Source organism: Kitasatospora sp. NPDC024654 (assembly GCF_055559155.1).
On the sequence record NZ_JBVHLF010000044.1, the window covers coordinates 1 to 57,671 of the forward strand.

Genomic DNA, 57,671 nt, shown 5'->3' on the forward strand with positions numbered 1-57,671 from the left:
CGGATCAGGCTGTCCTCAGCTTCCCCCAGCCGCTGCGACGGCCAGGAGGCAAGGGCCTCTCACCCCCACTCGACTTCAAGCGCCTCGTGGCGCACGTGATCTTCGGCCCAGTCGTCACCGATGAACAGCACCAGCACCCGCCCCTTCGCCCTCGTCCGGTCATGATGCGCAGCCTGCGGAAGGCACAGCTCGCGCCCTAATGGATCCAGTGCTCACGCCCGACCACTCGGCGGGCACGCCATCCCATTAGCGGTCAGGCCTCCCGGCCGACCAGCGGGGGCACGGTCTGACACCAGAGCTCGCAGTGGCTCCGGCGGCTGGAGTGCTCACCCGCTGGCGGCTACGGACCGCAGTCTCGCTCACGGCCCGTCGAGTCCCATTAGGCGGCTGATCCCCCCCACAGAGGGGAGGGTGAGGCGTCGGCGAGGCGTCCGCCTGGGGTCCACCTGGCTAAGCCGGTACCCCCCTCAACATCATCCGCCTCGACGCCCACTGGAGCACCGAAGACGCCCCACCCGCCTCAGCCACACACTCACGGCATGACCGAATAGCGCAGCAGAGTCGGAGGCGTTGGCCTCCAGCTTCGTGCCGTCCAGGGCGACGCGGCCCATCTTGACCATGCCGAGCTTCTGCGCGAGGTGGAGCGATTGGAAGAACAGGTCAGCGAGGGCATCCAGATCGCGACGGCGGAACCGGGCGATCGAGCGGAAGTCCGGGTCGTGTCCCGCCGAGTGGTGTAGCCGATCTTGCCTCAAAGCTTCACAGGTGCGCAGCTGCCGGGAGACCGGACGGCGCCCTCGGACTGAAGCCCACAGGCTGACGCCTTGTCAGCCCAGACGGGGTTCCCGAAGCCGGGATTCCGGTCGTGAACTGCGCTTTTGCCGCCTTGATCGGCTACACCACTCGGTGGGACACCATCGAAGTCCGGGGCCTGGTCGGCGGCCAGGAACCGGAACGCGACGTCGTCCACGCAGCGGCGCTCGATCGCCCGGGAGGAGCGCACCCCGGTGGTGTAGCCGTAGATCAGCAGGCGGACCATCAGGCGTGGGTCGTACGGCGGAAAGCCCCGCTTCCCGGTGTAGTCGGCCAGGATCGGTGACAGGTTCGAGCACCTCGTCGACCAACTCGGCGACAAACCGAGCCGGGTGGTCCTCGGGCAGCCGGCCGTCCAGTGACGGCGGCAGCAGCACCTGGCCCGGTTCGAACACCCGGAACTTCTTGTCCACCATCGCCGCACGTGCCTGCGGCTGCTCTGGCTCGACCCGCTCGGCCTCGGACAGCCCCTCCGGATCACGCATAGCGGGATCATCCCGTATGAATGATCACGATCCGTACGCGGGTTGCCGGTTGCTGAGACACGCTCCTAGGCATGCTCAGCGGTCGCGGGGTCGAGCAGATGCGTGGAGAGAACGCGCATCCCGGTGCGCAGTTGCTCGGCTTGGGCCGGCTGGCCGGCCTGGTCGTAGGCCTGGACGGCGGCCTCTCGTTCGGCCAGTTCGGCTCGGACGATCCGCTCGACCTCGGCCTCGGTCAGCTCCCGCCGGGGTGCCTCGGCCGCGCCGACGCCCACTGGGGTCTGCTCGATCGCCAGGCCGCCGCCGGGCATCGCGGGCAGCTCGACGGCCTCAGCATTCTCGATGGCCGCCAGGGTGGAGCGGAGTACGGCCAGTGCCACCTTGTCCCGGGCCCGCAGGGCAGCCGGCAGCGCCGCCCTGAGCCGCTGCTGGAGCGACTCAGGGCCGGCCTGGGAGTTCACGTTCGACATGCCGGGTATGCTACGGCCCTCCCGCCGTACGCTCGATCTGTTTTCCGCAGGGTCCGCAGCGGGCCGTCTGTACGGCTGTTTGCCCTGGCCGATGGTGCGGAGGGTGCCGTTGCCCTTCACATCGCAACCGTCGGACTCGCCACAGCGATCGCCTGACCGGGCTCGGCCCACGGCCCACTCGCGCCCGCTTCCCGACCTGGTATACCCCAACCACCCACCCCGCCAGCATGAGCCGGCAACCCCGACCACCGCGGTGACCACGATTACCAGGTCGGTTGCCGGTTACTGAGCTAGGTCTGGCTGTCCGTGTCGCCACGCATGATCACTACTGGGCAGGGCGCGTGTTGGGTGCAGTGTTGTCCAACGGACCCCAGCAGTGCGCCGGTGAAGCCGCCGTGCCCACGGTTTCCGACGACCAGGAGGGACGCCCCTTCGGCTGCTTTGAGTAGAACCTCGGACGGGTTCCCGCAGGCCACCAGGGTGCTGACCGGCACGGACCGCTCCTGGCCGAGGGCCTGGTCCACGGCCCGGGTCAGCACCTGGCGTGCCTGCGCGTCCAAATCCGGGTCGGCGGGGTCGGGATGCCAGGTGTACAGGCCGGAGAACGGCGGCGGTTCCCAGGCGATCACGGCTTGTACGACGCCGTGCGTCAGCTGTGCCTGCCTGGCTGCCCAGCGGAGAGCACCCAGGGACGGCCCGGAGCCGTCCACTCCCACGACGATCCGTGCTTCGCCGGCCTTCGTTTCGGTCATGACGCCTCCTTGTCTCGGCTCCTGTGGCAAGCCTGCACCGGGCGACGGCTCACGGCCAAGGGCCCACCGGGTCACCTGGTGGGCCGGATGGCCCGAGGCCCGGCGCCGCTGACTGGCGGAGACCGGGCAGTCGTCAAGTCCAGCGTCGACGCCGGGGCGGTCAAGGTCGTGACGCGTGCCTGTGGAACTCTGACCGTCGACGGCCATGAGCCGGGCGGTCTCGGTGCCGGAGTGTGGGGGCCGATCCCGGAGCGGCGGTGCTCGTGGTCGTAGTTGACGGTGAACGCCTCCATCCACTCACGGGCGTGTGCCAGACAGGTGAACCGTTCGGGGAAGTCGACGGGGTGTTCGCTTGTCTTGAAGTGGGCCTCGCTGTAGAGGTTGTCGCTGCTGACCTTGGGGTCGGAGTGGGTTCGGGCGACGTTGAGGTCGATCAGCAGCTGGGAGACCTTCTTGCTGGTCGTCGAGGTGCTGCGGTCGGCGTGCACGAGTGGGGAACGATGCCGTTGATCTCGATGGCTTCGCGGATCAACTCCTCTGCCCGGTCAGTGGATTCGGCATGAGGACTACTTAGGGGCGCTTTCAGACCGAGCGTCTGCGCCGGATCCGGCGCAGACGCTCGGCCGATGACGCCGGTGCTGAACGGATCGGGCGTGCGGGCTTCATCGTCGCGCACCGCCCCCAGCAGGGGTCGCGTCATGGGTTCCCTCGCCGCGGAGCACGGCGCACACAGAGCCGTCGACCTGCTCCAGGCCGTGTTCGGTGACGAGTGAGACCTTGTGGCGGCCGACGAGGACGAAACAACCCGGCAGGGCTTCTTTCCGCCGATCCGCGATGTCGACGGCCTCGGGGACGGCGCTCAGGCCGAGCGACAGGGAAGTCTCGGCGCTCGCGAGGATCGTGATCGCACACGCCGCTGGCGTGTGCGATCCGTTACCACCGGAAGCACGTCGGTGTTCAGCGGTGCCTGGCACGGCGGCGGGTGATGACCACGGCCGCGGCGCCGGCGCCGAGTAGTGCCCCGCCGACGGCGGCAGTGGTGGCGAGTTGGTCGCCGTTGCTGCCGGTGAAGGCCAGTGCCGGTGTGGGTTCGGGAGACGGTTGGGTCGTGGTGGCCGGGGCTGTCGGAACAGCCGGATGGGAGGCGGCCGTGCTCTGCGGGGCAGATGGGGCAGCAGGTGAGGACGCGGTGCTCGGGGAAGCGGACGAGGCGGTCGGTCCTGATGGGGACGGTTCCGGATTGGTCGGGCTGTTTGAGGGCTTCGGCGCGCAGGCCGTGCCGCCGTTCCAGGAGGCGATCATCAGGCCGGAGAACGGGTCGTCCGGGTAGTGCGGCATGGGGTGATCGCTGTCGCTGCCGTCGTACTTCTCGCCGAGGCCGTAGAGCGCGATCTCTCCGTAGCACGGGGGCATGTGGGCGCTGACGTCCAGCGTGGCCCGGTAGTTGCTGCGGTTGAGCGTCGTGGTCGCCCATCCCAGGAAGGTCTGGGTCCCGGAGGTGGACCAGGTCGGCCCCTGCGTCGAGTAGGAGGCCAGCGAGACGTCGTAGTCACAGCCGGGGGACGGATTGCCGGCCAGCCGGACCTGCACGGTGCCGGACTCGCTTGGCATCGTGGGGCTGATCGTCCACTGGGTGCCGCCGTCGACGGAGTACTGGACCGGCGCCTGGCCACAGTCGGGGTCGGCGAGTGCGGCGGGTGCGGTGATGACCGTGGTGCCGGCGGCGATGCCGAGGGCCATGAGGGTCGGCAGGCCGCGGCGAAGCTTCACGTGCACGAAGGCTCCTGGTCTTGAGGGAGGGGTGAACAGGAAGGGAGAGCAGGACGAACAGGGACAGGCCGGCTCGGTCGGGTGCTGCGCGGGTGACCGCGGGCGTAGCCAGTCGACGGCGGCCACTTCGACTGGCGGGCCGGGTCGCTGTCCAGGCTGCTGGCCGGTGCGCCGCTGCCGGTCGGTGCTCGTCGGCACCGTGTGCCCGGGGCCTGCCGTGCTGGCGTAGGCGGGGCTTGGCTGCCTTTGTCCGCGGGAACGTTCACACGCTGACGGCTGGGAGGGGTTGCGGTGCCTTGCCGGTCGCCGGGGATGACGGGGCTTCGTCACTGGTGTGGTCAGGCTGCCCGTCGCCTTCGATGTCGAGGTGCGGGAGGATCCGGTCGAGCCAGCGCGGCAGCCACCAGTTGCCCCGGCCGAGCAGGGCCATGGTCGCGGGCACCAGGGTGCCGCGGACGACGGTGGCGTCGAGCATGACGGCGCTCGCCAGGCCGATGCCGAACATCTTCACCACGGGGTCGTCGTTCAGCAGGTAGCTGAGGAAGACGCTGACCATGATCAGTGCGGCCGAGGTGATGATCCGTCCGGTGCTGCCCAGGCCGGTGACCACCGCCTGCCGGTTGTCGCCGTGACGGAGGTAGGCCTCGCGGATCGCGCTGAGGAGGAACACCTCGTAGTCCATGGACAGGCCGAAGAGCACGGCGAACATGAGTAGTGGGACGTAGCCCGGGACGGGGACGGCGCTGTGCAGCCCGATCAGGTGTGCGCCGTGGCCTTCCTGGAAGACGGCCGTCAGGATGCCGTAGGACGCACCGACCGCCAGCAGGTTCATTGCGGCCGCCTTGGCCGCGACCAGCGGGGAGCGGAAGGCGAGCAGCAGCAGGAACGCCGCGACGGTGAGCACGAATCCGATGATCAGCGGCATGCGTGAGGCGATCCGGTCGTTGAGGTCGGCCTGTGCCGCCGGGACACCGCCGACGTGGGTGGTCTGCCCGCTGCCCGCGGTGGCGGCGGGCAGGGTGGTGGCGCGGAGCCGGTGCACCAGGCTGGTGGTGGCGGGATCGGAGGGGGCGGTGGTCGGGGTGACCTGCCAGCGGGCGTGCCAGCCGTCCACGGCGAGCTGCGCGGGGCTGACCGAGGCCACGCCCCGGGTCTGCCGCAGCGCGCTGGTGAAGGAGGTGAGACGCGGGTCCGTCGAGCCGGTGGCCGGGGTAGGCAGGGTGTCGGTGACCTGGAGCGGTCCGTTGACGCCGGGCCCGAACGCGTCGGCCAGCTGGGTGTAGGCGGTACGGCTGTCGGTACCCGGGGCGTTGGCGCCGGCGTCGATCTGGCCGAACGTCAGCCGCGTGGCGGGCAGCGCGAGGAGGGTCAGCAGGGCGAGGGCCGCCGCCAATGCTCTCCAGGGCCGGGCCGTGACGGCCCGTGCGACCGCGGCCCAGCCGCGCGGCCGGTCGGCGGGGGCGCCCGGCGGTCGGCCGGTGCCCAGCCGGTGGCCCAGCAGGGCGAGGGCGGCGGGCAGCAGGGTCAGGTTCACCGCCATGGCGACCAGGACGGCGATCGCCGGTGCCAGGGCCAGCGCGTACAGCAGGGGGAGCCGGCCCAGGCAGAGGCCGGCCAGGGCGGCGACGATGGAGCTGCCGGCGAAGGCCACCGACTTGCCGGAGCCCGCGGTGGTGCGGGAGGCGGCCTCCTCGACCGGGACGCCACCGGCCCGCAGATCACGGAAGCGGGTCAGGCAGAAGAGCGTGTAGTCGATGCCGACGCCCAAGCCGACCATGGCGGCGAGGGTCTGCCCGGCGGACGGTATGTCCATCAGGTGGCCGACCAGGCCGATCACGGGCAGCGTGATGCCGAGCCCGATGCCCCCGGCGAGCAGCGGCAGTCCGGCCGCCACGAGGTTGTGGAAGGCGAGGAGGAGGACGATCAGCGCTGCGGCCAGGCCGATGACCTCGCTGTAGTCCGTCGGCCGCTGGTCGGCGGCGGTCGCCAGGTTGCCGCCAGGGGTGGCCTGGATGCCCGCCGCGGTGGCCGGTGCCGCGGCCGCGACGATGGCCGAGGTGGTGGCGGCGGTGATGTCGCGGGCCGGCATGTCGAGGGTTATGGAGAGGTAGCCGGTGTGGCCGTCGGCGCTGAGCGCGGACTGGTCGGCGGGGACCAGGAAGTTGGTGACGCCGACCACGTGGGGCACCCGGGCGATGGCCTGGGCGGTCCGTTCGACCGCCGTGCGCTGGGCGGTGGCGTCCAGCCGGGGCGCGGCGGGCGAATCGCGCAGGACGAGCGGCTGCTGCCCGGAGGGGGAGCCGGGGAAAGCCAGGTTGTCGACGTTCGTCGCCGCCTGGCTGTCGCTGCCGGGCAGAGTGACGTCCTCGCTGGTGACCTGGCCGTAGTGGAGGACGGCGGTGAGCGCGGTGGCGAGCAGGAGCAGCCACGCCGTCACGACCCGCTTGGGCCTGCGGGCGCACCAGCGTCCCACGGTGATGAACATCGGCCTGCGGCCCCTTCGGATTCGAACGGTGTCGGGAGTGGACGGACCGACGCCGAAGCCAAACTAATTGCACTCTGAGTGCAGCGTTAGACTTGCATCGGGAGTGCAACCATGTCAACTCGAGGGAAGAGGGGTCGATGCGCCGCAATTCGTCATCCGCATCCGAGGCCGGCCACACGGTGGACGGCCGCACCGAGCGTGGCCGGCAGACGCGCGAGCGGATCGCCGACGCGATGCTCGCCCTGCTGGAGGAGGGGGAGACCAAGTTCGTCGCGGAGCGGATCGCCGAGCGTGCCGGGGTCTCCCGCCGGCTGGTGTTCCACCACTTCGACGACATGGCCCAGCTGGCCGATGCCGCCATCACCCGCAGACTCGACCAACTGACCTCGCAGGTCCGCCCCTTGCCGACCGGGGGGCCGCGGGCGGAGCGGGCGGCGGCACTGGCCGAGCAGCGCGCGCGCCTGCTGGAGTGGCTCACCCCCACCCGGGTCGCGATCGCCCGCTTGGACGACCCCTCCGAGCGGGTCCAGCAGGTCGTGCGGCAGATGCTGGACTTCGGCCGGTTGCGGCTGACCGAGGTCTTCGCCACCGAACTCGACCGCCTACCCGAGGGTCGGCGCACCGACCTGCTCAACGGACTGGACGCCGTCACGACCTGGAGCGCCTGGCACCACTGGCGGACCATGGGTCTGAGCCCCGAGGAGGCCCGTCACGCCATGGAGGTCACCGTGCTCGCCTTGCTGGGGTCGGCCGACGAAGCGGATCCCGTCGGCTGAGCGAGCCGCCAGGGCCGAAACGGGCGCGCGGCAGGCCCCTGCCGCATGTGGCCGTCGGCGCGCGGTGCGCCCCTGGCGCCCGCGCCCGGCCACCAGTCACAAGACGCGTCGACCACCGCGAGGGCGCCGGCCGGACGGTGGCCGGTACCCTCGCGGCACTCCGGGGTGGCGCGCGGCACGTCGCCGGAGCCGGGGTCAGGGCATCACGATGGCGAAGTTCGGATCCGGCCGGTCGAGGAAGGTGCCGAACTCCAGCAGCGCCTGCGCGTCGCCCGCCAGCATCAGCCGTCCGGCGACGATCTCGTCGGCGAAGGTCGTGGTCCGCCCGAGCACGGAGTCGAGCGTGGTGCGGGCCAACGTGAGGGTGGCGGTCGGGGTTTCGCCGCGCGGTGGCTCGCCCCGCATCGGGGTGAGGGCACCGTTGGAGAGCAGTAGGCTCCAGGTCTCGCCGGTGTCGGTGAACTCCCAGCGCAGCAGCAGTCGGCGTCCGGCGGCGCGCGGACCGTTGATCCGCACGGCCATCGACTGGAAGACCTGCTCGGCGGTGAGCGCGGCGAGGACGTCGGTGGAGGTGCGGTCGGGCATCGCGATGACACCGTCGCGCAGTTCGGCGGCGCCGGTCAGGTAGAAGTTGCGCCAAGGGCCGGATTCGGCGCCCCAGCCTAGGTGTTCGAAGGTCTCGGCCTGCAGCTCGCGTGCGGCGGCGTGTTCGGGCTCGGCGAACACCACGTGGCCCAGCACCTCGGCTACCCAGCGCAGGTCGCCGGCCCCGAAGCAGGTCCGCGCCTTGCGTACCACCTCGTCCGCGCCGCCCATGAACTCGACGTAGCGGCGGGCCTGTTCGACTGGCGGGTGTGGCCACAGGTGGGCCGGGTTGGCGTCGAACCAGCCCATGTAGCGCTGGTAGACCGCCTTGGCGTTGTGGCTCAGCGTGCCGTAGTAGCCCCGCACGTGCCAGGCGCGCTCCAACGCCGGTGGCAGGCGCAGCTCCTCGGCGATCTCGGCGCCGGTCAGGCCGGCGTTGATCATTCGGACCGACTGGTCGTGCAGGTAGGCGTAGGCGTCGCGCTGTTGCTCCAGGAAGTGCAGCGCCCGGTCGGCGCCCCAGGTCGGCCAGTGGTGCGAGGCGAAGACGGTGTCGGTGGTGTCCGCGAACAGGCGGATGGTCTCGGTGAGGTAGCGCGCCCAGGCGCTCGGGTCACGCACCAGGGCCCCGCGTAGTGTCAGCACGTTGTGCAGGGTGTGGCAGGCGTTCTCGGCGACGCAGAGCAGCCGCAGCTCGGGGAAGTGGATGTTCATCTCGGCCGGCGCCTCGGTGCCCGGGGTGAGCTGGAAGACCAGCCGGACGCCGTCCACCACCTCCTGCTGGCCGGTCGTGGTGATGTCCACGGTCGGGGCGATCAGGCCGACCGAGCCGAGCGAGGTGGCCTGGCCCAGGCCGCAACCGATCTGCCCGGCCGGGCCCTTGGGCAGTGCCGCGCCGTACATGTAGGCCGCGCGGCGGGTCATCGCCGGGCCGGTCATCACGTTCTCCCCGGCGGCGTGCTCCAGGAACCCGGCCGGCGCCAGTACCGGCACCTCGCCGGCCGCCACCGCCGCCCGGTCGACCACCCCGTGCACGCCGCCGAAGTGGTCGACATGGCTGTGGGTGTACAGGACCCCGGTGACCGGCCGCGGTCCGCGGTGCTCGCGGTACAGGGCCAGCGCCGCCGCCGCGACCTCCGCGCTGATCAGCGGGTCGATCACCAGTACCCCGCGGTCGCCCTCGACGAAGGTGATGTTGGACAGGTCCAGGCCGCGGACCTGGTAGACGCGGTCCACCACCTGGTACAGCCCCTGACGGCTGGTCAGCCGGCTCTGCCGCCACAGCGAGGCGTTCGCGGTGGGCGGGCAGGGCTCGGCGAGGAAGGCGTAGGCGTCGTTGTCCCACACCACGCCGCCCTCGGCGTCCCGGACCAGGCACGGGTCCAGCCGGGCGACGAAGCCGCGGTCCGCGTCCGCGAAGTCGTCACCGTCGATGTCCGTCAGGCCGCCCGGGCCGTCCGCTCGTGCTGTCGTGGTCATGGTCGCTCCGATTCGAGAGAGGGATGCACATGGAACACTATTGCACTATGAGTGCAATAGTGTGCCCAGTGGATTGATCGGCAAGATCGGCCACGACCGGCGAGGAGGCCACTGATGGACGAGGAAGAGCTGTCCGGAACGCACAGGTGGGCACAGCTCAGGAGGCGCGCCGGACTGCACTCGGCCCTGCCCCCGATGGCGTTCCTCGGCGCGCTCGCGCTCGCCCGTGGGCGCCAGGAGGTGGCACTGGCAGCTGCGTCGGCGGTGGCCGCCGCCGTCGCCCTGGTCCGGCTCGCGCGCCGCGAAGGAACGAGGCCCGTCGCCGTGTCCTTCGGCGCTGTGCTGCTCGCCGCCGCATCGGTGCACCACGGCGGTCGAGCCGGGGACTTCTTCCTTCCGGAGCTCGCCCTCAACACCGCCCTTGCGATCTGGTCCGCGCTCTCCCTGGCCCTGCGCGAGCCGGCCACCGCAGTAGTCCTGCGCCTCCTCGGCGTCCGGAGGGCTCCCGCCGGTCAGGCGGCCAACACCGCTGTCTGGCTCGCGTTCTGGGTCGCCCACATATTACCGAGAATCCGGTCACCACTGCCTGCGTGGCCCGCATCGAACCCGCAGGCCACGCGTGGACGGTGCGCTGGAGCAGCGCAGGCCACCCTCCGCCGTTGCTGCTCACCGCAGACCGCCGGGCCCGGTACCTGAACGCCGACCCCGACCTGCCCCTCGGTGTCGACCCCGCCCAGCAACGCCACGATCACACACACCCTCTGCCGGTCAGAGCGACCGTGGTCTTCTTCACCGACGGCCTCATCGAGCATCCCAAGCACCCGGTTGAGGCGGGCCTGGAACGCCTCGCCGCCCTCGCCATCACCCACGCCGCCCTGCCACTGCAGGACTTCGCGCAAGCCCTCGTCGACCACCACCCCAGTGACGGGCACGACGACATGGCCGTCCTCGCCCTCCGCGCCCCGCAAACCGCCTCGAAGCCTCGCAAACGTTGAAGACTGGCGGATCGGACCACGCCGGCCAGGGAGTGCTTCCGGACCGGGCTCAGACCCGAGTGTGGCCTCGACCGCCGGACGGATCCCGGGTGGGCGCACGTGGTCTTCGGCCTCGGGACGGCTCGGTTGCGCGCGGGCCGGCATCCCGGCGACCACGAGGCCGGGCAGCACCGTGCGAGCACGACCTCAGCGGCGAGCAGGCGTCCTCTCCGGGCCGGGCCCTGCGACCCAGCTCGGCCGAGATCCTCCGCAAGCTCCTCAAGGTGGCGTTCCAGACTCGGGTGGGTGGAGAACAGGGCGGCGGGGCCGGCTCTTCTCGCCGAGGGCGGGGCGAGGAGGAAGGGGTTGAACGCCTGCGTTGCGGCCTCGCCCACCGAACAGCTCGGAGTAGAACGTGAAGCGGGCCGGGAACACAGCCCGGACTCCCAGGAACGAGGCGACCGTGATCACGGCGATGTCGCGGTGGGCGACGTGGGACAGCTCATGGGTGAGCACGCCCTCCTGCTCCGGGATCACCAGTCGGCGCAGCAGGCCGGAGGTGACGCACACCACGGCGTGTCGGCGTTGCGGCCGGTGGCGAACGTGTTGGACAGGTCCACCGTGGAGAGGGCCACCCGCAGTCTGGGCATGTCGGCCCTTCTCGAAGCCGACCGGCCACGGGGATGGGCGGCGGAAGTGGCCCTGCCCCACCCGTCACACCGGCTCGGTCGGCCCTGGCGGGCGCGGCCGGTCTTTGTTCTCCTGGGAGTGACGGCAGGCGGGGCCGCCTCCGTCCTCGAACATCAGAACCCCGCAGGGAGGCCGCCATGAAGGCCACCATCGGAGACCGGGTCATCGTGGAGGGCACCCGTGCCGGCAGCGCGCGCCGGGACGGAAGGGTGATGGCACTGCACCACCCGGACGGCGAGCCGCCCTGGGACGTCCGCTGGTCGGACACCGGTCGCACCACCACGTTCTTCCCCGGTCCGGACACGCATCTGCACCACTTCGCCGGCCAGGGACCCGACCGAGCGCCGGAGCAGGCCGCGCGGCGGGCCGCCGAAACCGGCACGGACGAGCCGGCCGCGTCCGAGGAACCCACGCGCGAGGGCCCGCGCCCGGCCAGGCCGAAAGACCCCGGCGACGTGGGGCGACGGATCGCAAGGAGGCGGGAGCAGGTGGGGCTGGGTCCTGAGGAGACCGCCGATCGGGCCGGGATGGCGGTGCCGTACCTGGAGTACCTGGAGAGTTCGCCGGCCACTCCCGATCGGGGCGCGCTCAACAGGCTGGCCGCAGTCCTCGACACCACCGCCGAGCAGCTGCTCGGCGGTGGTGTCGATCTGCCACCCGGCCAGGGCCGGGCCGCCGCGCACCCGGTGCTGGAGGCCCTGCCCAAGGCGGAGTGCTGGAAGCGGCTGGCAACCGGCGGAATCGGCCGGGTCGCCCTGACCACGTCCGCCGGCCCGGTGGTCCTGCCCGTCAACTACTGGGTGCTCGACGGCACGCTGATCTTCCGCACCGCCCCTGACAGCAGCCTGGCCGCAGCCCTCGACGAGCGCGTCGCCTTCGAGGTAGACCGGATCGACGAGATGCTGCGCACGGGCTGGAGCGTGCTGGCGGTCGGCACCGCCCAGCGGATCGACGACCGGCCCGCACTCGCCCATCTCCGGCAAGCCGGCACCCCGGACCCCTGGGCGGGCGGCGAGCGTGACCTGTGGCTGCGGATCAAGCCTGACCAGCTCAGCGGGCGCGCCGTGCGCACGGACGACGCCGCGCCGGGTTGACGGCCGGAGTTCCCGCCGTTGTCCGGCCGGAGCTCGTCGGTCACCCGAGCGGGCTCCACTGTTGGCCGACTGCCGGTCACATGCGGAGCCTGGAGATTCGGTCTCGCTCAGAGCGCCGAGCCGCCGGCGCCGGAGTCCTCCCGGCCGGCGCGGAGCAACTGCCGCCCGAGGTCGGCCAGGGCTCGGCCGGCCGCGTACTCGTCACCGATCTCCGGCACCGGGGCGTCGTGCGGGTTGCGGTGCGCGACGGTGCGGCTCTGCAGGGTCCGGTCGCCGGTGTCCAGCACGGCGTGCACCTTGGTGGTGTCACCCTCCTCGAACAGATCGAGCCGTAGGGACCAACGCTTGGCGCGGATCGTCGACGTTCCGCCGGACGCGCTGCCGGTGCTCGTCGCTCCGTCCTGCGTTCCACCGGTCACGGCCTGACGTGCCGGAACGTGGGGCGGCACGGTCCGGTCGGCGACCGATACCACTCCATCCACCGCGCCGCACAGCCGCAGCACGACCGGCACCAGGTACGGCGGATCGATCGTGCCGCTCAGGATCACCCGCCCCTGCTCCACTTCCACCCCCACCGCCGCCGGACTCACCCCGGCCACCTGCCCGAGCACCTCCTCGACGATCTCGCGACGGATCGACTGATCGTCGCGCAGGAACACCCGCAGGAGGTCATGGCGGCTCACCAACCCGACCAGTCGGCCGTCCTCACCCACCACCGGCAGCCGCTTGACCCGGTGACGGTCCATCAACCGGGCTGCCGCCACCACGCTGGCCGACGGCACCACGCATACCGCGGGGCTGGTCATCAGGTCCTTGGCGGTCACCACGCCGCTCGGCACCCCCGCGGGGCTCCGTGGCGGCGACAGGCCGGAGGGGTCCTCCTGAACCGCCTGCATCCGGATCAGGTCGCCCTCCGAGACCACACCCACCGGCCGTTCCAGTGCGTCCACCACCGGTACCGCGGTGACACCGAACTCGGTCAGCAACGCCGCGATCTCGCGGAACCCGCTCTCCGGTGAGACCCTGACCACCTCGCGGGTCATCAGCTCCTCCACGGTGCGATGCCGCATGGCTCACCTCGCCTGTGCCGTCGACCCACTCCCGCACTCTCCCACGCTACGACCGGACCAGTCGCGCCGCCGCCGGCCGCGTGCGCCGAGCCGCTTGTGGGAGGCCCGAGCAGGGTGCACCGTGGTGACTGGGCGGCATGCGCCCGACACCAAAGGCGGGGGTGATCGGAAAGGCAGGGCTGGACCATGCGCCGGCGCACCGTTCACGACGTGATGACCCACGACGTCGTCGTCGCACAGCCGGAGAGCACCTTCAAGGAGATCCTGGAGCTGTTCCACCGCAACGACATCACCGCCGTCCCGATCGTGGACGAGCAGCGACACGTCCTCGGCATCGTCTCGGAGGCCGATCTGATCCGCAAGGAGGCCGGCCTGTGGGACACGGACGACCACCGGTCGGTGCTGGGCCGGCTGCGCCGTCGCGAACAGGCGCGCGCGCGGGCCATGACCGCGGACGGTCTGATGACCACCCCGGTGGTGACCGCGCGGTCGCAGTGGAGCCTGGCCGAGGCGGCCGAGGTCATGCACCGCAGACGGCTCAAGCGGCTTCCCGTGCTCGGGGCCGAGGACCGGCTCGTCGGCATCGTGAGCCGGTGCGACCTGCTGCAGCCGTTCCTGCGCGACGACCGCGAGATCCGCGCCGAGATCGTCCACGAGGTGCTGGGCGAGGCGCTCTCGCTGCCCGTCCGCGCTGTCGAGGCCATCGGTGTCGTCGTCCATGAGGGTGTGGTCACCCTGTCCGGCACGGTCGAGCGCAAGAGCCTCATCCCCCTCCTGGAGGGGCTGTGCCGCTCGGTCGACGGTGTCGTCGGCGTTCGTCAGAGCCTCGCCTACACCACCGACGACACCCGCTTCGACCCCGCCCGGCAGCCCGTGCCCGACGTCAGCCAGCCGCCGGCCCGCGCGGGCGCCGATCCCGGCGGTACGGCGCACCGCTGAATGCCGCACCGACCAGGTGGCCGGCCGGATCGCCTCCCCGGACAACACGGTATGCGGCGGCCGCGGGCCCGCGCGGCTGCGCCGGCCGTCGGGCCAGGTCCCGTCGTCCGTCCCCGACCGGTGAGGAGTGTCCGGCAGCCGTCGGCGGCGCCACCTTCCTGGTCGTGGGCGACCGCGGCTACGACGGCTTCACCGGGGCCTCCCGGGATCGGTCGGCCGGCGCCGCGATCACGCGACCTGCCCCGTCGCGATCGTCGGGGGATCGGGATCCCGAGGGCCGCGAGCCACCGGCACCCGCCCTCCCTCGGCGTCCTGACGTCCCGGGTGACCGGGGCCATTGGACCCATGCCAGCGACGATCGACCGGGCGCACGCTGCACACGCTCGGACACCGTCACGATTGCCTCGCGTTCCGCGCGGCATGCCGCGGCCATGAGCCCCGGCGTGCCGCCCCACCTCTCCAGGCTCGGTCAGTGCCTCATCGCGGGCCAGCCGTCCCGGCGCATGTCCGCCCGAGCGGCCCGGGTACCTGGCCGGCCTCGCCGGACCACGGCATCCCGCGATCGGTCCGGTCGGGTGGCGGACTCCGCTGGCCGGGCGGAGCGCACGGCGCTCAGGCGTGCGGGACGACGGCCGTCGGGGCGTGGGCGTGGTGGATGACGGCGTGGGTGACCGGGCCCAGGCGCATGCCGACGTGGTGCGGCCGGTTGCGCCGACCCACCACCACAAGGGCGGCACCTCCGGAGCCACTGACGATGGCGGCCGCCGCTCCGCCCGAGCGGACGGTCTCGACGACCTCGGTGTCCGGGTACTTCTCGCGCCAGCCGTGCAGTGCCTGGCTGAGCAGCCGGGCCTCGGACTGCTCCCACAGGCGGGTGTCCGGAGGTGGGGCGACCCAGCCGGGGTGCGGCCAGACCGGCGGCAGCTCCCAGCCGTGGACCACGCGCAACCGGGCGCCCCGCAAGCCGGCCTCCTGGAAGGCGAAGTCGAGGACGGCGTCCGCCGGGGAGCGCGCGTCCAGCCCCACGACGACCTCCGGAGCGCCCGCGTCGGTCGCCGCACCGCCCGGGCCGGCCGCCCCGGCGCGGACCAGGACCACCGGCACCTCGGCGTGCGCGGCCGTGGCGAGGCTGAAGGAGCCGACCAACAGACCCGAGAACCCGCCGCGCCCGCGAGAGCCGATGACCAGCAACTCGGCTCCGCCGGCCACCCCCGCCAGGCCCTCGGCGCCCTGCTCGAAGGAGAGCTCAGTGTCCACCACGAGGCTCGAGTAGGCAGCCGTGACCAGGCCCGCGGTGCGGTCGAGCATCGCCTGTGCGGCCGCCTGAAGGCCGCCGCCCGGCGTTTCGACGTCGTGCTCCTTGGCCAGCCAGGGCCAGAGATGGACCAGCCGAAGTGGGCATCCGCGGCGCTCGGCCTCCTCCGCCGCCCAGACGGCGGCCGCGTCGCTCTCGCTCGAACCGTCGACTCCGGCCAGCACCGGTCGCGTCATGGTGATCGCCTCCGCGAGGAGAGGGTTGAGTACCACCTGCCGGATCGGCGGGTGCCGACCGGCCTACCGCCAGTCTCGCTTCGGCGGAACGCCGGCGCCCGGGGCACCTGGTCCCGTGGGGGAGGGCCGGACGTCCCTACGCGGGCCGAACCCGGCCGTCGAGGCTCGTCCGCGAGGTGTCTCCGCTCCGGTGGTCGCTGCCGGGCAGGCGGGCCCGGCCACGGGCGGCCGCTCCTGATCGGACTCCCGCCTCTCCTGGCGACGGTGACGGTGTCGCCGGCCGGGATTGCTCCACCAGTTCCTGGGAACGGGCGGTGGCGACGCTTCGTGTTGATGGTGGCGGCCCATGACATCAGCAGGCCAGGGGACCTGCAGGGACATTCCGGGCAGCCGGCTCCGGTTGGCCTCGGACAGTTTCCACGGCCAAGTGCGCCAGTCCGTATGGCGGGCGACGGGCCCGCCGACCAGCTACGACGGCGACGATGGGCACTCCGAGGCTGCGGCAGCTCGACAGTGGCACAACGTCACCACCGAATGTGAGTCAGAGCCGCAGGCAGTACAGACCCCTGCTGAATGGCCTCGGCGCAGTCCGCTCCGCTTGATCTCCTTCAAACCGCCCCCGGGCCGGCTTGCTTCTCCTGGTCGTCCGGTGATCCGGTGGTTCGTCTGGGTGGGCATGGCGGTGGCAGTCAGGTCGCCGACGACGGCACGGGGGCGGGCTCCTCCGGCACCTGGGCGTCGGGGGGCGTCTCGTCGGAGCCGACGGCGACGCCGCGGCGCTTCGAGACCCACACCGCGATGATGACGACGGCCAGTGCAACCAGGGCGATGGCCAGCCGCAGGCCGAGGTTGGCGTGGGAGCCGAAGCTGAGTTCGACGATGGCCGGGGCAACCAGCAGCGAGACCAGGTTCATCACCTTCAGCAGGGGGTTGATGGCCGGTCCGGCGGTGTCCTTGAACGGGTCCCCCACGGTGTCGCCAATGACGGTGGCGGCGTGGGCGGGGCTGCCCTTGCCACCGTGGTGGCCGTCCTCGACCAGCTTCTTGGCGTTGTCCCAGGCCCCGCCGGAGGTGGCCAGGAAGACGGCCATCAGGGTCCCCGTGATGATGGCGCCGACCAGGTACGAAGCCAGCGGGCCGACGCCGAGCAGGAAGCCGAGGGCGATCGGGGCCATGATGGCGAGCAGGCCCGGGGTGGCCAGTTCGCGCAGCGCGTCGCGCGTGCAGATGTCCACCACCCGGCCGTATTCGGGCCGCTCGGTGCCGTCCGTGATCCCGGGCCGGGTGCGGAACTGGCGGCGTACCTCGAAGACCACCGCGCCGGCGGAGCGTGCGACGGCGTTGATGGCCAGGCCCGAGAAGAGGAAGACGACGGCGGCACCGGCCAGCAGGCCGACCAGGTTGTTCGGCTGGCTGACGGCCAGGCTCAGGCTCGACCCGTGGGCGGCCGGGCCGATCTGCGCCTCGGCGGTGCCGATGGCGTCGGTGTAGGAGCCGAACAGCGCGGTGGCCGCGAGCACCGCGGTGGCGATGGCGATGCCCTTGGTGACCGCCTTGGTGGTGTTGCCGACCGCGTCCAGTTCGGTGAGCACCTGCGCGGCCGGGCCGGTGACGTCGCCGGACATCTCGGCGATGCCCTGGGCGTTGTCGGAGACCGGGCCGAAGGTGTCCATGGCCACGATCACGCCGACGGTGGTCAGCAGCCCGGTGCCGGCCAGCGCGACCGCGAAGAGGGAGAGGATCAGTGACCCGCCGCCGAGCAGGAAGGCGCCGTAGATGGCTACGCCGATGGCCACGGCGGAGTACACGGCCGACTCCAGGCCGAGCGCGACACCCGAGAGCACCACGGTGGCCGGCCCGGTCAGCGAGGTCCTGCCCACATCACGGACCGGGCGGCGATTGGTCTCGGTGAAGTAGGCGGTGAGCTGCTGGATCACGGTGGCCAGTACGACCCCGACGGCCACCGCGGACAGGGCGAACACCCGCGGGCTGCCCGCGTGCCGGGTGATCTCGTCCGGCACCCCGTGCAGACCGGAGAAACGGGCCGGCAGGAACGTGAAGACCGAGCCGGCCACCAGCACCAGCGACACGACGGCGGAGGCGAAGAACCCGCGGTTGATCGCGGTCATCCCGCTGCGGTCCCCGGTCCGCGGGGAGACCAGAACGATGCCGAGTACCGCCGTGAGCACCCCGATGCCGGGCACCACCAGCGGGAAAGCCAGCCCGTGGTCGCCGAACGCGGCCCGGCCGAGGATCAACGCGGCGACCAGGGTCACGGCGTACGACTCGAACAGGTCGGCCGCCATGCCCGCGCAGTCCCCGACGTTGTCACCCACGTTGTCCGCGATCGTGGCCGCGTTGCGCGGGTCGTCCTCAGGAATCCCCTGCTCCACCTTGCCCACCAGGTCCGCGCCCACGTCAGCGGCCTTGGTGAAGATTCCCCCGCCCACCCGCATGAACATCGCCAGCAGCGCCGCGCCGAAGCCGAACCCCTCCAGCACCTTGGGCGCGTTGGTCTGGTAGACCAACACCACCGCCGTCGCCCCCAGCAGACCCAGCCCGACGGTGAGCATGCCGACCACCCCGCCGGTGCGGAAGGCGATCCGCATCGCCCGGTGCGAGACCGAGCGCACCGCCCGCTGCCTGGCCGGCGGCTCCCCCTCAGCCGGCGCCTCCGCCACCACGGTCGCCGTCCGCGCCGCCGCGGCCACCCGGACGTTGCTGCGCACCGCCAACTGCATCCCCGCGTACCCGGTCACCGCCGAGAACGCCGCTCCGACCAGGAAGAACACCGAACGGCCGATCCGTTGCCCCCAGTTGTCCGCCGGGAGCAGCAGCAGCACGAAGGGCACCACCCCGGCGAAGACTCCCAAGGTGCGGAACTGGCGCGCCAGATAGGCGTTCGCACCCTCCTGGACCGCCCCGGCGATCTGCCGCATCGTCGTGGTGCCCTCGTCCGTGGCCAGCACCTGCCGTGCCAGCACCCAGGCCACCACCAGGGCACCGGCCGCGATGGCCGCAACCACGACCACCAGGGTCCGATCCGACGCGGTCAGCACAGGTGCGGCCGCAGTCCGGACACCGAGCAGGCCACCGCGGGAGAGGGGCACGGGGGTGTGCGGTACGGCGGGTGCGGCGGCAAGTTGGACCCCGGCCATTCCGTCCTCCTTGACATCGCACCGGTGCACCCGGCGCGCTGGGCCGCGCGGGTGAGTCGGCGCGGTGTGTGAACAGCGGCGAATCCTGGGGCCCACTCTCGCTGAGTGGCTGAGGCGACAGCGCCGTCCAGAGGCGGAGCCCCTGGTCAGACCGAGGCTAACCCTCGGCGCCAGGGGTCTCCAGAGCATTGGTGCAACCGGGTGGCCGATCGTGCGGCCGCGGCTGATCCGCCCGAGAATGAGGACCCGGGGGCCGGTGGCGGCGCATGCCGCCGACGAACCCGCTAGGAGACACCGCATGGACTTCGAGGTGATCGTCGAGATCCCCCAGGGCTCGCGCAACAAGTACGAGATGGACCATCACACCGGGCGGATCCGCCTGGACCGGATGCTGTTCACCGCCACCCGCTATCCGGCGGACTACGGGTTCATCGACCAGACTCTCGGCGGGGACGGCGACCCACTCGACGCGCTCGTCCTCGTCGGCGAGCCGACCTTTCCGGGATGCGCCGTCACCTGCCGCGCCATCGGCATGTTCGTGATGAGGGACGAGAAGGGGCCTGACGAGAAGGTGCTCTGCGTGCCCGCGGACGACCCCCGCTTCTCACGACTGCAGGACATCGACGACATGCCCTCCCACGACCTCATGGAGATCACGCACTTCTTCGAGGTCTACAAGGACCTCGAACCCGGGAAGTCGGTCGAGGGCTCGCATTGGGAGGGCAAGGCCAAGGCGTACGCCGAGATCGAGGTATCCCGTGCCCGCGCGGCGGCCGGAGGCAGCTGACACCGCGAGGTCGCGATGGGCGTTTCAGGCCCCACCAAGATCGTTTCTTGGTGGGGGCCGCCGTTCGCCCCGATGCGGTGCTGCGCGCCGCTGGGTGGTGGCAAGGAGCACGCAGAGCGGCCATGGCTCGCACGTCCAGGCTGGGTCGTGCGCGGGATCGCCGTCCCCCTCGCGATCTCGGCGGCCCGGGACTACGGTCGAGTGGGGCTCGAGGGAGGTTCCCAAGCCGGATCAAGACAATCGAGGAACTCGATCTCACCCATCCGCGTGGTCTGACGTACCAACAACTCGCGCGTCTGGGAACCTTGGACTTCATAGCGGTCAAGGAGAACGCCGTTTCCGCGCGCGTTGGTGGCCAGTTCAGATTCCCCGCTCGCGGCCAGTTGGCGGGGAGCTGTCTGGCCGCGAATGTCACAGCCCGTAGTCGTCAACGGGGTGGCTGCCCGGCTTCGGGCGCCTGCTCGCCCGCAAGGCCGAGCTGGTGGCAGGCCCCGAACTCACGCCGGACACACCGCCGGAGCTTCTGCCCCTGGGGTTCTCCGCCGCCTACTGGCTCGACCTGCGCGCCTACGACCCGTCGGTGCCTGCGGACCTCGACCGCCACGAGTTCGGCGTGGCGCAGTGCGGCGTCCTGGAAGGCGAAGGTGACGGCGGCAGCGGAGCAGGCGGAGCCGTCGACGCCGACGACGACTGGCCCCGCGGTCGAAGCATCGGGCTCCGGCTCGGCGGTGAGCACGACGGCGACCGGGCAGGCTGGGTGTCCGGCCAGCGAGGTGCCGATACTGCCGAAACGCAGCGCGTCCTCCAGGTGGGTCGGCCGTCGGCCGCCGACGACGAGCAGCTTCGCGTGGTCGGCAGCCTGCCGCAGGGCACGTGCGGCCCGGCCCTCGACGAGAGCCGTGGTGATCTCCAGGTTCGGGTGCCGTTCGGTTGCGAGCAAGCGGGCGGTGTCGAGGACGGCATCCCCGGCGGCTCGGAAGGTGAGGCTCCACCGGTGGGAGGGGTGGTCGGGGGCGAGGTGCGGTCCGGTGCCGGTGGGCCAGTCCTGGGCGTGGACCAGGTGAAGCGGGAGATGACGCCAGGCGGCTTCGTCCGCCGCCCAGAGCACCGTCTGGCGGCTGCCCGGCGAGCGGGTCACGCCCGCGATCACCGGGGGACGGGTGTCGGAGACAACCATGGCTGCACCTCATTTTCGCGCGGGGCCGGTTGCTTTCAGCATTGCTCGCCGGCGCGGACCCGTCCGATGGCCGACCCGCCCCGGCCAGTGGGCCGTTCGGCCTTGCCGAGAGGGAGTATCGGGTCACTGCCCGGGGCCACCTCCGCGGCAGGCTGGTAGCGGGGCGTCACGGTACGAAGGGTGACCCACATGCGGTCCACCAGCGGAATCATGTTTCCGTCACCACTGAGCTGCTGCCCGCCGACAGCCCCGGAGCCCTGCTCCCCGGTGCCGCTCGAGAAGTCGTCGCCGCACGTCACGCGGCAGATCTGTACTCGTTGACGAGGCCGTCGAGGATTCGGGTGTGCAGCAGTCTGTGAGTGCCGATGCCTATCGCGAGGGCCGCTCATGGATGTCGGGTGGTGGCTGGTCGCGCCCCCAGTGAGGTCGGTGTTCGTTGTGGTGGCGCTGGTAGGCAGCGAGTACTTGTCGGGCATGGGCCTCTCCCAGCACGAGGACATGGTCGAGGATCTCGCGCCGGATGCCGGCGATGACGCGCTCGCAGTGGGCGTTCCGAGGAGCCTGCGGTGTGCTCTCCACGGCGGGGTGCGGGTGACCGGTGCGCCTGCGCGCACTGTGGTCCGACTTCGCGGCGATGAAGCTGCGATGCCAGCCGAGCAAGGTGCCGGGCTTGACCGGGAAGACCTCGCGCCACCGACGGCGAGGTATCAGGTCGGAGAGGGCAACGAACCAGAATCGATCGGCTGGCTCGCAGCGGACCGGGCCGCCCGGCTGCCAGCGCAGCACCGCGTTCTCGTGCTGTAACACGAGAACCTCCGCGTCTTTCGCCGCATCGCCGCGAAGCAGCGTCGACGGAAGTGAGAGCAGCTCCCGGTCACCTTGTACAGCACCGACACGATCGCCCGAACATGCTGCCAGCCGACGAACCGTCACTGCTGCCATCTGCGATGACGAATTTTTAGGGGTGGCACAGGATCGCCCAGGACACCGAGGACCGCGCCGCTCGGCCCAGGAGGTCGCCGAGGCGGATTGCGAATTGGGAGGGACGCCGCCCGCGCTGCGGACGGGTGGGAAAGCGGCGGGACGTTGGCGGGGTAGCCGTCAGCCATCGGCCGGATGGTTTTTGCGCCCGTAAAGTGACGCGCGCCCCGCCCCCGGCCGCGCGCCCCTCCGCCAGAGTGCTCCACGCACCTCAACTCGGCCACCACACCTCGATGGTGTCCCACCGAGTGGTGTAGCCGATCAAGGCGGCAAAAGCGCAGTTCACGACCGGAATCCCGGCTTCGGGAACCCAGTCTGGGCTGACAAGGCGTCAGCCTGTGGGCTTCAGTCCGAGGGCGCCGTCCGGTCTCCCGGCAGCTGCGCACCTGTGAAGCTTTGAGGCAAGATCGGCTACACCACTCGGCGGGACACGACCCACACCTCCACCGTCCCCCGCTGATGACACAGGACAACCCGGTGGTTCTTCGCAGCCACGCAGCGCCCTCCTGCCGCAGGTGCGACGAGGCCAGACGCTGCCCGAGCTGCTCCGCGTAGTCGTCGTTGCAGGCGACGACTTCCTCGAGATCGATCATCTGCGGCAGATCGACGACCGGCTGCCGCCCCGCCAGGTACTCCGCAGTCTCCGTCCACGACCCGCTGCTCCTCAGCCGCCGGAACGTGAAGCTGTTCTACGACCTCCTCAAGGAGTGGGTGTCGACGGCCGGTATCGCCGACCGCGTCGCCGAGCTGTTCCGGGTCAGGCGAACAAGGTGCTGGACAGGGTGGAGGACCCGCGCAGGCTGGGCCTCCCGGCCCCGACGGCGTGGTGGATGGCACGACAGTGCCTGCCGCTGGTCGTGGGGCTGTCGTACCCGGTGGGACGAACGGGCAGGTTCAACCCGGGCCCGGGCGTCGGAATTCTCGAGTGCGGGCATCGGTGTGAGGGTGTTGCAGGGATACGGAACGGTCATGTCCCGCCGAGTGGTGTAGTCGATCTTGCCTCAGAGCTTCACAGGTGCGCAGCTGCCGGGAGACCGGACGGCGCGCTCGGACTGAAGCCCACAGGCTGACGCCTTGTCAGCCAAGACTGGGTTCCCGAAGCCGGGATTCCGGTCGTGAACTGCGCTTTTGCCGCCTTGATCGGCTACACCACTCGGTGGGACACCATCTACGGAACGGTGCCAGTCGCTCGACGACCTCGGCGAGCCGAGACCCGATGGCCTCCAGAGCGGGCGAGCAGCCGAGAGGACGCGCTGGGTGGCTCTTCTCCCCGACGGAGGACCATCGGCCGTCCCGACGGCACTGCGGCTCGGGCAGTACGGGCAGTGTTCGCGTGCCATCGGCTTGTGACGGGGCCAATCGGCCCTCGCGCCGGCGGGAAACGCGGATGAGACCGGACGGCGACCTCCAACACCTGATCCGGACAATACCGGCGAAGGGAGCCCACCTTGCAGGTTCTCCGCTGAGCAGTGGCCGCCCTCGCAGGTATCCCGGACGGTTCCTGGAGGCCCTCGAATAGGCAGTAGACCGGGACCCAGTGGGCGGCTGTATCCGGGGATCCGGAAGTCGTCGTCCACGCCGGAGCGGCGCTGCTCGGCGAACAGCCGACCATCCCCCAAGAGGCCTCGGGAATCGACGTGTTCGCCCACGGCAGCGGCAGTAGCCGGCACATCCCGTGCAACCGCTTCGTCGCGACCGCGCTCAACCAAGCCCGCCTGGCCACACTGCTGTTCGACCTGCTCACCGGGGAGGAGGAACTCGACCGGGCCGACGTCTTCGACACCGCCCTGCTCGCCCGCCGCCCGAGCGACGCCACCCGCTGGCTGCCGTCGTCCCCGGCGCCACCACCTGTTCGAGGAACCTGGAGCGCTGGAGGAGGTGGCGGACCTGGCCGGGGAATGGCTCACCGACCATCTGGCCCGGGCACCGCAAGGCGAGGCCGGACGGTGACATCCCAGGCCGGCCACGGCGCCGCCGGTCACCCGGGCGTGGTCGCGGATGCCGGAGGCGAACCCAGCGGCAGCGTCGGCCAACGGTCGCGGCGACACGTACGCCCAGGCCTCCGGCTCATGCTGGTCTGTGACGGGCTCAAGGGTCTGCCGGAGCGGGGCGGGCCAACCTCGTCCTCGAGGAGATGAGACGACTGGGCCGGGACGGTTGCCTGATGCCTTCGGGACAATGGTGGAGGGTGAGGAGGTGGTGGCGATGGCCATGAGACTCCACCCTCGGACACCGGAGGGAACGGTGCTGCTGGGGATCTTCGTTCTCCTGCTGTTGGAGATCGTTGTGCTCGCGGCTTGCCCGGTCCGCGTCCGTCTGGTGGTTGCCGGTGTGCTGGCGTTGGCCGGAGCGGTGGTGTTCGTGCTCACCGTGGCGGTGCTACGCGGACTTCACCGTGGAGGTCGGCCGCCGCGACGTCGGTGAGCGCTTCGTCGAGGGCAGGGCCTCCTGCCGCAGACCCACCCCCGAGAAGTTGCTGCCAAGGCAGCCCGGGCGGCCGAGTCGGTCGTGACGGCCAGGTGGTGTCTTATCAGGCGTGCGGCCAGGGCTGCCGCGCCCAAGTCCAGGTCGATGCGCGCGCGGCCCGGCAGGTGGGGTTCGACGGCTTCGAGGACGGCGAGGTCGAGGGTGGGCAGGTCGGCAAGGCAGGCCAGGGCTGCACTGCTGGCGGTCAGGGCGAGGGCGGAGTGGCGGCGCAGAAGCGGGTCGAGGCGGCGGGTGGTCAGGTGGGGTCAGCGGTGGGCGGCTTCGAGAGACGGCGTCAGCGCCAACGCCCTGCCCCCCGGCGCGGTCCGCACCAGTCTCTCCCGCCACAGCTCAGCCCGCGACGTCGCCAACCTGCCGACCTACAATCACCGCGGCCCCGAACAAGGCGCCGCCGCCTCCGTCCTGCTCGCCACCCGATGGAAGGCCGGGGCGGGCGCTACTTCGAAGACTGCCAGCAGCCGAATCCCACGCCCCGGGCGGCACCACCGGTGTCGCCGACCACGCCCTCGACCCCACCGCTGCCCAACTCCTGTGGAACCTCTCCCTCAAGCATCTCCCCCCGGACCTACGCCGAGGACCCCAGTAACTCGGACCCGCACCACCGACTGAGAACCTTCGTACCCGCACTGGCGCGGACGGGCAGCCCGATTCCGATCCCGTGGCGGACCGGGCCCGGGAGGACGGCCGGTCCCACTGGTCGGACCGCACGCCGCGCAGGGACGGGCACTTCGCCGCCCGGCTCGCGCAGCATCCGCGGCCGGCGATGCGGACCGTTCGCCGGCTCGCCGGCCTCAGCCGGGAGCCGACCACCTCGGGCACGAAGGTCTGTCGGGCCGGATTGGCCCCGGCTTCCCCGAGCCGAGGGCGACGGCGACGGTCACCACCGTCCAGAGGCGAACCACCGGGGTGACCGTCAGCGGACTGAGCAGCAGGGCCAGACAGCCCAGCAGGGTCTGGGTGACCGTGAGCAGACGGCGCCGGTCGGACCGGCCGGCCAGCAGGCCGCCGTAGGGAGGGGCGGCCAGCAGCACCCGAAAGTCGGGCGGCCACCATCAGACCGAGGACGGTACCGGACTCGGTGAGTTCCAGCACCAGCCAGGACTGGCCGACGGCCCGCACGCATCCGCGGTCCGATCAGGTTGATCGCCTGTCCCACGAAGTAGAGTCGGACGTTCGGCACCACCAGCGCGGCGAACGTGCCGCTCGGCAGGCCTCTCACCCTCGACTCCACTCGCTCGTCGGCGCGGCTGGCGCCGGGCCAGCTCGAAATCCGGCCCCGCGTGCTCTGTCCTACGCACCGTGGTAGAGCTGCTGTGGGTCCACGAGGAGCACCTCGCCCCGTGCGGCCGCCTCAGTGAGCTGGGGGCTGAAGCCAGCCGCGCCGTAGCAGACGAGCCTGACCCGGCTCACGTCCTCGCCCTGGTGGGCGAGTCGGGTCAGGACCTGGCGGAGATCGGCCAGTTGGGGCAGGTCCATCGGCCGACCCCAGCCGGCGAGCCCGAGCGAGAGCAGCTTCCCCGGGACGCCGCTGTGGGCTTCGGCCCGAACCACCACGTCGATGTCGACCCGCCGGTGCCCGGTCGATTTCGGGAGCAGCCCCGGGGCTGCCGATCCGGGAACGGCTCCGAAGGTGTCGGCCGCCGCGAACCGAACCACCCACTCACGGCAGACCCGGGCGAAGCACGGTGCGGCGACGGACACGTCGAAGACGGGCCGTGCGGCCTGCCAGACCTCCATCGGGTGGCGCTGCTCCAACGTGGTCCGGTTGGGCCGGATGACCGCGTGATCGAAGGCGAGCAGTGGTTCCGCGATCTCGTAGTGGGTCACTCCGGACCGCAGGCCGTCCGGCACACCGACGACGATGCCGCACTCACCCAGCATGGCGAGGATCCGGGGAAGCTCGGTCGCCGGGCGGGCGAGCCAGTCGGCGATCGTCCCTGGAGTCGAGCATCCGGCAGCGATGGCCGCGACGGTCGAGTGACACAGTGCCCGGTCCCACCCGTCCGCCTCCTGCTCCAGCAGGAGCAACACCTTCCAGTACAACGGCAACCGGGGATTGAGCACGGTCCGGCAGACCCAGGCGTCGAAGTCACCCGAGGACTTCGGTCGGTCATCGCCGACCGGGTCGTGGCGGAAGGCCGGACTCGAGCCGACGACGGCCAGCACTCGCAGCGCTAGCAGCGGGTCGTCGATTCCCCAGAGCCGAGCCGCGGCCCGGAAATCCAGCGGCCGGATATCGAGCCTGAACCCGGTGCTGTGGAACGTGCTGCCCAGCAGCCGGCTCATCACGGGCATGGCGCTGCCGCACAGCAGCAGCCGCACCCGGTTGGACCCGTCGGCACCGGACAGCCTCCGGCACAGGGCTTTGACGGTGGAGGGGAGCGCCGGGCTCTGCCGGACGAGTTTGGGGAAGCCGTCGATGACGACCGGCATCGGCCCGCCCTCCCCGAGCCCCGCGAGGGCTTCGAGGGCTTCGTCCCAGCTCCGCCAACCGCCCGGGCGTGGTTCCCCTCCGTGCGCGGAGAAGCGGGTGGCGAGCAGCCGCAGGGTCTCCGCCTCGGCCGCCTCCTGAGCACCGAAGTAGAGGCCCCCGGTCGCCCGGGTCAGCGCCTGCAGCAGGAACGACTTGCCCTGTCGGCGGGGCCCGGTCACCAGGCCGAGGGAAGGCCCGGGGCGCGGATCGCACGCGAACTCGACGAGCGCCTGCCACTCGGCCTCGCGGTCGAAGAGTTCTGGCGGACGGGCGATGGCAGCGGGCGTGGATTCCACCGTCAGGCCTCCTTCCTTCGGGTGCCCCTCAAGACCCAGTAGACCGCCGGGGTAGCCGCGACGCCTCCCATGGGCGGGCCGGGCGCAACGGCCCCCGGACGGGGCGGCCGCAGCGGCCGTCCGGCGGCGCGGTGTGCCGACGGATCGCCGCGCCTACCGGCGAGCAGGCGCTGCCGGGCGGCGGGGTCTGGTGTTTTCTGGAGGTATGCCGATGAACGTGGGAACCTCGGGGTGGCAGTACGACGACTGGCTCGGCGTGCTCTACCCCGTCCGCACGGCGAAGCGGCGCTGGCTGGAGGAGTACGCGCGGTGGTTCACCACTGTGGAGAACAATGCCGCGTTCTACCGCCTCCCCTCGGCCGCCGTCTTCGCCGACTGGCGGGAGCGCACGCCGCCCGGCTTCGTGGTCTCGGTCAAGGCGAGCCGTTTCCTCACCCACATCAAGCGGTTGCACGACCCAGCCGAGCCGGTGCGGCGGTTGCTGACGGCTGCCGCGGGGCTCGGCGACCGGCTCGGCCCGGTCCTGCTCCAGCTTCCGCCCACGCTGTCCGCCGACGCTGGCCTGCTGGCCGACTGTCTGGCCTGCTTCCCGGACGAGGTCAGGGTGGCCGTCGAGCCGCGGCACCCCTCCTGGTGGACGCCCGCCGTCCGGGCCGTACTCGAACGCCATGCGACCGCTCTGTGCTGGGCGGACCGCGACTCACGCCGGGTCACGCCGCTGTGGCGCACCTGTGACTGGGGCTATCTGCGTTGTCATGCCGGGCGGGCCGAGCCCTGGCCTCGGTACGGGCACCAGGCGCTGGCCGGCTGGGTGCGGCGGATCGCCGCGGCCTGGCCCGACGCGGCGGACGTGTTCGTCTACTTCAACAATGACCTCGGCGGTGCGGCCGTGCGGGACGCGGTCGCCTTCGCGCGTGCCGCCGCGATGGCGGGGCGCAGCGTCATCCGGACACCCCCGCCCGGTCTCCTCACCGGCTCGGCCGGGGCGTCCCGGGCACGGGCCGGTTCGTCGGTCGGCTGCCGGCCGCCTCCCTGCGCGCCGACGCCACGCGAACCGGCCGTACCGGGACCGTGATGGCGCGACCCGTGCTGCCCGGCGAAGGCCGGCCGGCGTGTTCGACCGGGGGAGCCGCGCGTGGTCGGCGGGTCGTCAGAAGCGGCTCGGCGTCGCACCGTCCGAAACACAGCTCTCCCGCCACGAGCCGTACGTCCCCGCCCGGGACACCCTGTCACCCGACGCGCGCCGGCTGGCCGCGCGGATGATGGAGGTCTTCGCGGGATTCCTCTCCCACACCGACCATTGGATCGGCCGGCTGCTGGACTTCCTGAAGGTGATCTGGGAGTTCGACAGCACCCTGATCATGGTGGTTTCCGACAGCGGCGCCAGCTCCGAGGGAGGCCCGACCGGCACCACCAACGAGCTCCAGTTCTTCGACAACGCCCCCGAGTCGTTGGAGGGCAGCCTCAGGGTGATCGACGAGCTCGGCGGACCGGAGACCTTCGACCACTACCCGTGGGGTTGGACCTGAGCCGGAAACGCGCCGTTCAAGCAGTGGAAGCGCGAGGTCTTCCGAGGCGGAGTTCAGTGCTCCGTTCTTGGTCCACTGGCCCAGGGACCAAGGCACGGGGCGAGATCCGCACCCAGTTCGCCCACATCATCGACATGGCTCCCACCGTGCTGGAGGCACCCGGCATCGAACCGGCCCGGAAGGTCAGGGGCGTCACCCAAGCGTGGAGGGAGATGGCGAGCGAGGCGATGCGGCCCGGTGGCCCGGCGGACATCGTCCGGTTGGCGGTCACCCGCAGGCCGTCGCTGGGGATCCCGTACCGGCTCAGGTAGCCGCCGGCGTGCAGCGCGACGCAGCCGGCCACCGCAGCCGCCAGGAGGTCCTCGGGCCTGGGAAGCGACTCGCTTCCACCCTTCGGCGCGGGCCGGTCCACCGTCAGCAGGTTTGCCCCGGTGGTGACGGCACAGGCGCCGTCCCGCACCAGTACGGCTTCGACCTGGTCGGCGGCCTGGACATGGGGTCCCTCCACCGCGGCGGCCTGCCGCACCAGCAAGCCGGCGAGCGTCCTGGTCTCGCCGGGGGTCAAGGACGCCCACACCTCGCTCAGGTCATAGGACTGGCGCGCAGTGTCCAGCACGACCCGGCCCATCCCGGCCGTCAGCTCATCGGGAGTGAACCGGGACACGGTGATCGTCCGCCCGCACCTGGCGGTCATCCGCTCCGCAGCAGGACGTGTGTCGCCACTCATGCCAGGGCCTCCCTGTCCTCCTCGACACCTACGGGCCCGTGTGCTTCCAACACAGTCGTCCGCACCGGATCTCTCAAGTGCTGACGGGCACTTCGGACGGCGCCGGACCTCCCGTCCGGTCGGGACCGATCGGCCCCGGCCGGGCGGACCATCGGCAGACAGCGGCGGCTCGGCACCGGGATGACCGCCATCAGCGGCGGCAACGTCCGCTGCCCGTGCCCGCCCGGGCCGATCGGGCCGACGGGGCGGCCTCCCCCCAGCGGGCCGTGGGCGTCGGCCGCACGGGCCAGAGCCGCCAGGATGCGCCGGGGCGGACCGGCCGAACGCGCGCAGGACCGCCGGCGCCGACGACCGGCAGTGATGATGTTCCTCGACCGACCGGGAAAGGCTGGCAGCGCCTCGATCCGGTCGTCGGATCACCGGCTCCGCTCCGCCCCGTCCAGGGTCAGCCGGAGGACGAGGGTGCCGTCCGGCCCGGAGTCGATGCGCGTCCCGAAGCGGTGGCTGACTCGGTTGATGACCGCCCGCAGCCACTCGGAATCGTGGCGCGAGGCGTGTTCGAGCCGCATCCGCCGAGCCTGCAGGGGCGCCATCCACAGGCCGGCGACCCTGCCGGTGTCCGCCTGCACCGAGACCAGGTACAGCAGCCGCAGGTCGTCCCGGTACTGTTCGTAGCCGGTGATGCCCTCGTAGTCGTCGATGAAGTCACCGCAGCCGTAGAGAACGAGCTTTCCCCGGTACACCTCCAGCGGGCGGGGGTGGTGCGAGGAGTGCCCGTGCACGATGTCCACACCGCCGTCGACGAGCGCGTGGGCGAGGCGGACCTTTTCACGGGACACCCGGTAACCCCAGTTGGAGCCCCAGTGGATCGAGACGATCGCGATGTCGCCCGGCCGTTTGACCTGCCGCACCCGGTCGGTCACCGCCGCCGCGGCGGTCGCTGACGGCCCGGTCAGAAGATCCACGCCGGGCCGGTCGTCGGTTGCCGCCCAGGAGCTCGGGATGCCGCTGGATGCCATCCCCACGGAAGCGACCAGGACCCGGACGCCGTCACGCACCGGGATGATCGCGGGGCGCCGCGCGGCGGTCGCGTCCCGCCCGGCTCCGGCGGTCCGCAGTCCCGCGTCGGCCAAGGCGTCCAGAGTCTCTTCCAGTCCGCGGCGGCCGAAGTCCAGCACGTGGTTGTTCGCCAGTACGCAGACGTCGGGACGGGCCGTGGCCAGGCAGGGCAGGTTGGCGGGGCTCATCCGGTAGTGGACGGCCTTACCCGGTGCGAACTCGTCGTGCTGCGTGACGCTGGTCTCCAGATTGACCACGCGGGCGTCGGGTGCCGCCGCGTCGAGCAGGGGCAGGGCCTCTCCCCAGGGCCAGGAGAAGCCGACCGGCCAGGGGATCGGGCCGTTCGCGTGCTCGGCCAGCTCGACGTAGGCGCGGGCGTCCCGGATGTACGGCTCCTGCAACGCGGGCTCGCCCGGGTACGGCAGAATCCGGTCGACGCCACGACCGAGCATGACGTCGCCGCACACGAACACCGTGACGATGTCACCGTGCATCCTCCCAGGGTAGGGAGCAGCGCCTTGGATTTCGCGCAGACATCGGTGTTCGGCGGCGGCATCCCCGTCCGTGCCTGCGGGCCGGCCGCCCGGTGGCGCCCCGGAACGCCGCTGTCCGGCCGCCGGCGAACTCCCCCTCGTGCCTCCCGCCCGGCCCGCTGAAGAGCCGCGGGCAGGCCGCCCGTTACCACGGGCAACGTGTGCGGGGCGCCGCCGCCCTGGGGGCGGGAACGACGTCCGTGGCCGCCCGTAGCACCGGCCGGGCCGGGCAGGACACCATCGGAACGGTCGGCACCGCCTGCGGCAGGGCCGGGTGGCCCAGACCGGGGAGCCGACCGGACCTTGGACCGGACCGGGGCGGTCGCCTTGGCCGCGGACAGCTTCATCATCGGCCGCCCGTCGTAGCTCACCAGCTTGTACGCCGCGTCCAGCTACGGCGCGTCCGCCGCCACCCCGACCAGCGTTCCGACCGCGAACAGGTCGATGGGCGCCCCGGAGCGCACCAGCCCGTCGATGCCGTACTCGTCGAGGCCGCCGCTGGCCGTGACGCGTACGCGCGGCAGCCCGGCGGCGTCGAGGATCGTCCGGGCCGCGACAGCGAGCGCGCCGAGGTCCCCGCTGCCCAGCCGGACCGCACACCCGTCGTGCAGCCCCAGCTCGCGCAGCACCCCGGCGGCGACGGTGACCCCGGCCTCGGTGTCGTAGGTGTCGACCAGGAAGGTCACCGGACCGGGATGGGACCGGGCGAATGCCCGGAACGCTTCGGCCTCATCGCCGAACGCCTCGATGTACGAGTGTGTCATCGTGCCAACCGCCCGGATCCGGTAGCCGTGGGCGGCGGCCACGTTGCTCGTGCCCGCGAAGCCCACCAGCGCGCCCAGCCGGGCGGCCTGCTCGCCCGCCCGGACTCCGTGGGTGCGGCGCAGCGGGAAGTCCACCACCGGCCGCCCCGCCGCCGCCAGCACACAGCGCGCGGCCTTCGACGCCACCGACGGGCCGGCCGGCAGGGGACCGGCTCCGCAGCCGCCGACCGGGCCCACCGTGCGCAGCGGAGGTCACCCCTCCGCCGGGGCGGAGGGGGCCTCACCCCCCTCACGGCACCCCGGTGCGACGCTCTCGCCGGTGCGGCCGAAGACCGGACAGCAACACGTGCGGCCCGCCGCCCGCCTGGCCCTGGAGCGGAACCGTCCGGCGGGTCGGCTGCCGACCGGTGAACGCGGCCACCCAGGTTGCCGGCCGTAACCAGGCACACCAGACGCCCGCGTTCGCCCGCGCGCACCACCGGCAAGTGGCGCCGTCCGGTGAGCAGCACCGGCGTGCGGCACGTGCACCGCCCGGTCGCGTGAGACCGACAGCCCCTCACATCGCAGGTCAGGCGGACGCGGCGAGCCTGACCTCGACGTCCAGCACGCCCGGCACCGCACGGACCAGACTCTCCAGGGCGGGAAGCCTCGAACCGTCGGGCAGTGTGCCGGCCAGGGTGATCCGGCCTTCCTCCGCGCGCACGTCGACGGCGGACGCCTGCGCGGGGCGGAGTACGGCGAGCAGCTCGAATCTCATGTGCTCCGCGAGGCCCTCGTCCGTCCGAAGGTGGATCTTGAGCAGGTCGCTTCGGCTGACGACACCGACCAGGCAGCCATCGGCATCGGTCACCGGCAGGCGCTTCAGGTGGCCGCGGGCCATGACCCGGGCGGCTTCGGCAGACGGGCTGTCAGCGTGCACGGTGACCGCGGGGACGGTCATCAGCGCGGCGGCGGTCAGACCGTCGGTTCGCCCTTCTTCATCGATGGCACGGTGGCGGTTCCTTCAGGCCGCCGGGGCTCCCGGGCCGCGGACGATCACGACGGGACAGGAAGCGTGGTGGACGCAGTGCTGGCCGACCGACCCCAGCAGGGCTTCGGAGAAACCGCCATGACCACGGACGCCCACGACCAGCAGCGCGGCCCCGCACGCCGCCTCCAGGAGCACGGCCGCCGCGCTTCCCCGAACGGCTCGGGTCCGGACCTCGACCTCCGGTCGGTCCAGGCCGACGGCAGTGACGACGGTCTCGGCCAGGACTTCACTCGCCCTCGCGCCGTAATCAACCGTCTGGACCGCGGGTACCGTCAGGCCGTACCAGGCCGACGGGGGCTCCCAGGCGATGATCGCCTCCACCACCGCGCCGGTGAGCCCCGCCTGTCCAACCGCCCACCGAAGTGCCGCCTTCGATGACTCCGAGCCGTCAACCCCCACCACGATCCGCGAGACAACCGCCGTGTCCTCGGCCACCGCGCACCTCACCTTCCAGGAGCACCTCCCCTCACCCTCTCCGAGACCTTTGCGGACCGCCAACGAAGCGGGTCCGCGCTTCGGTGAGGCTGTGACTTTCCCGATCAGGCGAGATGCGCCGGCGCGGGGGTCGGGACCGGCCACCGTCACGGCCACGGGGCGATGGGTCGCGACGGAGGACGACGCTCCGTGGCTCGAGTAGGCCCATTGTGTGCCCGGCCTGGTCCGTTCGGCCCTATGAGCACGTTCCCGGCCGCATGAGGGTGGAGCAAGGGACCACACTGCCCGCGTCAGGGCTCGGCCACGGTGGTGCCGCAGGCATGGGGGAGGAGCACCGTCACTCGGTCTGCCGTTGGCGCGGTTGAGAGAGGACTGATCCTGATGACCGACCCGATCGTTGTCGGCGTGGACGGCTCCGGGCGGAGTCTGCGCGCCGTGGTGTGGGCTGCCCACGATGCCGCCCTACGTCGATGCCCCCTGCGCATCGTGCACGCCTTGCCGCGGTGGGAGCACGACATACCGTTCCACCCGCCGGGCGGCTGGCTGGTGCTGCGTGACCGGGGTACCGACATCCTGACCGAGGCCGCCGCCGAGGCCCGTGAGGCACGTCCCGAGCTGGAGGTCACCACCGAACTGGTCATGGACTCCCCGGCGCCGGCGCTCTGCTCGGAGTCCGAGAGGGCGAGCGCCGTCGTGCTCGGCACCCGCGGTGCGGGCGGAGTGGGCCACCTGCTGCTCGGCTCCGTCAGCCTGCAGGTCGCCGGCCACGCGGCCGCCCCGGTCGTCGTGGTCGGTCACCTCACCACTGATCACCACCGCGTCGTGGTGGGTACGGACGGTTCCGTGAACTCCTACAGTGCCCTGGAGTACGCCTTCCGCGAGGCCGACGTTCGCGGGGCCGAGCTCCAGGTGATCCGGGCTTGGGGCATGCCGACCGGTCCGGCGATCTCCACGGACGTGGAGGAAACCCGTGACCGCCGTCGGGAGGAGCTGGCTCACCAGCTGCACCAGCTGCGCGGCCAGTACCCCGGCTTGAAGGTGGATGACCAACTGGTCCGTGACCAGCCGGCCGCTACCCTGATCCGGGCTTCCGAGCGTGCCGACCTCGTGGTGGTCGGCTCCCGTGGCAAGGGGGGCTTCCGTGGCCTGGCCCTCGGCTCGACCGGCCACAAGCTCCTCTGTCACGCCTTCTGTCCCGTCGCCGTCGTCCGCCCGGCACCCGCACCGGCTGACGGGTCGGATCCCGATACCCGGGGGTGACTACGGCGTGCACTTCGTCGACCGTCCCGAGGCCGGCGGCTGCTGACCGGACGGTCCCGGTACCCCTCCCGTCCGACCGGGTCAGCCGGTACCGGCACGGGCATGGCCGCGTCCTCCTCCCGGGCAAGGCCGGTCCGGGCAGCCTGGGGTGAGTGACCGACCGGTCGCTCCGGGCGATCCCGCCGGGATTCCTGCGCCGGCCACGGCTCGGTGGGCCAGCGGAGCCCCGCCGTGCCGCTCCCTTCCCCACACCAACGGTGTGGGGGCGGACCCCACGGCGACGGTTTCGCGGCCGGCACGAGCGGCCGCGATCGGACGGTCCGCTCATGAGCCGGCAGGCCGTCTTCTCCGCACCGCGGGGTGGAGGGCTGCGGCCACCTCCCGGTCGAACGGTTCAGTGTCGGGGGTGAGCATCGACGCGGCGGCCACGGCGACCCCAAGTGCGCAGGCCTCGATCGGATCGTCGCCCGCGGCCAGCCGAAGGGTGAGCGCGGCCACCATCGCGTCTCCGGCCCCGGCGTCGCTGAGCGGCTCCCCGGGCAGCGGCGGGGCTTGCAATTCGGTGTGGCCGTGGGAGGTCGAACAGAGCGCGCCGAGTTCCCCGAGGGTGGTGACGGCGACCTCCGCTGCTCCCGCGGCGAGCAGGTACTCGTTGACTGCGCGGGCGTCGTCGAAAGTCCGGACGGCCCGGCCGACGAGGCAGGCGGCCTCCTGATCGTTGCACCTCCGTAGGAAGACACCCCCGCGCAGCGACGCGCGCAGTGCCGCCCCCGAGGTGTCCAGCACCAGCCGGGCCCCGGCCTCCTTGACCCGGCGCGCGACAGCCAGGTAGAAGTCGTCGGGCAGGCCGCCGGGCAGAGTGCCACTGGCCACGACGTACTGGTGACTGCCGGCCGCTCGGTCCAGCGCGTCCAGGAAGCGCCGTCCCTCGCGGTCGTCGAGTCGCGGGCCCGGCGGCACGATGTGGTAGGTGCGGTGTGACTCCGTCTCGAACAGCACGAACGCTTCGCGGGTCTCGCCCGCGATCCCGAGGGCGAGATGGTCGACGCCCTCCTCGTCAAGGAGCCGGTTCAGGCGTTGGCCAACCTCCCGCCCGGCGGTGTGGACGGCGATCGCCCGTCCTCCGAGCCGCGATACGTCCCGAGCGACGTTGATCCCGCCGCCGCCGGCGGCCACGTACCTGATCCGGGCGCGGGTCTTGCCGATGTCCGTCAGCCGGGCGACCTCGCAGCAGATGTCCACGGTGGGGTTCAGCGTCAGGGTGAGGATCGGAGGCATGGACTCAGACCACGAACTCCTCGGGCCGCTCCCCGCCGCGAGCGGGCCAGACACGTCGCCGCCGCTCATCATGGTGATGCGACGGGCGTCAGCTCGCTCGTTCGCGGAGGCTTCCCGGCTTCGGCGAGCGCGGACCTCAGGGTCGGGACGCCCTTGTCGTCCCCGACCCTGATCCGGATGCCCTGGTCGGGATCGGCTCCGGGCGCCCGGGCCTTGCCGAGATGGGCCGCCCCATCCCCCGCGGACACAGCGGCGGATCCCCGTGGGAGATCCTCGAACAGGGCCGGGAACGAAGGCCACCAGTGCGCACATCCATGGAGTGGCTCAGCGGTCATCTCAAGCCCTCCTCACTCGGGTCGCCCCTTCCATCCTGCTGTGCGAACGCAAGGGGCGCGATCCGGGCCCCACGGCCGTGGGCGCGCGCTACGGCTCCGGCGCGGTGATCGATTGTGGCCGACCGTGCCGGCGCAGCGCCGCATCGCCGGAGGCTGGCCGGATCGACGACCGGCCCGCACTGGCCAAGGCGATGGGCAGGCCGGAAATCCGCACCAGCAGGTAGGCGCCGGGATCCATGTCCGTGAACAACGCATCCGCCGCGAACGCCGCGGCCGCGTCACGTTCCGCGTTGACCAGACGGCGCAGGTAGCCGCGGTGGGCCATGCCGAACACCAGGTAGACCATCCAGATGGTGCCGGCGTCGCGGCCGGATCGCACCGGCAGCGACAGGGACTGGGAGCGAAGTTCGAGCGTCCTGGACAACGACGGTGGAAGGCCGAACATTTGTGGTGGGCGGGGTCGCAAACACCTGGCACCCGTGTTGCCGCAGGTATGAGAAGCCTCATCGGGCCTCCTGGGCGAGATCACCGTGAGATCTCCGTGTACCCACCGCCACCGGGACACGCCGTGACCAAGCCGTCGAGCCGGTCTGCGCTGGCTACCCATCGGTTGCTCTGCGCTGGCGCTTGAGGCCGGGAGCCGCGTGCGGCAGGCTGCTCAGCGCCGGAGCAGGGCCCGGGACAGGGGTTGCCCTGTCTGACGCGCTCGGTCGTCAGGATCCGCGAACGGTCGATCTCGGGCGTCGGCAGCAGCGAACGCTCGTTCCGATCGCGGTGGACGCGCTCGCCCAGCAGCATGGAAGGGCAGGTCCGAACGAGCGAGGTGGACTGACATGGCTGGCGAGATGCTCCACAGGCGTGCCCACTGGCGGCCTCCGTTCTCGGAGTGGTTCGAGGACTTCCCCGTCGACCTACGGACCGGTGAGCACATGATCCGGGTCGAGGAGTCCGAGGAGGACGGGACGTACGTGGTCAAGGCCGAGCTACCGGGGATCAACCCCGACGAGGACGTCGAGATCACCGTCGAGGGCGGTGTGCTGACCGTCCAAGCCGAACGCATTGAGGAAAAGCAGGAGAAGCAGCGATCGGAGTTCCGTTACGGCTCCTTCGCACGCCGTGTCCGGCTGCCGGAGGGCGTGAAGGAGCAGGACATCACCGCGAGCTACGACAAGGGTGTCCTGATCGTGAAGGCCCCGATGGGAGAGGTCGGGAAGCAGCCCCGTCGAATCGGGGTCACCACCGGCTCTGGCGGGTGACGGACGGGCGGCGGCCGGTGCCGTTCACGCCACTGACGTTCGCGAAACCGTCCGGTCCGCCACGCCGGCCGGAGGGGAAGTTGGTCGCGGTGATCACCCGCGACCACTCCGGCCTGGCCTCGGCTCGACCAGCCACTACTCCTCGACTACACCTTCTGCCCCGTCGCCGTCGTACGCCGGGCACCGCGGACAGGCGGCGGATCGGGCTCCGACGTTCCGGGGTGATCGGATCATGTACTTCGTCGACCGTAGAGACGCGGGGCGACGCCTCGCCGGGCGGCTCGGGCACCTCAGGGGACAGGACGTGGTGGTCCTCGGGCTTCCTCGTGGTGGTGTGCCGGTGGCGGCGGAGGTCGCACGGGCTCTCGGCGCGCCCCTGGACGTCATCGTGGTGCGCAAGCTCGGTGTGCCGTTCCAACCGGAGCTGGGTATGGGCGCCATCGGTGAGGGGGGAGTGCGTGTCGTCAACGACGCCGTGGTGCGTGCGAGTCGGACCTCCGAGGTCGAGCTGGCCCAGGTGGAGGAGCGTGAGCGCGCCGAGCTGGACCGGCGCGCCCACCGCTACCGGGGCGGCCGTATCCGTGTGGGGATCAGGGGCCGGACGGCGGTGGTGGTGGACGACGGGGTCGCCACCGGCTCGACCGCTCGCGCCGCCTGCCTGATCGCCCGCCGCCAGGGGGCGGCACGGGTGGTGCTCGCGGTGCCGGTGGCCCCGCGGGACTGGACCGTGCGGTTGGCGGATGTCGCCGACGAGTTGGTGTGCCTGGACACGCCGTCCGACTTCATGGGGGTCGGGCAGTTCTACCAGGACTTCGCCCAGACCTCCGATGTGGAGGTCACCGATTGCCTCGCCCGGTCGGCCGACCGGGCCAGCGCGACGGGACCGTCCCCCGACCGACCGGTCGCTGATCCCAGGGTCACCGTCCTCGCCGGGCCGGTACGGCTCGGCGGGCAACTGGCGGTCCCCGAAGGGGCGTCGGGGGCCGTCGTGTTCGCCCACGGCAGCGGTAGCAGCCGGCACAGTCCGCGCAACCGGCTCGTGGCGGACACGCTCAACAGGGCCGGGCTGGCCACGCTGCTGTTCGACCTGCTCACCGAACCGGAGGAACTCGACCGGGCCAACGTCTTCGACATCGCCCTGCTCGGCCACCGCCTGGGCGACGCCACCCGCTGGTTGCTCGACCTGCCCGAGGTCCGCGGCCTGCCGGTGGGGTACTTCGGTGCCAGTACCGGCGCCGCGGCGGCGCTGTGGGCGGCGGCCCAGACCGGTTCCCCGGTACGGGCGATCGTCTCCCGAGGCGGCCGCCCCGACCTGGCCGGCCCCTGCCTCCCCTCGGTGACCGCCCCCACCCTGCTCATCGTCGGAGGAGACGACCGGGTGGTGCTCGATCTCAACCACCAGGCCCAGGCCCTGCTCCGATGCGAGAACCGTCTGGCCGTCGTCCCCGGGGCCACCCATCTGTTCGAGGAACCCGGCACCCTCGCACAGGCCGCGGAGCTGGCCAGGGAGTGGTTCACCGGTCACCTGTCCCTCGGGGAGCCTTCACCGTGATCGCCCACCGGCGGTCGGTGCGGCGCGGCAGCCGGTGTCGCCCGGGATACGGGATATTGGCCCGGCCGGGCCCGGCCCCTCGCCGGTGGGCTCCGGGGACACGGTGGGTTCGCTCCGCCGGTCCTTGAGGGGGCGTCAGGTCGGTCGGACGGGTTGGTGCTCTCGCTGCCCCGCCGGCGCCGGCGCCGGCGCCGTCGTCCGCCCGACACCCGAACCGACCGTCAGCTGAGCGTCGGAGGGCAACCCAGAGGACCGCTGTTCAGCGGGTGCCGTAGCCTCCGCCGCCCGGGGTCTCGATGACCAGGCTGTCCCCGGCGGCGAGTTCGGCGGTGTCGCAGCTGCCGAGCCGCACCGCGATGCCGTCGGCGCGCCGGACGTGGTTGGTCCCCAGGGCACCGGGTGACCCGCCGGCCATGCCGTAGGGCGGTACGCGCCGGTGCCCGGACAGGACGCTGACGGTCATCGGCTCACGGAAGGTGAGACGGCGCAGTGCGCCGTCGCCGCCCCGCCACCGTCCCGCCCCGCCGCTGCCGCGTCGGATCGCGAACTCCTCGACCAGGACGGGCAGGCGCCATTCGAGCACCTCGGGATCGGTGAGGCGGGAGTTCGTCATGTGGGTCTGCACGACGCTGGCGCCGTCGAATCCGTCACCCGCGCCCGAGCCGGAGGCGATGGTCTCGTAGTACTGGTGGTGCTCGTTGCCGAACACGGCGTTGACACCGTCCGGAGGCGAGAGCCGGACGCGCTCACCCGCCTGGCGCGGTTCGGTGACAGGCACGCAGCGACCGGGCGTCCGGCTCGCGCGGCCACTCCCGGGCCAGCGGGCGCCAGCCGTACCAGCGTCTCGGGAGGCTTGTGGCCCTCCGGCGCCCGGGCGCCGCCACCCGTTCGGTCCGATGGGCGTCAAGCTGTCGTCAAGGATGGCGGGGCGCGCGTAGCCAGGGGGGTCAAGGCCAGGTGTGATCGGCGGGCACCGGGGCTCCACTGGTGTGGCGGGCACGATCTTGGCTCAGCGGATACGGTTCACTCCGCTCCTTCGTCGGCTGCCGCTACACCTCGGTCGCGGGAACCGACGTGACCAGGCGCGGCGCGCCGTCGGCGGCCGTCGCGTGCCGTCCGTGCCACCACGGCGCAGCCGCCGGCTTCGCCTCCGCAGCCGGCATCGCGACGGACTTGATCAGCTCCCCCGCGCGCCCGCGGATATCGATGCGGACCGGCAGCGTGCGGCCCCGCACGCTGGTCCCACCGGGCCCGACCGGGTGCACCTGCCCCAGCACCTCCGTCACGACCATGACGAGCGCCGCCGCCACGGCATCCTCGGTGATCCGCCCGACGTCATCCCTGAGCCAGTGCAGGACGAGCGCCCAGTCGCCGCTCCGGGACCCCGTGCGGGGCTGGGTGGGCTCCGCGCTGAGGCCGAGCTCGGCGAGGGCCTCGATCAGCGACTCCACGTCCTGACCGTCGAGGTGCTGGAAGTTCTCTTCGATGAGCAGCTGTGTCATGAACGTTCCCCCATGTGATGGTCGGTCGGACGCGGTCGCGGACGGTGCGCCTGCGGGACGTCGTCCTGCGATGGTGCCGCGTCCCAGGGCCGACAGGACGCGCTGCCGGAGTCCCCGGATGATGGATCAGCGATCTCCATGACTCTGACGGCCGTTCCAGTCCACCTGGTTGCCGCTGCCGGCTATCTTGACGCATTCCGTACGCGCGGACTCCGGATCTTGACGCGTTCTTGCCCTCGTCTCCGCTGGATGTCGGGGGTTGCCGGGACCTCTGACCGGTGGTGCTCCGGAGGTTGGGGTCCGGCTCCCGGGCGCGATCGGCGAACCGGCGCCCGGTCCGGCCACACGGATGCGGCCAGGATGGCGTCAGGTGGCGCGGCGCGGGATGTCCTGTTCGGTCCAGATGCATTTGCCGTCGCGGTGGTAGCGGGCGCCCCAGCGCGTGGAGAGGGCGGCGACGAGCTGGAGTCCCCGACCGCCCTCGTCGGTGTAGGCGGCGTGGCGGATGCGGGGGGTGCTGAGGCTGCCGTCGTAGACCTCGCAGGTCAAGGAGCTGCTGCGGAGGAGGCGCAGGTGGACGGGGCCCTTGGCGTGCCGGATCACGTTGCCGACCAGCTCGCTGGCCAGTAGCTCGGTGGTGGTCGCCAGATCGTCCAGTCCCCAGGCAGCCAGCTGGTTGCGGACGTATTCGCGGGCCTGTCCGGCCGCGCGGGGATCCTCCGGGAGAACGCAGGAGGCGACGTCGCGGGCGTCGGTGGCCCGCGTGTGGGCGATCAACAGTGCCGTGTCGTCGTGTGTCCGGCCGTGGTCGGGCAGCAGGTCCGAGACGACGGTGTCGCACAGGGCGTCCAGGCGCTGGAGGTCGTCGTCCTCGTCCGTCGCCGTGAAGGCGGGTGCCGCGTGCTGGGAGAGGACCTGCCGCAGCCGGGTCAGTCCTTGGTCGATGAACTGGGTGGCGGATTCGACGAGCCCGTCGGTGCACAGGACCAGTAGGCTCTCCTCGGGCAGGTGCATCTGGTGCGTTTCGAACGGCGGCTCAGCGGCCCCCAGCGGTGGGTCGGCGGTCAGGTCGGGCTGGTGGACGCCGCCATCGGGATGGACGACGACCGGCGGGGGATGACCGGCCAGGGCGAACGAGCACATCCGGGTGGTCGGGTCGAAGACGGTGTACAGGCAGGTCGCGTAGCAGTCCTCGCCCAGGTCGCCGACCAGGTCGTTGAGACGGCTGAGTAGTTCGTCAGGGGGGATGTCCAGGTCGGCGAGGGTGCGTACCGTGGTGCGCAGCTGGCCCATGGTGGCCGCTTCGTGGATGCCGTGTCCCATGACGTCGCCGATCACCATGGCAACCCTGTCGGCCGACAGCGGGATCACGTCGTACCAGTCGCCACCGACCTGCTCGCCCCTGCCCGCGGGCAGGTAGCGTGCCGCGGCGCGGACGGCAGGCAGGCGGGGCAGCGTCTGGGGCAGCAAGGAACTCTGCAGCTCCTGGGCCCGAGCGTGCTCCACGTCGTACAAGCGGGCCCGCTCCAACGACTGGCCGACCAGACCGCTCAAGGCGGTCAGCAGCGTGCGCTCCTCATCGGTGAAGGAGCGCTGCCGGGTGAAGGACACCAGGCACATGCCGATGGCGTGCCCGGAGGCGATCATGGGCAGGAACGCCCACGCGTTCTTCCGGGCCTTCGCCGGTATGTGTTTCAGTGTCGGATAGCGTTGGCAGTACTCTGCGGCCGATTCGATGAACCGGGGAGCGCAGGCCCCGAACACGTCGGCGGCCACCGGGTAGTCGGTGACGGCGAGGCCGTCGAGCAGGTCGAGGAGTTCCCGCGTGTACCCGGCCGAGTCGACCACGTGCTGCCGGCCGCTTTCGAACACCCAGACTATGAGCCCGTCGGCGCCGAACGGGGGCAGGACGTGCTCCGCGACGGCCCGCACGACCTCCCGGGAGGTGACGGCCTCGGCGAGCGCCGCGGTCAGCTTGCCCATCCGGACCGTCCGCTCCGGGCCGGCCACGGAACGGTGAGCGGGTGGCGTGCCGGGCAGCTCCTCCAGGCGCGAAGCGGCCCATCCCGCTACCGAAAGCAGGAAGGACCGCTGTACTTCTCCCGGCTGGCCGGCCCCCGCCGTGATCACGGACAGCACACCGATCGGCCCTTCGGCACCGAGGAGCGGCACGGACGCGGTGCCGGCCGCCCCGACGCCCGGACTGTTCCCGCTCACCCAGGCGTAGCCACCGCGCCGCAGGGCGCGTACGGGGGCGACGTCCTGCTCATCGGACAGATCCCCCCAGGCCCCGGCGTTCTGCGCGGCCAAGCCGGTGGCCGCGACAAGGCGCAGCCGGTGGGCGGCGGGATCGCACCAGTGCAGGAACGCGCCCCGGCCCCCCAAGCACTCGGTGGCCTCGAGCGCCAGCGCCAGCACCTCCGTGCCCTGCAGCGTGTCGCGCGGAGCAGTCACAAGGCTCAGTTCCGGGCGCTGGGAAGGGCTTCCGGTTTCGGCTGCGGTGGACGCCACTTCGCCTCCTGCTCGCTCCTGGGTCACGGTCCCGCACCTGCCACGACAGAGGCGGCAAAGCGGCGAAACCCCCCTCGTGCTCACAGTACTCTGCACCCCTCCGCATCCGCCCGGAGCGGGGATCGAGAAGGAGGCGGGTGCGGTCACCTTCTCGGTCGCGAAGGCCGAGAAGGTGTGCTCGGCCGTTCACCCCTCGTCACGCTCCCGGCCGTCCCCCGCGGCAGGACGGTCACGGACCGCATCCGCCCGACCCCTTCGGGTGAGGGGGTGAGGTGCCTGGGCCGGCGGTGGTGGGCCGTTTCCGGAGTGATGCGGGGAGGCCTTCCGACGCTTTGTAGGCTGTTGGTCGCATGGTGGTCGCCGGGCCCTCTCGACCACGGACGGTCTGTCCGGGCGTCTCCGCGCCTGATGTGCTGTCAGTCAGTCAGCCAGTCAGTGGTGTGGCGGGGCGCGGTTCTTGGTGCCAGGGGGCTGGGCATGGCAGGTCGGTTCGCCCGGAGTGGCGCGGTCGGCGGCGTCGAGGGTCCTAGCGATGGGGTGGACGGCGGCGAGGCAGCAGGGGCCGGTGAAGATGTTCGTGACCCCCACAGCCCTCGCTGGGAGCCCACTCGGCCTGTCGCGGCTCGCTGCCGTGGCCAAGGACGGGGTGGACCTGCTGCGACCGTAGTACGGCCGTACCATCGGTCTGGTACACCGTCGCCAACGACCTGCCCCGCCCGGACACCACCGGCGGGACTCCCACCGCCCCGGGCACGGACGGCGGCTACGGCCTGACCGCGATCCGGGAACGGTTGCTCCTGCTCGACGGCAGACTCGACGCCGGCGCGCGGGACCGCCGCCGGACCGTCACCGCCGGCGGCCTGCTGCCCACCACCGGCGGCCTGGCCCGGCCGGGCGGCCTGATGGCCGTTCGCCTGCCCGTCGACTCTCGTGCGACAGCTCGCCGTCACCCGCCGACAGGCACGGCCGGATCACGCCGCCCGGACCACGGAGTCACGGGAGCTGAGCCAAAGTGCCCTGGATCTTCTGCTTCACCGTTGCCCGCAGGACGACGAACTCGGACTCGGTGATGGTGCCTCGCTTCGCGTCCATGATCTGACGGTGGACGGGGACCTGCTGCCCGTTGACCTGTCCCTGGGGTACCAGGGAGATCTCGTAGCTGATCCAGTTGGCCTGAAGTCGGTCAGGGAGTCCACGAGCAGTGGGCGGATCCGTGAACTCCTCCGGGGCCTGCTCCACGGAGGCCGTGACATGGAGCCGGATGTCGTAGTTGCGGCCCTGGACCCTCGGGATTTCCTCCCGCAGGCCGATCTCCATGGCCAACTGTTCGGTGTTCACCGCGTTGGTGCCGATGACGAGGTTCGCGGGAATGCTCGGGCCGCCGTCTCCGTCGCCGATCAAGTGGCACCATTCGTACTTGGCGAGTTGCCCCACGGCCCCCCCGTTGCCCGGACCCATCCATTGATGAGCCTGGGTGTTGCCCATGGCGGCGGCAGTGCCGCGCTGGCCGTCACGGCGGTCGACCTGCGGCCTCTGGGACAGCCCGGTGGCATCCCGGGTGGCCTGGCCGAGATTGTCAAAGCCCGCCGCGTTCATGAAGCGCCGGTCGTCGTTGAGGAACTTCGGGTCACGCCGTCCGGGGTGAACGAAGAACACGAAGGGCTGATCCGGGTGGGACGGAAGCGGCGTAAAACCTCCCAGCTGGGCATCCTGTGCCGTCATGTATCCGTCCCGGTCCAGCCCGAAGTCTCGCTCGGCTATTTCCAGCTGCTGCGCCGGGGTTCGGCCGTTCCAGCCCTGGGCGCCAGGGTTGACACCCCACCGGTCACCGAAGGCGTAGGTGCGCCCACCGGAGCGGCCGCCGGAGCCGCGTGCCACTCGGTTCGTGACGCGGAACCCGACTCCGGGTTCGATCAGAGTCTGACTCGTCTGGCCCGTGGGGTCATTGATCAGTTCGATCTCGTAAGCGAAGAACGACGACTGGTACCTTGCCGTCCAACTGGTCTGCAGTACCTCACCACGTCGCCCAGCTGCACGCGGCAGCTGGAACGCGCTCTGTACCCGCAGCACCTCCACGTCATCGGGCGCCTGCGGGCTCAAGTACGCGTACGGCGGTGCGGGCGGCGCCTCCCCGTCCTGGCCGAACGTCTCTGCCGGCACATAGAACGCCACCAGATAGTCGAGCTGGTCCTGCTGCTGCGCCTGTGTCCCTGGGACAGCAGCCGGCACGGTCGGCATCCGCTGGACCACCCCGGCCCCGGGCGTGTGCGGATGCCCTCCCGCCGCGTCGGCCGACCGCTGCACGGGCGCGGCGCTCATCACGCGCGTCGCGTTGGCCTCCGCCTCCCGCTCGAAGCGGTCGGAGGGGTCGGAGACCTTCAGCCCGCCGCCGTTGTCGGTGCCGGCGACGGGGCCCTGGCGTTGCTGGATGACGTGGGTGAGTTCGTGGGCGAGGGTGTGCTTGTCGCCGCCACCGTCGCCGATGACGACGTGGCTGCCGGAGGTGTAGGCGCGGGCGCCGACCTCGGCGGCGGAGGCCCTGGCGGCACTGTCGTCGTGGATGCGGACGTCGGAGAGGTCCGCGCCGAGGCGGGACTCCATGTCCGTGCGGGTCGTCTCGTCCAACGGCTTGCCGCCGCTGCGCAGCACGTCGTGAACCGTCGATCGCTGCACGGGCTGCTCGTGGCCGCAGCCGGCGCCGTGCCGGTGCTCTTCCGGGAGATGGCCGGCCTGGCGCAGCGTCTGCACCACGGCGGCGTTCCCGACGGCGGACTGGAGGGCGAGGATGCCCTGCGTGGACGTCGGACCGGGCAGCTGTCCGACAGCTCCCTGGCCTCTTGCGGCTGTGGGCGGTGCGTCCGCTCGCTCGTCGCCCGACCTGCCGCTGCCGTACGTCCGCACAGGCTTCCCTCTCCCGAAGATCAACGCTCTCAGCCTCTTGCATACCGGCTGACCGCGTGCGCTGAACAGGGGCGCATGGGCAGGGTTGCTGCCCGATGGGGAAGTGACGGGGAGCCCGACCGTTCCGGGCCCCGGCGTTGGCGGGAGGAGGGCCACCGGCTGCCGGCCGGAGGTTGTGGTGCAACTGCCGTGCCAGTGATCCTCATGTCCGGTGCGGCGTGGCGGCGAGCGGTTGGACGGCTTCCAGCACGTGGTGGCGGAGCCACCGGGACGCGGGATCGTCATCGACACGCTACTGGTATCCATCAACGCGTCGAACACACGCAACAGGTTGAGGTCCAGCTGGTCGGCCACGGACAGTCCCTTCGTTTGCGTCTGACGCAAACTGCCTGTGCAGAGCATGCATTGGACATCATGTCAGGGGTCTTCGACACTGACGTTGTGGCCATCGCACCGACGACCCGGTGCCCGCTCGCCTCGGCCGCGATCATCCTCAACGGGCCGGCGCCAGCGTGCCACAACGCCGGGCCGGCTCCGCGGCCGTGCCCGCCGAACTGCGCCGACAGGGCTTGACCGGCCGTGAGTACCAGGTCTTCCAACTGGTCGCACCGCTACGGCAACCAGGACATCGCCAGACGCCTGCACATCTCCCCACGCACCGTGGAGAAGCACGTCGCCAGCATCCTCGCCAAGACCGGCCAGCCACACCGGACCGCCTTGTCCGACTACGCGGCTGAAGCCGCGGACCGCCGCCGGACGACCGATCCCGACGGTCGGCCGGCTGACCACCCAGGCGGGGTGGCCGTCGAGGTCGACGGTGGTGGCGAGTGGTGTGGCGTCTGAGTGCCGCTCGCTGGAGCCGTTGACCTCGGTGGCCGGGCGGTCGGCCCGCCCGGTCCGCGGCCCGTTGCGGGCAACGTCCGGCCGATCGCGGACTCGCTCGCCAACTGGGCGACCTGAGCGAGCGTATGGCGCTCGATCAGCTCCGGTTCTGACGGCGTCCAGGACGCGTTGGGGGCGGTCAGAGTGCGGGGACGTGCGGGAGCCCGAACATGGCGGGGTTGCTGCGGATCCTCTCGCGCAGGTCCACCGGCGTCGTGCCTGGTTCGGTGGCCCAGGAGTGGACCGGCGCGGTGAGTTCCGGGTTGACGAAGTACATCAGCGCGATGCGGCTCGCCAGGCGCAGGTTGCGCACCTGGTGGTGGAGCGCCGGGATCCGTCCGCCGCTCAGGTCGTGAAGACCGAACCCGGCATCAGGATCACCTCGTCGGCCGCGGTTCGCACCGGGCGGGCCTCGCCGTCCAGCCACAGTTCCAGGCCGGGCTCGGTGGTGTGGATCACGGTGATCAGGTGGCCGTCCTCGTGCTTGCCCTGCAGCAGGTCGCGATCGGAGTCCGCCGTCGCGTAGTTGTTCAGTTGCAGGTAGGAGGCCGCCTCGAAGGGCGGCGCCTGGTGGCCGCCGAGCTGTGCGGCCACCTCGCCGACGGTCTCCGCGACGATCGTGGAAAGGTACGCGCGCCAGGCCAGCAGAGCCCCGGTCAGCTCCGGTATCTCGGCGGAGTTCGGGACCAGGTCGAGGCGGTCGTGCCAGAGCGTGAAGCAGTCGTTGAGGTCGGGACGCTCCGCGCTGACCGAGAACTCCCGTCCGAGCGGCCGGTAGCCGAAGTTGAAGTCCGCGGCGGCGTAGCGTTCCTTCTCGTCGACCGGCCGGGCGAAGAACAGCCGGCTCGCGCCGAGGACCCGGTGCAACAGGTCCTCTCCGCCGTCGCGGAGCGAGATCCGAGCGTAGCCGTCGCGCAGTAGGTCGCCGGCGGCGTGCGTGGCAGCGGTGATCAAGGTGCTTGTCTCCTCCGTACCTGGGGACCCGAGCGGGCAGGGTGGTCGCCGAATTCGAGGGCGCCTTTGCGCCCGGTCCCGGCAGACCGACGGAACGTCAGTGTGACGGCGGCCGGTCAGCCGTGGTTGGCTTCGCCGTCAGGCCGAGGCTACTCGGCAAACATGCCGATCAGCTGAACAGTTTGCGGAGCGCGGATCACAGCGCTGTGCCGCAACGACAGCAGGTCGGCGGCGAGCACCCGGCGGTGCTGCCCCGATCCGCACGACTACTGCCCGGAACCACCTCGTCACACCGGTGGACCGGTTGTTCGGCCAGGTCCGCGGGAGCGGCCCCGACGTCGTGACCTCCACCCGCGAACCCGAGGACCTGCCGATGACGGCGGCCGTGACACGGGGGTTTCCGTCCCGGCCCACCGGACAGACGCAAACCAGCGGTTGAAGCGCAGGCCACCGAACCTTGGAGGGCCCGATGTCCACAGGAGTGATGATCGCCATCGTCGTGGTGGTGGTGGTGCTGGTCCTGATCGGGATCGGCCTGGCCGTCATGAACCGTCGTCGCCGTTTGAAGCGGCGTTTCGGCCCCGAGTACGAGCGCGCGGTCGCGGAGGATGACGGCCGCAGGGCGGCCGAACGTGATCTGCGTGCCCGCGAGCAGCGTCACGACGACCTCGACATCAGGGAGCTGCCCTCCGGCGCCCGTCAGCGGTACGCGCAGGACTGGAACAGCGTGCAGGAGCACTTCGTGGACCGGCCCGCCCAAGCGGTCCGCGAGGCCGACGAGCTGGTGACCAGGTTGATGGGGGAGCGCGGATACCCGACCGCGGGCTACGAGCAGCGGGTGCGGGACCTGTCGGTCGAGCACGGCCGCACGCTGGAGCACTACCGGGTCGCGCACGCCGTCAGGGCCAGGGCCGGCGGCGGGACGGCGACCACCGAGGAACTGCGCGGGGCCATGGTCCACTACCGCGCCCTCTTCGACGACCTGCTCACCGACGGTGAGCCCCGGCGGAGCAGTCCGGCGTGACCGGGCCGGGGCCGCCCCGCGGACCAACCCGAACGAGGTGATACACCATGCGATACGACGACGCCACGGAACTTACCGATGACCGGGGCGAGGAGCGCCTCGGCACCGAGGACATCGCCCACCCCCGGAGGACAACGGCCGAGGACCCCGGAACCACGACGGACACCGACGACACGAGCGTGACCGCCGAGGAGCCTCCCCGGTACCCGGGCGAGGCCGCGCCGACCGGTGGTGAGGACCGGGTCGCCGGTGAGGGTGAGGCCTTGGAATCCGCTCGGCCGAGCGGTGAGGAGGAGAACCAGCCGCTGCTGGCGCAGGAGGACGCCGAGACCTTCCGCACCCGTTGGCAGAAGATCCAGACCGAGTTCGTCGACGACCCCAAGGAGGCCGTCCGCTCGGCCGACGCCCTGGTCGCCGAGGTGATGCGGACGCTCGCCACGTCCTTCGCCGAGCACAAGGACGGCCTGGAAGGCCAGTGGGACCGCGGCGAGGACATCGTCACCGAGGACCTGCGGATCGCCCTCCAGCGCTACCGGTCCTTCTTCAACCGCCTGCTCACCACCTGACCCCGGCGGCCAGGACCGGACTCCGTTCCCAGGAACGCCGACTTCGCGCGGGTTCGGATGTGCGCGGTGCCCCGGCACCCGGGGCACCGCCAAGGCGCCCAAGGCGCCGCCCGGCATGACCGGGCGGCGCGCAGACCCCGGGGGAACGCGATGGGGAACATGATGGCCGGACGGAGCCACCCACCGTGGCAGGGCGCCGCGCACGGTGCCGCGACGCTGGTCGCCGCCCCAGCGGCGGGGTTGCGGCGGCTGCGGGCCGTGGCCGCGACGCTCTGGCGGGAGGCGCGCGACTTCGAGCTCATGCAGCGCTCGATGGCCTTCGCCGCGCTCTTCTTCGTGACCCTGGTCCCGCTGCTCATCGTGATCGCGGCCGCCTGGCCGACCCAGGGCAGTGGCATCACGGCCTGGATCAGCGACGGGCTGGGCATCGCCGGTCGGGCCGGCCGGCCGATCAACCAGCTCTTCGCCTCCCGTGGCCAGATCCTCAGCACCACCACCGCGTTCAGCCTGGCCGCGCTGGCCGTCTTCGGCGCATCCCTGATCTCGGCGATGCAAGGCGCCTACGAACGGATCTGGCACCTGGAACCGGGCTCCTGGCACACCGTCTGGCGCCAGACCCTCGGACTCGCCGTACTGACCGGCTACCTCGTCGGCGCCGCCTGGAGCAAGGTGCCGTGGCAGCACAGTGCCGCCCAGCCCACCCTGCGGATCGCCGCCACCCTGATCGGTGGCGTGCTGTTCTTCTGGTGGCTGCAGTGGCTGCTGCTCTCCGCGCGGATCGCCTGGCGCAAGCTGCTGCCGGGAGCCGTCGCCACCATGGCGGCGCTGGCCGGGCTGCGATTCTTCTCCCGGTTGGTGTTCGGGCCCCTGCTCGTCTCCAACGCGGTCTCCTACGGGACGGTGGGGACGGTCCTGGTGGTCCAGTCCTGGCTGATCGGGGTCGGCTTCACGATCTACGGCGGCGCACTCGCCGGCTACGCGCTGCACCACGCCGAGCCGCACCGCCGGTGCCGCCCGGAGCGGGTGGAACCGGGAGAGGGGGGCGGTGCGAGGCCGCGTAGGAGCGCGTCCGGCGCAGCATCAGGAGGAGGTTGTGCTCCTCGTCCTGGAGGCGGGCGGCGACCTCGTCCATGAGCCGCTGCGGCAGCGGGCTCCTCCGGTCGCGGATGTGCGGCGGACGCGTCGAAGAGCGCGCCTACGCCTCGTCGAGGTGTTGGCGTGCGGCGTCGAGTATCTCGTGGGAGAGGGCGGGGTCGTCGCTCGCGCGGGCGAGGAGGACGGCGCCGACGAGGGTGGACAGTTCGGCGAGCGCGGTGCGGCGGTCGGTTCCGGCGTCGGCGGAGACGGTGAGCTGCTGGAAGCCGTCGACGAGGTCGCGCAGGCCGGTGGTGAAGGCGGTGCGGATCGGGGCGCCGGGCTCGGCTCGGGCCGCGTCGGCGACCAGGCCTGCCGCGGCGCACCCGTCGGCGGGATGGTCCCGGTGGAGCGTTGAGAGGTAGAGCGTCAGGAACTCGGCGCGAGCGGACCGGTCGGCCGGGTCCGTGCCGGTGGGCGGGTGCTCGTCGACGAGGCGGTCCAGGGCCTGGCGGCGTTCGGCGAACACCGCCAGGAGCGCCCGGGCGATCAGGTCGTCCTTGGAGGAGAAGTGGCGGTAGAAGCCGCCGTGCGTGAGCCCGGCGGCGGCCATGGCCAGGGGGACGCTGACCTGCTCCGCACCCTTCTCGGGATGATGGACGGCATCGCCCCGCCGCCGGCGCGGAGCGAAGCCGAACAGCGGTGGGCACGGGAGAACCGCCCCGTCCCGTACGGAGCCCGGCCGGAATCGGCGTCGCCGGTGTCACCAGCCTGAAGCCGAACTGGCCGGCCGTCTGGGCGAGAAGCAGGTTGCGCGGTCCGCCCGGAGGTGACAGCGGGGATTCCGACAGCGGGCTTGCGACCCTGTGGCACACATCCTGTCCCGGAACGGAGACATCCCCACACGGTGTGCGCACCTCGGCCCGGAGCGACGTCCTCGAAGTCAGCCGGTACGCGGCACGGCGGCAGTACCCCGGCAATCACGTGCGGTGGATCGGAACTGACGGTCTGTCGAGTCCGGTGGGGGAGGGTTGGCTTTGTAGACTCCCGAACACCACATCACCTGCGCAGCCGCGGCTGCCGGAAAGGCCGGTCCCCGTATGTCAGACCACCGCCTCCCTCAGGGGTTCCGTTCCACGACCGCGCACTTCGGACTGCGGGAGGACGGCGACGACTTCACCGTCCTGGTCTCCGAGTCCCCCGCCCGGTGCGCCGCCGTGTTCACCCAGTCCCGCTTCGCCGGGCCGAGTGTGCTGATCAGCCGGGCCGCCGCGGCGGGCGGCCGGGCCCGCGGCGTCGTCGTCGTGGCGAAGAACGCCAACGTCGCCACCGGCAAGCAGGGCGAGGCCGACGCCCTCGAGGTGCGCCGGTCGGTGGCCCGGACGATGGGCGTGGACGAGGACGAGCTGCTCATCGCGTCGACCGGAGTGATCGGCCGCCGCTATCCGATGGAACAACTGCGAGCAGGGCTACGGACGTTGAAGTGGCCCTTCGCGCAGGCGAACTTCGACGCCGCCGCTCGGGCGATCATGACGACGGACACCCGTCCCAAGGTGATCACCGTGCCGTGCGGCGCCGCGACGATCACGGGCATTGCCAAGGGGGTGGGCATGCTCGAGCCCGACATGGCAACGCTGTTGACGTTCTTCTGCACCGATGCCGATCTGCCGGCCGACCGGCTCGAGGGGGTCTTCCGTTCGGTGATGGACCGGACGTTCAACGCCCTGAGCATTGACACCGACACCTCCACGAGCGACACTGCCGCGGTTTTCGCCAACGGACTGGCCGGCCCCGTCGACGTCCACGAGTTCGAGCAGGCGCTGGAGCGTGCCGCGCTGCATCTGGTGCGGGAGATCGCCCGGGACGGCGAGGGGGCGGCCAAGCTCATCGAGGTGCGCGTGTCGGGGGCGCGGGACGCGGCCCAGGCCAAGCGCGTGGGCAAGACGGTGGTCAACTCCCCCCTGGTGAAGACCGCTGTTCACGGCGCGGACCCCAACTGGGGTCGGGTGGCGATGGCGATCGGCAAGTGCCGGGACGACCTGGACATCGTGCCGGAACGGGTGCGGATCTCCTTCGGGGACGTTCAGGTCTACCCCGGCGACGTCGACGACCGGGCCCTCGACGCGCTCAGGCGGCATCTGGGCGGGGACGAGGTCGTGATCAGTATCGGACTCGGCATCGCCGAGGGATGTTTCACCGTCTTCGGCTGTGACCTCAGCGAGGGCTACGTTCGGCTGAACGCCGACTACACCACGTAATCGCCTGAATCCGTGCGGCATCTTGGCTGAAATGTCACCACGGCCATGGGTGCGGCCCGACGTCGAGGTGGGTGTGCGAGGCGCGCCGGCGGGCCCGTGCCGTCGGCGCGCTCGCATGAGCGGGAATCCTGAGTATTCGGTGAGGGAGATGTGCCCCGATGGGGCATGGTCGCGTCAAATCTTCGGGCATTCCGAATGCCGGTTTCCGGCCATGTGTTCGAGGGTGGCGCGTCCCTGGCGGCCCCCACTCGGCCGGATCTCGGCGAGAGAAGTCTTGTGCGGTGGCGCGACGTGACATAGCTTCTGGCCTGAACCGATTGGACACGGAATCAACACTCCTTTAGGCCAAGGGAGTTGACCGATCTTTCGATCGTCCTGGCTCGCCGTGTTCCGCAGTGGCGAGCGGGTTTCGAGTACCGCTCCCGGAGAGCCGGAGCTCTTCGCGGGCCGTCCTCGGCGGTCGACGCAACGCTCCGCACCGCGAGATCCCTTTCCGCACAGCACTCCGCCCAGCCCCGGCACCACGTTCTCCGCGCGGCCCGCCGGGGCTGTTCCACATCCCTCCGCGATCGGCACGCCCTCGGCGTGCCCACCGTCCTGCTCAAGGAGATAGACCGATGGCCCCAGACCTGACCCGAACCGCCGCATCCGTGCTCCTCGAACGCCTCCACGGCCACGGCGTGCGTCACGTCTTCGGGGTGGTCGGCCGCGAGGCCTCGGCCATCCTGTTCGACGAGGTCGACGGCATCGAGTTCGTGCTCACCCGCCACGAGTTCACCGCCGGCGTCATGGCGGACGTGCTGGCCCGCCTGACCGGGAGACCGCAGGCGTGCTTCGCCACGCTCGGTCCGGGCATGACGAACCTGTCCACCGGTGTGGCCACCTCCGCCCTGGACCGGAGCCCGGTCATCGCCCTGTGCGCGCAGTCCGAGTCCTACGACTGCTTCCCCAACGAGACCCACCAGTGCCTGGACAGCGTCGCGTTGATGCGGCCGCTCACCAAGTTCGCGGCCCAGCTGGAGCGCCCCGGCGACATCGCCGACCTCGTCGACCGCGCCGTCACGGCCGGCCTGGTCGAACCCGCCGGCCCCAGCTTCATCAGCCTCCCCGTCGACCTGCTCGGCGCCGCCGTCGAGCGGGAGCCCGCGCCCCTGCTGCCGGCCGGACGCGTCATGGGCGTGCACCCCGGCTGGCGGGAACAGGCCGCCGCAGCGGCCGAGCTGCTCGCCCGGGCCGAGCACCCGGTGCTCGTCGTGGGCACCGCGGCGATACGCGCGGGCGCCGTCGAGGGCATCCGCGACCTCGCCGAGCGCCTGCGGATCCCGGTCATCACCACCTACACGGCCAAGGGCGTGCTGCCCAGTCGGCACCCGCTCAACTACGGCGCGGTGACCGGATACATGGACGGCATCCTCCAGCACCGCGCCCTGGACGATCTGTTCGCACCCGTGGACCTGATCGTGGCCCTCGGCTACGACTACGCCGAGGACCTGCGCCCGTCGATGTGGAGCAGGGGCGCCGACAAGCGCGTGGTGCGGGTGGCCGCCGTGCCCAACCCGGTTCCGCGCGTCTTCTCACCCGATCTCGATGTCGTCGCGGATCTCGCCGCCTTCGTCAAGGAGTTCGACGCGCTGACCCGCGAGCAGCGGCCCTCCCTGCCGCACGACATCAGCGCCCTGCGGCAGGTCGTGCGCCGCCTGCTGGACGACCCGACCGACTACCCCGACGGGATGCGGGCCCACCAGGTGGTCGACTGCATGAACAGCGCCCTCAACGGCGTCGGCACCTTCGTCAGCGACATCGGCTTCTTCCGCCACTACGGCGCCCTGTTCGCGGACTCCGAGCGCCCCTACGGCTTCCTGACCTCCGCCGGTTGTTCCAGCTTCGGCTACGGGCTGCCCGCGGCCATGGCCGCCAAGATCGCCCGTCCCGACGAGCCCGTGGTGCTGATCGCCGGTGACGGCGGCTTCCACTCCAGCAGCGCCGACCTGGAGACCGCCGTCCGGCTGGGACTGGGCATCGTCATCGTCGTGGTGAACAACAACCGCAACGGGTTGATCGAGCTGTACCAGCACATCGGCCACCGACGCGGCCACAAGCCGGCCGTCGCCTTCGAGAGCGTCGACTTCGTGCAGCTCGCCCAGGCCAACGGCGCCGCCGGCGTGCGCGTCCAGGACCGCGCCGGTCTCCATGCCGAGCTGCGCAAGGGCATCGAACTCGACCGCCCCTACCTGATCGAGGTGTCCATCTCCTACGACCTGCACGCCGGGTCGTTCGGCGCGCTGAACGTATGAGCGGTCCCGCCGTGACTCCGCTGCCAGCCGTACTCGGGTTCGCCGTCTCCGTGGGAGCGGACGACCACCGCCTGTCGGCCGAGCCTGCCCGTCGCCTCGCCGTCCGGGGCAGCAGCGCCACCGTCGACCACGCCGGCCACGGCCTGTCATGGACCGGCACCGCCGTCACCGGTACGCTGCGGGATCCGGCCCTGTCCGGCCGGGACGGCCTGCGGCTGCTCCTGGCCGGAGAGCTGTACAACCGCGAGGAGCTGGCACTGGCCCTGGGTGACCCCGCCCTGGCCACCGCGCCGGACTCCCACCTGCTGCTCCAACTGTGGGAGCGCTACGGCAGCGCCGCGCTGCGGCTGCTCAACGGGCGCTACGCGCTGCTGCTGACCGACGGCGACCGCCTGGTGGCCGCCACCGACCACGCGGCGAGCCTGCCCCTGCATCTCGCCGTGGTCCGTCACCCGGGCGGACGCCCGTTCGTCCGGGCCGCCACCGAGGCCAAGGCGCTGGCGAGGACCGACACCCCGGCCCGCAGGGTTCCCGCAGGCAGCGCCCTGATCGTCGACCTGGCCGACCCCGACCCGCAACCGGTCCCGCTGGCGACCTGGACGCCGCCGGTGTCCCGGCGGATCCTGCCACCGCACGCGGCGGTCGCCGCCGTCCGCGAGCAGCTCGACCGCGCCGTCCGCGCTCGGCTGGCCGACGGCACGCCGCCCACCGTGGTGCTGTCGGGCGGCATCGACTCCTCCGCTGTCACCGCCCTGGCGGTCGCCCACTGCGGCACCGCCCGCACGATCACTCTGGGCACCGACCTGCGCGACGAGTTCGAGGCCGCCCGCCTGGTCGTGGACCACCTGGGCACCGAGCACGAGGAGATCACCATCGACTCGGCCTCCCTGTTGCGGGACCTGGCCTGGACCGTCTGGGCGGCGGAGATCACCGATCCGGACGTCCTCGAGTACCTGCTGCCGCTGGTGAGCCTCTACCGCAGGCTTCCCGGTGCGCCCCGACGCATCCTGACCGGCTACGGCGCCGACATCCCGCTCGGCGGCATGCACCGGGACACCGCGGCACTGGAGACCCTGGACCAGGTCCTGGCGGCGGACATGGCCACCTTCGACGGCCTGAACGAACTGGCTCCGGCCCTGTCCGGCGTCGCCGGCCACTGGACCACGCACCCCTACTGGGACCGCGAGGTCCTGGACCTGCTGGTGTCGCTCGAGCCCGGAGTCAAGCGCCGCGACGGCACGGACAAGTGGGTGCTGCGCCGGGCCATGGCCGGCACCCTGCCCGAGCGGACGCTCGGCCGCCGCAAGCTCGGTATCCACGAGGGCTCCGGCACCACCAGCGCCTGGTCCCGCGCCCTGCGGGACGCCGGAGTCCCCGAGGACCGGATCCACCAGGCCAAAGCCGCCGAGGCGGCCGCACTGTACCGGCGCCTGGTCGTGGAAGGCGCCCACCCCGACGACACGGACCAGGACACGGGAACAGGGGAGCACCGGTGACATCCGTTCAAGAGCCCTCCGCCTACGAGGGCTTCCGAGGCAAGCGCCTCGCCCTGGTGGAGAGCATGCTCCACGCCGTCTTCTACGACGAGATCGCCGCGGCCCGCCGCCACGGACTCTGGGTCCACCTGCTGATCAGGGACCGCGAGTGGTACGCCGTCGACGAGGCCGCCTGGCGGGGTCACCCGCTCACCGAGGTGGACCAGCTGACCTTCGTGGACACCCACAGCGCCGACGCCGTGCTCGAAGCGGTCACCGACGAGCACGGCCGTCCCCTGGTCGACGGCATCACCACCTTCTCCGACTACCACACCGAGATCGCCGCCCAGGTCGCCGAGAAGCTCGGCCTGCCCAGCCCCGGAGCGAACGCGGTCGCCACCGCCAACCACAAACCCTCGCTGCGTGCCGCGCTGGGCGACTCTCCCTACAACATCCCCTACGCCCTGGTGACCCACCCCGGCGAGTTGGCCGAGGCCGCCGCGCGGATCGGCTACCCGTTGGTGCTGAAGCCGCCGGCCGAGGCCATCAGCTACGGCGTCGTCCTCGTCGACGACCCCGCCGAACTGACCGCTGCGTACGACCGCGTCGCCGCGATCCGGCACAGCCTGCGCGGACAGCCGCGCCCCGGCCACGTCCTGATGGAACGCTACATCGACGCCCCCGAGGTCAGCGTCGAGTCGCTGACCGTCGACGGCGTCACCCACGTCTACGGCGTCACCGCCAAGTACCTGTGCCCGCCTCCCACCTTCCTGGAGGCCGCCCACAGCTTCCCCGCCACGCTCGACCCGGACACCCGGGCCGAGGTCGAGACGGCGGTGACGGAGGTGCTGCGCGTCATCGGGTACCGCCAGGGCCCCTGCCACACCGAGGTCAAGTTCACCGCCGACGGCCCGAAGATCGTCGAGGTCAACCCCCGCCTGCCCGCGGGCTGTCTGACGACCATGGTGCGCGACGTGTGCGGCAGCAACCCGCACCTGGACGCGAAGCTGCTCGCCGTCGGTGCCCCACCGCCGCTACCCAGCGGCCGGCAGAGCGGCGGCGCGGCCGTGGTGATGCTCTACCCGCCGCCCGGCCCCGCGGTCCTGGAGGCCGTGGACGGCGCCACGGAAGCCGAGGAGCTCCCCGGTGTGAGCGTCAGCCTCTTCGCGCACCCCGGCGAGCACCTGTGGCACCGCATCGACAACTCCGGACGCGTCGGACTCGTGTACGCCACCGCCGCCAC

General features: G+C 71.7%; 46 protein-coding genes and 4 pseudogenes (1 of these 50 running past the window's edge). 21 read left to right on the forward strand and 29 right to left on the reverse strand.

What is annotated here, in order from left to right:
- The coding region (locus ACZ38L_RS24100; protein ID WP_465696945.1) for a hypothetical protein at positions 1–200 on the forward strand (200 nt) is incomplete at its 5' end.
- A gap of 710 nt (positions 201–910) precedes the next feature.
- Here ACZ38L_RS24100 and ACZ38L_RS24105 read toward each other — a convergent pair.
- The 6 genes and pseudogenes from ACZ38L_RS24105 to ACZ38L_RS24130 form a co-directional block, all read right to left on the reverse strand.
- A pseudogene (locus ACZ38L_RS24105) lies at positions 911–1,229 on the reverse strand (transposase); the annotation flags it as partial.
- A 134-nt stretch (positions 1,230–1,363) separates the two neighbouring features.
- Positions 1,364–1,765, reverse strand: coding sequence for a GatB/YqeY domain-containing protein (locus tag ACZ38L_RS24110; RefSeq protein ID WP_465696946.1), 402 nt, complete (start codon positions 1,763–1,765; stop codon positions 1,364–1,366).
- Positions 1,766–2,055: 290 nt separating this feature from the next.
- The gene (locus ACZ38L_RS24115) at positions 2,056–2,517 is read right to left on the reverse strand and encodes a universal stress protein (RefSeq protein ID WP_465696948.1); all 462 of its coding nucleotides are present in this window, start codon (positions 2,515–2,517) and stop codon (positions 2,056–2,058) included.
- Positions 2,518–2,588: 71 nt separating this feature from the next.
- Positions 2,589–3,005, reverse strand: a complete 417-nt coding sequence (locus ACZ38L_RS24120) for an integrase core domain-containing protein (protein ID WP_465696951.1) — start codon at positions 3,003–3,005, stop codon at positions 2,589–2,591.
- Positions 3,006–3,474: 469 nt separating this feature from the next.
- Entirely contained in the window at positions 3,475–4,293 is an 819-nt protein-coding gene (locus ACZ38L_RS24125; RefSeq protein ID WP_465696953.1) for an LAETG motif-containing sortase-dependent surface protein, read from the reverse strand.
- Between the two features lie 256 nt (positions 4,294–4,549).
- The gene (locus ACZ38L_RS24130; protein ID WP_465696955.1) at positions 4,550–6,772 is read right to left on the reverse strand and encodes an MMPL family transporter; all 2,223 of its coding nucleotides are present in this window, start codon (positions 6,770–6,772) and stop codon (positions 4,550–4,552) included.
- A 137-nt stretch (positions 6,773–6,909) separates the two neighbouring features.
- Between ACZ38L_RS24130 and ACZ38L_RS24135 the strand changes: the two genes are divergently transcribed.
- On the forward strand, positions 6,910–7,548 hold the full coding sequence (locus ACZ38L_RS24135) for a TetR/AcrR family transcriptional regulator (RefSeq protein ID WP_465696957.1): 639 nt from the start codon (positions 6,910–6,912) through the stop codon (positions 7,546–7,548).
- 195 nt (positions 7,549–7,743) lie between these two features.
- Here ACZ38L_RS24135 and ACZ38L_RS24140 read toward each other — a convergent pair whose 3' ends face one another.
- Positions 7,744–9,612, reverse strand: coding sequence for an alkyl/aryl-sulfatase (locus tag ACZ38L_RS24140; RefSeq protein WP_465696959.1), 1,869 nt, complete (start codon positions 9,610–9,612; stop codon positions 7,744–7,746).
- Positions 9,613–9,726: 114 nt separating this feature from the next.
- Between ACZ38L_RS24140 and ACZ38L_RS24145 the strand changes: the two genes are divergently transcribed.
- Positions 9,727–10,308 (forward strand): DUF3159 domain-containing protein, encoded by a 582-nt coding sequence (locus tag ACZ38L_RS24145; protein ID WP_465696961.1) that lies wholly within the window; start codon positions 9,727–9,729, stop codon positions 10,306–10,308.
- Entirely contained in the window at positions 10,203–10,607 is a 405-nt protein-coding gene (locus ACZ38L_RS24150) for a PP2C family protein-serine/threonine phosphatase (RefSeq protein WP_465696963.1), read from the forward strand. The genes ACZ38L_RS24145 and ACZ38L_RS24150 overlap by 106 nt, the downstream gene beginning before the upstream one ends.
- A gap of 49 nt (positions 10,608–10,656) precedes the next feature.
- Here ACZ38L_RS24150 and ACZ38L_RS24155 read toward each other — a convergent pair.
- A pseudogene (locus tag ACZ38L_RS24155) lies at positions 10,657–11,242 on the reverse strand (M48 family metalloprotease); the annotation flags it as partial.
- Between the two features lie 171 nt (positions 11,243–11,413).
- On the opposite strand from ACZ38L_RS24155, the gene ACZ38L_RS24160 reads away from it, so the two are divergent.
- Positions 11,414–12,370, forward strand: a complete 957-nt coding sequence (locus tag ACZ38L_RS24160; RefSeq protein ID WP_465696965.1) for a pyridoxamine 5'-phosphate oxidase family protein — start codon at positions 11,414–11,416, stop codon at positions 12,368–12,370.
- A 107-nt stretch (positions 12,371–12,477) separates the two neighbouring features.
- Here ACZ38L_RS24160 and ACZ38L_RS24165 read toward each other — a convergent pair whose 3' ends face one another.
- Entirely contained in the window at positions 12,478–13,440 is a 963-nt protein-coding gene (locus tag ACZ38L_RS24165; protein ID WP_465696967.1) for a CBS domain-containing protein, read from the reverse strand.
- Between the two features lie 213 nt (positions 13,441–13,653).
- On the opposite strand from ACZ38L_RS24165, the gene ACZ38L_RS24170 reads away from it, so the two are divergent.
- A complete protein-coding gene (locus ACZ38L_RS24170) occupies positions 13,654–14,379 on the forward strand; it encodes a CBS domain-containing protein (protein WP_465696969.1) in 726 nt (241 codons plus the stop codon).
- Positions 14,380–14,991: 612 nt separating this feature from the next.
- Here ACZ38L_RS24170 and ACZ38L_RS24175 read toward each other — a convergent pair.
- Entirely contained in the window at positions 14,992–15,906 is a 915-nt protein-coding gene (locus tag ACZ38L_RS24175; protein WP_465696971.1) for a universal stress protein, read from the reverse strand.
- 653 nt (positions 15,907–16,559) lie between these two features.
- Entirely contained in the window at positions 16,560–19,028 is a 2,469-nt protein-coding gene (locus tag ACZ38L_RS24180; protein ID WP_465696973.1) for a sodium-translocating pyrophosphatase, read from the reverse strand.
- A gap of 298 nt (positions 19,029–19,326) precedes the next feature.
- On the opposite strand from ACZ38L_RS24180, the gene ACZ38L_RS24185 reads away from it, so the two are divergent.
- Positions 19,327–19,815, forward strand: a complete 489-nt coding sequence (locus tag ACZ38L_RS24185) for an inorganic diphosphatase (RefSeq protein ID WP_465696975.1) — start codon at positions 19,327–19,329, stop codon at positions 19,813–19,815.
- A 427-nt stretch (positions 19,816–20,242) separates the two neighbouring features.
- Here the strand turns inward: ACZ38L_RS24185 and ACZ38L_RS24190 are convergent, their stop codons facing one another.
- Together ACZ38L_RS24190 and ACZ38L_RS24195 are read right to left on the reverse strand one after the other, a co-directional pair.
- Positions 20,243–20,992 (reverse strand): universal stress protein, encoded by a 750-nt coding sequence (locus tag ACZ38L_RS24190; protein WP_465696977.1) that lies wholly within the window; start codon positions 20,990–20,992, stop codon positions 20,243–20,245.
- A 369-nt stretch (positions 20,993–21,361) separates the two neighbouring features.
- Positions 21,362–21,934, reverse strand: a complete 573-nt coding sequence (locus tag ACZ38L_RS24195) for an integrase core domain-containing protein (protein WP_465696979.1) — start codon at positions 21,932–21,934, stop codon at positions 21,362–21,364.
- Between the two features lie 2,244 nt (positions 21,935–24,178).
- Here ACZ38L_RS24195 and ACZ38L_RS24200 point away from each other — a divergent pair.
- A complete protein-coding gene (locus tag ACZ38L_RS24200; protein WP_465696981.1) occupies positions 24,179–24,397 on the forward strand; it encodes a hypothetical protein in 219 nt (72 codons plus the stop codon).
- A gap of 854 nt (positions 24,398–25,251) precedes the next feature.
- On the opposite strand, the gene ACZ38L_RS24205 is transcribed toward ACZ38L_RS24200, so the two are convergent.
- Both ACZ38L_RS24205 and ACZ38L_RS24210 read right to left on the reverse strand, forming a co-directional pair.
- Positions 25,252–25,491, reverse strand: a complete 240-nt coding sequence (locus ACZ38L_RS24205) for a hypothetical protein (protein WP_465696983.1) — start codon at positions 25,489–25,491, stop codon at positions 25,252–25,254.
- Positions 25,492–25,750: 259 nt separating this feature from the next.
- Positions 25,751–27,229: an ATP-binding protein gene (locus ACZ38L_RS24210; RefSeq protein WP_465696985.1), complete on the reverse strand. Its 1,479-nt coding sequence runs from the start codon at positions 27,227–27,229 to the stop codon at positions 25,751–25,753.
- Between the two features lie 205 nt (positions 27,230–27,434).
- Here ACZ38L_RS24210 and ACZ38L_RS24215 point away from each other — a divergent pair, with 205 nt between their 5' ends.
- Together ACZ38L_RS24215 and ACZ38L_RS24220 are read left to right on the forward strand one after the other, a co-directional pair.
- A complete protein-coding gene (locus ACZ38L_RS24215) occupies positions 27,435–28,304 on the forward strand; it encodes a DUF72 domain-containing protein (protein ID WP_465696987.1) in 870 nt (289 codons plus the stop codon).
- 37 nt (positions 28,305–28,341) lie between these two features.
- On the forward strand, positions 28,342–28,758 hold the full coding sequence (locus tag ACZ38L_RS24220; RefSeq protein WP_465696989.1) for a hypothetical protein: 417 nt from the start codon (positions 28,342–28,344) through the stop codon (positions 28,756–28,758).
- A 16-nt stretch (positions 28,759–28,774) separates the two neighbouring features.
- Here ACZ38L_RS24220 and ACZ38L_RS24225 read toward each other — a convergent pair whose 3' ends face one another.
- The 5 genes and pseudogenes from ACZ38L_RS24225 to ACZ38L_RS24245 all read right to left on the reverse strand — a co-directional run bounded on the left by ACZ38L_RS24225 (position 28,775) and on the right by ACZ38L_RS24245 (position 33,306).
- Positions 28,775–29,485: an OsmC family protein gene (locus ACZ38L_RS24225; RefSeq protein ID WP_465696991.1), complete on the reverse strand. Its 711-nt coding sequence runs from the start codon at positions 29,483–29,485 to the stop codon at positions 28,775–28,777.
- Positions 29,486–29,901: 416 nt separating this feature from the next.
- Positions 29,902–31,038, reverse strand: a complete 1,137-nt coding sequence (locus ACZ38L_RS24230) for a CapA family protein (protein WP_465696993.1) — start codon at positions 31,036–31,038, stop codon at positions 29,902–29,904.
- A gap of 326 nt (positions 31,039–31,364) precedes the next feature.
- A pseudogene (locus ACZ38L_RS24235) lies at positions 31,365–32,030 on the reverse strand (beta/alpha barrel domain-containing protein); the annotation flags it as partial.
- A gap of 379 nt (positions 32,031–32,409) precedes the next feature.
- A complete protein-coding gene (locus ACZ38L_RS24240) occupies positions 32,410–32,781 on the reverse strand; it encodes a CBS domain-containing protein (RefSeq protein ID WP_465696996.1) in 372 nt (123 codons plus the stop codon).
- A 63-nt stretch (positions 32,782–32,844) separates the two neighbouring features.
- Positions 32,845–33,306, reverse strand: coding sequence for a universal stress protein (locus tag ACZ38L_RS24245; RefSeq protein WP_465696998.1), 462 nt, complete (start codon positions 33,304–33,306; stop codon positions 32,845–32,847).
- A 381-nt stretch (positions 33,307–33,687) separates the two neighbouring features.
- Here ACZ38L_RS24245 and ACZ38L_RS24250 point away from each other — a divergent pair, with 381 nt between their 5' ends.
- Positions 33,688–34,566: a universal stress protein gene (locus ACZ38L_RS24250; RefSeq protein WP_465697000.1), complete on the forward strand. Its 879-nt coding sequence runs from the start codon at positions 33,688–33,690 to the stop codon at positions 34,564–34,566.
- A gap of 324 nt (positions 34,567–34,890) precedes the next feature.
- Here ACZ38L_RS24250 and ACZ38L_RS24255 read toward each other — a convergent pair whose 3' ends face one another.
- Together ACZ38L_RS24255 and ACZ38L_RS24260 are read right to left on the reverse strand one after the other, a co-directional pair.
- Positions 34,891–35,844: a 1-phosphofructokinase family hexose kinase gene (locus tag ACZ38L_RS24255; RefSeq protein WP_465697002.1), complete on the reverse strand. Its 954-nt coding sequence runs from the start codon at positions 35,842–35,844 to the stop codon at positions 34,891–34,893.
- 423 nt (positions 35,845–36,267) lie between these two features.
- Entirely contained in the window at positions 36,268–36,603 is a 336-nt protein-coding gene (locus tag ACZ38L_RS24260; RefSeq protein WP_465697004.1) for a hypothetical protein, read from the reverse strand.
- Positions 36,604–37,012: 409 nt separating this feature from the next.
- Between ACZ38L_RS24260 and ACZ38L_RS24265 the strand changes: the two genes are divergently transcribed.
- Together ACZ38L_RS24265 and ACZ38L_RS24270 are read left to right on the forward strand one after the other, a co-directional pair.
- Positions 37,013–37,435 (forward strand): Hsp20/alpha crystallin family protein, encoded by a 423-nt coding sequence (locus tag ACZ38L_RS24265; protein WP_465697006.1) that lies wholly within the window; start codon positions 37,013–37,015, stop codon positions 37,433–37,435.
- A gap of 232 nt (positions 37,436–37,667) precedes the next feature.
- Positions 37,668–38,987, forward strand: coding sequence for a phosphoribosyltransferase family protein (locus ACZ38L_RS24270; RefSeq protein WP_465697008.1), 1,320 nt, complete (start codon positions 37,668–37,670; stop codon positions 38,985–38,987).
- 259 nt (positions 38,988–39,246) lie between these two features.
- On the opposite strand, the pseudogene ACZ38L_RS24275 reads toward ACZ38L_RS24270, so the two are convergent.
- The 4 genes and pseudogenes from ACZ38L_RS24275 to ACZ38L_RS24290 all read right to left on the reverse strand — a co-directional run.
- A pseudogene (locus tag ACZ38L_RS24275) lies at positions 39,247–39,702 on the reverse strand (hydantoinase B/oxoprolinase family protein); the annotation flags it as partial.
- 334 nt (positions 39,703–40,036) lie between these two features.
- Entirely contained in the window at positions 40,037–40,489 is a 453-nt protein-coding gene (locus tag ACZ38L_RS24280; protein WP_465697010.1) for a hypothetical protein, read from the reverse strand.
- 366 nt (positions 40,490–40,855) lie between these two features.
- A complete protein-coding gene (locus ACZ38L_RS24285) occupies positions 40,856–42,943 on the reverse strand; it encodes an ATP-binding SpoIIE family protein phosphatase (RefSeq protein ID WP_465697013.1) in 2,088 nt (695 codons plus the stop codon).
- A gap of 1,050 nt (positions 42,944–43,993) precedes the next feature.
- On the reverse strand, positions 43,994–45,901 hold the full coding sequence (locus tag ACZ38L_RS24290) for an eCIS core domain-containing protein (RefSeq protein WP_465697053.1): 1,908 nt from the start codon (positions 45,899–45,901) through the stop codon (positions 43,994–43,996).
- Positions 45,902–46,480: 579 nt separating this feature from the next.
- Between ACZ38L_RS24290 and ACZ38L_RS24295 the strand changes: the two genes are divergently transcribed.
- A complete protein-coding gene (locus ACZ38L_RS24295; RefSeq protein ID WP_465697015.1) occupies positions 46,481–46,744 on the forward strand; it encodes a response regulator transcription factor in 264 nt (87 codons plus the stop codon).
- Between the two features lie 178 nt (positions 46,745–46,922).
- Here the strand turns inward: ACZ38L_RS24295 and ACZ38L_RS24300 are convergent, their stop codons facing one another.
- Complete coding sequence (locus ACZ38L_RS24300; protein WP_465697017.1) at positions 46,923–47,096, reverse strand: hypothetical protein; 174 nt, start codon at positions 47,094–47,096, stop codon at positions 46,923–46,925.
- A gap of 32 nt (positions 47,097–47,128) precedes the next feature.
- Positions 47,129–47,737 carry a 2-oxoglutarate and iron-dependent oxygenase domain-containing protein gene (locus tag ACZ38L_RS24305; RefSeq protein ID WP_465697019.1) on the reverse strand — a complete coding sequence of 203 codons (609 nt, stop codon included), beginning with the start codon at positions 47,735–47,737 and terminating at the stop codon, positions 47,129–47,131.
- 469 nt (positions 47,738–48,206) lie between these two features.
- On the opposite strand from ACZ38L_RS24305, the gene ACZ38L_RS24310 reads away from it, so the two are divergent.
- From ACZ38L_RS24310 to ACZ38L_RS24320, 3 genes are all read left to right on the forward strand, one after another.
- The gene (locus ACZ38L_RS24310; protein WP_465697021.1) at positions 48,207–48,761 is read left to right on the forward strand and encodes a hypothetical protein; all 555 of its coding nucleotides are present in this window, start codon (positions 48,207–48,209) and stop codon (positions 48,759–48,761) included.
- A gap of 47 nt (positions 48,762–48,808) precedes the next feature.
- On the forward strand, positions 48,809–49,327 hold the full coding sequence (locus tag ACZ38L_RS24315; protein WP_465697023.1) for a hypothetical protein: 519 nt from the start codon (positions 48,809–48,811) through the stop codon (positions 49,325–49,327).
- 150 nt (positions 49,328–49,477) lie between these two features.
- Positions 49,478–50,461, forward strand: a complete 984-nt coding sequence (locus ACZ38L_RS24320) for a ribonuclease BN (protein WP_465697025.1) — start codon at positions 49,478–49,480, stop codon at positions 50,459–50,461.
- Positions 50,462–50,522: 61 nt separating this feature from the next.
- Here the strand turns inward: ACZ38L_RS24320 and ACZ38L_RS24325 are convergent, their stop codons facing one another.
- Positions 50,523–51,014 (reverse strand): TetR family transcriptional regulator, encoded by a 492-nt coding sequence (locus ACZ38L_RS24325; RefSeq protein WP_465697027.1) that lies wholly within the window; start codon positions 51,012–51,014, stop codon positions 50,523–50,525.
- A 487-nt stretch (positions 51,015–51,501) separates the two neighbouring features.
- Between ACZ38L_RS24325 and argJ the strand changes: the two genes are divergently transcribed.
- The 4 genes from argJ to ACZ38L_RS24345 all read left to right on the forward strand — a co-directional run.
- Positions 51,502–52,659: a bifunctional glutamate N-acetyltransferase/amino-acid acetyltransferase ArgJ gene (argJ, locus tag ACZ38L_RS24330; protein ID WP_465697029.1), complete on the forward strand. Its 1,158-nt coding sequence runs from the start codon at positions 51,502–51,504 to the stop codon at positions 52,657–52,659.
- A gap of 617 nt (positions 52,660–53,276) precedes the next feature.
- Complete coding sequence (locus ACZ38L_RS24335; RefSeq protein WP_465697031.1) at positions 53,277–54,953, forward strand: thiamine pyrophosphate-binding protein; 1,677 nt, start codon at positions 53,277–53,279, stop codon at positions 54,951–54,953.
- Positions 54,954–54,964: 11 nt separating this feature from the next.
- Positions 54,965–56,449, forward strand: coding sequence for an asparagine synthase-related protein (locus tag ACZ38L_RS24340; RefSeq protein ID WP_465697032.1), 1,485 nt, complete (start codon positions 54,965–54,967; stop codon positions 56,447–56,449).
- Positions 56,446–57,671, forward strand: partial view of an ATP-grasp domain-containing protein gene (locus tag ACZ38L_RS24345; protein WP_465697034.1) — the 5' portion only. Its footprint extends 118 nt past the window's final position; the window shows 1,226 of its 1,344 coding nt (coding positions 1–1,226); its start codon is at positions 56,446–56,448; the stop codon falls past the right edge of the window. The genes ACZ38L_RS24340 and ACZ38L_RS24345 overlap by 4 nt, the downstream gene beginning before the upstream one ends.

Excerpts from the sequence above, each read along its gene's own strand:
- ACZ38L_RS24115 (WP_465696948.1), bottom strand. The coding sequence starts at position 2,517 with ATGACCGAAACGAAGGCCGGCGAAGCACGGATCGTCGTGGGAGTGGAC.
- ACZ38L_RS24255 (WP_465697002.1), bottom strand. The coding sequence starts at position 35,844 with ATGCCTCCGATCCTCACCCTGACGCTGAACCCCACCGTGGACATCTGC.
- ACZ38L_RS24320 (WP_465697025.1), top strand. The coding sequence starts at position 49,478 with ATGGGGAACATGATGGCCGGACGGAGCCACCCACCGTGGCAGGGCGCC.
- ACZ38L_RS24135 (WP_465696957.1), top strand. The coding sequence starts at position 6,910 with ATGCGCCGCAATTCGTCATCCGCATCCGAGGCCGGCCACACGGTGGAC.
- ACZ38L_RS24185 (WP_465696975.1), top strand. The coding sequence starts at position 19,327 with ATGGACTTCGAGGTGATCGTCGAGATCCCCCAGGGCTCGCGCAACAAG.
- ACZ38L_RS24225 (WP_465696991.1), bottom strand. The coding sequence starts at position 29,485 with ATGAGTGGCGACACACGTCCTGCTGCGGAGCGGATGACCGCCAGGTGC.
- ACZ38L_RS24250 (WP_465697000.1), top strand. The coding sequence starts at position 33,688 with ATGACCGACCCGATCGTTGTCGGCGTGGACGGCTCCGGGCGGAGTCTG.
- ACZ38L_RS24215 (WP_465696987.1), top strand. The coding sequence starts at position 27,435 with ATGCCGATGAACGTGGGAACCTCGGGGTGGCAGTACGACGACTGGCTC.
- ACZ38L_RS24180 (WP_465696973.1), bottom strand. The coding sequence starts at position 19,028 with ATGGCCGGGGTCCAACTTGCCGCCGCACCCGCCGTACCGCACACCCCC.
- ACZ38L_RS24190 (WP_465696977.1), bottom strand. The coding sequence starts at position 20,992 with ATGGTTGTCTCCGACACCCGTCCCCCGGTGATCGCGGGCGTGACCCGC.
- ACZ38L_RS24165 (WP_465696967.1), bottom strand. The coding sequence starts at position 13,440 with ATGCGGCATCGCACCGTGGAGGAGCTGATGACCCGCGAGGTGGTCAGG.
- ACZ38L_RS24310 (WP_465697021.1), top strand. The coding sequence starts at position 48,207 with ATGTCCACAGGAGTGATGATCGCCATCGTCGTGGTGGTGGTGGTGCTG.
- ACZ38L_RS24145 (WP_465696961.1), top strand. The coding sequence starts at position 9,727 with ATGGACGAGGAAGAGCTGTCCGGAACGCACAGGTGGGCACAGCTCAGG.
- ACZ38L_RS24170 (WP_465696969.1), top strand. The coding sequence starts at position 13,654 with ATGACCCACGACGTCGTCGTCGCACAGCCGGAGAGCACCTTCAAGGAG.
- ACZ38L_RS24140 (WP_465696959.1), bottom strand. The coding sequence starts at position 9,612 with ATGACCACGACAGCACGAGCGGACGGCCCGGGCGGCCTGACGGACATC.
- ACZ38L_RS24240 (WP_465696996.1), bottom strand. The coding sequence starts at position 32,781 with ATGACCGTCCCCGCGGTCACCGTGCACGCTGACAGCCCGTCTGCCGAA.
- ACZ38L_RS24110 (WP_465696946.1), bottom strand. The coding sequence starts at position 1,765 with ATGTCGAACGTGAACTCCCAGGCCGGCCCTGAGTCGCTCCAGCAGCGG.
- ACZ38L_RS24130 (WP_465696955.1), bottom strand. The coding sequence starts at position 6,772 with ATGTTCATCACCGTGGGACGCTGGTGCGCCCGCAGGCCCAAGCGGGTC.
- ACZ38L_RS24325 (WP_465697027.1), bottom strand. The coding sequence starts at position 51,014 with ATGGCCGCCGCCGGGCTCACGCACGGCGGCTTCTACCGCCACTTCTCC.
- argJ (WP_465697029.1), top strand. The coding sequence starts at position 51,502 with ATGTCAGACCACCGCCTCCCTCAGGGGTTCCGTTCCACGACCGCGCAC.
- ACZ38L_RS24315 (WP_465697023.1), top strand. The coding sequence starts at position 48,809 with ATGCGATACGACGACGCCACGGAACTTACCGATGACCGGGGCGAGGAG.
- ACZ38L_RS24335 (WP_465697031.1), top strand. The coding sequence starts at position 53,277 with ATGGCCCCAGACCTGACCCGAACCGCCGCATCCGTGCTCCTCGAACGC.
- ACZ38L_RS24270 (WP_465697008.1), top strand. The coding sequence starts at position 37,668 with ATGTACTTCGTCGACCGTAGAGACGCGGGGCGACGCCTCGCCGGGCGG.
- ACZ38L_RS24195 (WP_465696979.1), bottom strand. The coding sequence starts at position 21,934 with ATGGCAGCAGTGACGGTTCGTCGGCTGGCAGCATGTTCGGGCGATCGT.
- ACZ38L_RS24265 (WP_465697006.1), top strand. The coding sequence starts at position 37,013 with ATGGCTGGCGAGATGCTCCACAGGCGTGCCCACTGGCGGCCTCCGTTC.
- ACZ38L_RS24200 (WP_465696981.1), top strand. The coding sequence starts at position 24,179 with ATGGCCATGAGACTCCACCCTCGGACACCGGAGGGAACGGTGCTGCTG.
- ACZ38L_RS24280 (WP_465697010.1), bottom strand. The coding sequence starts at position 40,489 with ATGACACAGCTGCTCATCGAAGAGAACTTCCAGCACCTCGACGGTCAG.
- ACZ38L_RS24160 (WP_465696965.1), top strand. The coding sequence starts at position 11,414 with ATGAAGGCCACCATCGGAGACCGGGTCATCGTGGAGGGCACCCGTGCC.
- ACZ38L_RS24230 (WP_465696993.1), bottom strand. The coding sequence starts at position 31,038 with ATGCACGGTGACATCGTCACGGTGTTCGTGTGCGGCGACGTCATGCTC.